We start from the raw sequence: 47,064 nt of genomic DNA, 5'->3' as shown, positions 1-47,064 counted from the left end.
GGCAGCTCACGCCCGAGCAGCGCGCATCCATCCGGGTCGTCACCGGCGACGGCGCGAAGTGGATCGACTCATGCGTCAAGGAGCACTGCCCGAACGCGGAGCGCGTGCTCGACGGCTTCCACATCGTCAGCTGGATGACCGGCGCGCTCGACGACGTCAGGAAGCGCCTGTGGAACGATGCGAGGCGCGGCGGCGACCAGGAGGGCGTCAAGCGCATGCGCGGCGTCAAATACGCCGTGTTGAAGAACCCCGACCATCTCACCGACCGGCAGGACGAATCCCTCGCCGCATTGAGGAACACGGATCCCAAGGGCCAGCTCTACCGCGCATGGCAGCTCAAGGAACTGCTGAGGAACCTGCTCAAGCACCCGCTCGGACAGGCCACCGCGGAACTCAAACACTGGGTGTTCTGGGCGTCCCACAGCCGCATCCCCGAGATCGTCGAACTCTCCCAAAAGATCCGCAGACGGCGGCCCGACATCCTGCGCACGATCGAGCTGGGCTACTCCAACGCCAGACTCGAGGCGTTCAACAACAGGATCAAGGTCACCATCCGCATGGCCTACGGCTTCCACCACGTGGACAACCTCATCGCCCTGATCATGCTCCGATGCGGCGGCCTCGACATCCGACTACCAAAGCCCACAACCTAACCCACGAAAACAGCACAAGCCTCACAAATAGTAAATGAGGACCGCGAAGAATGCGCCCCAGCAAATCGAGTTGAAGAAGTTGCCTGCGGCCAGCGACGCGATGCCCTTCGGATATCCGAAGAACGAGCGGTCGGCGCGCAGGTCGTTGAGTTCCTTCTCCTCGGCGGAAGTCACCTTCTCGCCGTCCTCGTCCACGATCAATGTCCCGTCGTCTTTGACGCTGTCAGTTGTTTTCTGATCGGACATTTCTTACCTCCTTGAAAGGATGGCTGTAAGCCTTGTCTTTTCACGCCGTTAAGAAAGCGTTAGCAATAACGTAAGGCAGAACGGGGGCACGGCACGGTGAACAAATATCGCATAAAGTGGATATTCCTTTGTCCGTCGGTGTTGCAATCCCGGCGTTACAGCGGTGATACACCCCCGTTCCATGGTCGTTACGCGAGCGCCCAATGATTCCCCGGCTCCCCCCTCGACAGCACAACATCGGGTGCCGTGATGAGCGAGACAGTACTGGTCGCGAATGTCCGTACAACACAGAGAAAGCCCCTCCCGCATACGGCGGAAGGGGCTTTCTCCACAAGGGAGACAAGAACGGGCTATGCCGCGATCAGTCGCCCATGATGGCGTCCTGGATCTTGTTGCGGAACAGGAAGACGCCTGCGGTGACCACCAGCTCGAAGATGGCGATGATCCAGAACAGCGGCAACTGCGCGTCCAGGGTCTTGAGCTGACCGAAGATGATCAGCGAGATGGCGGTGCCGATGGCGGCGGACAACGTGAAGTCGGTCTGCAGCTGTGCCTCGTAGGATTTCGGCGCGCCGGCGGCGACCAGTGACGTGGCCGCGACCCAGTAAGGGAAGCCACCGAAGTTGCCGACCACGTAGTAGATGAGCAGCCATATCACCGAGTACTTGGCGGTCTGCGGGAAGAGCACCACGGTCGGCACGATGAGCAGCAGGTTGGCCACGCCGGAGAAGCCGAAGCCGAAGCACATGCGGTCCACGGACTTCCATCCGCTGCCGAACTTGGTGGCCATGAGCCATGTGTAGAAGATGCCGGCAAGCAAGGCGAAGATGGACACGATGGTGTTGAACGAACCGGGAGCGATCTCGATGCCGAAGAAGTTGCGGTTGATGCGCTGGTCGAGGAACATCAGCAACGTCGTGCCCTGCAGCTGGTAGTCCACGCCGATGACGATCTGCATGATGATGATCGGGGACAGCGCGCCCAGACGGCGGCGCTCCACGCCCTTGATGCGCTTCGAACGCCAGATCACCGCGAAGAACACGATGGCGATCACGAAGGTGAACGAGCTGATGGTGGTGGCCAGCGTGCCGATAGAGGCCTTGCCGGCGCCCACGGCGATGGCGATGGCCGCCGCAATCACCGCGACGACGATGAGCGCACCGAAGCCGTACTTCTTCTTTTCGGCCTCGCTCAGCGGGCGGGACGGCTTGGAACCGATCGAACCGAACACGCGCTTGCCCGGCAGACCGATGCAGGCGGCGATGATGAACGCGGCTATCGAACCGATGAGGAAGCCCCAGTGGTAGTTGATAAGGCCCAGCTGCGCGGCGATGACCGGGGTGATGAAGCCGGCGATGTTGTTCGCGATGGTGAACATCGAGAACGCGCCGTCACGACGGCTGTCCTTGCGGTGGAACAGCAGACCGGTCAGCGCGGCGCTCGATGCACCCATGATCGGCAGGTTCATGAGGACCATGCCGACGATGGCGAACACACGGCCCTGGCTCAGGGAGAACGCCGGCAGGGCAAGCAGGCCACAGGAGATGCCCTTCATGATGTTGCCGATCACGATGGCCTTGCGCGCGCCGAACACACGGTCGCCCAGCCACGAACCGACGATCGAGAACACCGAGTTGATGGCTGCCACGGAGGCGATGAGCTGGGCGGCCTCGCCCTGGGTGAAGCCCAGACCCTCCGTCCACGGCTTGTACAGGTAGAACAGCAGGACCGCGTTGTACGAGGCCCAGCAAATGGAGTTGAAGAAGTTGCTGGCGGTCAGCGGGGCGATGCCCTTCGGATAGCCGAGGAAGGAGTGGTCGTTGCGAATGTTCTCCAATTCCTGCTCTTCGGCCGTCGTCACCTTCTGTCCGTCTTCGTCGAGGACGATGCCTTCGGCGGCATCATCGGATTGTTTCGTTTCAGCCATTGCGTACCTCCTTGTATGAGGAGCCGGATATGCGGAATACATGCGTATTCGATTGATGGATATGTAACTGTGCGCGAACATCTGCGCTGGCTCCAACGGTAAACTGATGCTTTCCTAACATCGGGTACACTTTTCACGAAAAAAGTGGATATTCATGCGTACCGGGATGAACGAAACATTGCCGTTACATGAGGATTCGTCAACCCAGGTTCCGCGACGACCGCGACGACCGCGACGACCGTCACATCCCTCCCATGACGCTTGTTCCGTACTGCGGCACCCCCGGCGGGAACCAAACCGCACGGCGAAGATTTATCCACCTAATCGCAGGAGTGGCGAGTGCGGATGCGAATCGTTTCCCCATACACTGAGGGCAACGATTTGGCATGGATGCCACGGTTTCGCACCATACACCGCCTCATGGCATCGCAGCCCTTCACGCCAATCAAGGAGGGACCAAATGACCATCCAGTTCAACGAGCAGGCCAGGCAATTCCACCTGCGCAACGACTCCATCAGCTATGTGATGCGGGTGTTGCCGGGCGGCGAGCTCAGCCATGTGTACTTCGGCCCCAGGCTCACCGACGACGGCGACCTGGCGGATCTCAAGACCCCGCCGAGCCAAGGGCTGCTCACCCGCGACGCCGCCGACGCCTATTCCATCGAGGACGAGCATCTGGAGTATCCGGCCGCCGGTTCGGGCGACCTCAACCCGACCGCGCTGGCCATCACCGACACGCGTGGCTCTCATGTGATTCGTCCGCTCTACACCGGCTACACAATCACGGACGGCAAGCCGGAGCTCGAGGGCCTGCCCTCCACCTACACCGAGGACGACGGCGAGGCGCAGACCCTCGCGATCACGCTTGAGGACGCCCGCCTCGGCCTCGAGGTGACACTGCTGTACACGCTGTTCGCCGACTTCCCGGCCATCGCCCGCAGCGTGAAGGTCACCAACACCGGCAAGGGCTACGGCAAGCCGGTCGATGTGGACGCCGCCTACAGCGCCGACCTCGACCTCACGGACAGCGATTGGGATCTCATCACCCTGACCGGCGAATGGGGCCGCGAGGGCACGCCGACCCGCGCGCACCTGCGCCCCGGCCACCAGGGCGTGGCCAGCCTCAACGGCCACACCAGCCATCGCGCCAACCCGTTCCTCGTGCTCGCCCGCCCGGACACCACCGAAACCCACGGCGCGGCCATCGGCGCCTCGCTGGCCTACAGCGGCAACTTCGATGCCGACGTGCATGTGGACAGCTACCTGCGCACACGCCTGCGCATCGGCATCAATCCGGAGCTGTTCCGCTGGCGTCTGGAGCCCGGCGAATCCCTGCAGCTGCCGGAGACCGTGCTCGCCTACTCCACCGACGGCCTCGGCGCCCTGAGCCGCACCTACCACAGGCTGTATCGCACGCGCATGGCCCGCGGCCCGTGGCGCGACCGTCGCCGCCCGATCGTGGTGAACACCTGGGAGGCCATCTACATGAAGATGGACGAGGACAAGCTCGTGGAGCTGGCCGAAAGCGCCAAGGACCTCGGCATCGAGATGCTGGTGATCGACGACGGCTGGTTCGGCCATCGCAACTACGATGACACCTCGCTGGGCGACTGGTTCGCCAACCCGGCGAAGTTCCCGAACGGGCTCAAGCCGGTGGGCGAGCGCGTGCATGCGCTGGGCCTGAAGCTCGGCCTGTGGTTCGAGCCGGAAATGATCAGCCGCGACAGCGTGCTCTTCGAGACGCACCCCGACTGGGTGCTCGGCGACCCGGATGTGGAGCTGAGCGTGGGCCGCCACCAGTACCTGCTCGACCTGACCCGCCCGGAGGTCATCGACTATCTCGAGGACATCATGGCGAAGACCATCCGCGAGGGCGGCATCGACTACATCAAATGGGACATGAACCGCCAGCTCTCCGAGGTGTACTCCCCCACGCTGCCGACCGAGCGCCAAGGCGAGGTGTACCACCGCTTCGTACTCGGTTATTATGAGCTGCTGCGCCGGCTCAACCGCGACTTCCCCGAGATGCTCATCGAATCGTGCTGCTCGGGCGGCGGCCGCATCGACCCGGGCGTGCTCGCCTACGCGCCGCAGGCGTGGATCTCCGATGACACGGACGCGATGGAGCGCGTGAAGATCCAGTACGGCACCTCCTATGTCTATCCGCTGAGCATGATGAGCAACCACGTCTCCGCCGTGCCGAACGCGCAGACCGGCCGCATCTCGCCGCTCAAGACCCGTGCGGACGTGGCCTACTTCGGCACGTTCGGCTACGAGCTCGACCCGCGCACGGTGACCGACGATGCCGAGCGCGAGGCCATCCGCGAGCAGATCGCATTGGATAAGAAGTACGCCTCGCTGGTGGCCACCGGCGACTTCTACCGCCTCATCAGCCCGTTCGCGCTCGAGCCGGCGTTCGGCATGGCGCACGCCGCATGGATGGTGGTCTCCCCCGACCGTCGCGAGGCGCTGGTGGGCTACTACCGCACACATGTTGGCGTGAACCTCATGCCGTTCCACTTGAAGCTCGCCGGGCTCGACCGCACAGCCAAGTACCAGGTCGAGGAAATCGGCTTCGACACGAATCCGTGGCGTCCGCGCTACGGCGACGAGCTCGAGGAGGTGGGTCTGACGTTCATCGACGGCTCGTCCGGCGAATGGCGTTCGAAGATCCCCGGCGGCGATAACCTCTCCCGGCTCTTCCGCCTCACCGCGCTGTAATCCCCCTACCTTGGCTCCCCTCGCTCCGAGAGAAGCTGTCCCGGTTCACCGTCCGCAACGCGAACCCGGTCGGTTGGCTCCCTTCTCTGAGGGGAGCTGTCGTCGCAGGCGACTGAGGGGAGCCAAGCCACCAACCACCATCACCCGTAACCATTCCATCCATCACCCGTATCCATCCCATCAATCCAACCGAAAGGAACATCATGAGCGACACCGCACTCACCGACCAGCAGATTGTCGACGCCGACGCGCAGCTGCTGTACATCGGCAACACCGGCACCGTCGAATTCGACCTGACCCTGCCCACCGAGGGCAAGAACGGCTCCACGGTCACCTGGGCCACCAGCGACGAGCGCTGGATTCAGACCGACGGCACCGTGCACATGCCCGAATACGGTCGCGGCGACCGCGACGTGACGCTGACCGCGACGCTCACCCACGGGGACGCGACCGCGACCCGCGAGTTCACCGTCAAGGTGCTCGAACAGGCCAACAAGATCAAGGTCAAGGAGTTCTTCCCCATCGAGCTGAACGTCAAGGCCGGCTCCACGTTCGAGCTGCCGATGTTCGCCGCCGTGCGCACCGACGACGACCGCCTGCTCTCCCAGCGCATCAACTGGGACGACGGCGTGGAGCACACCGCGGGCGAGCCCGGCGAGGAGAGCTTCCACGGCCTGATCGACGGCAGCACCATCGACGCGCACGCCACCGTGCATGTGCACGCCGAGGACCCGCAGGCCCCGGTGGACGCCACCGCCAAGGTCAGCCCGGTGTCCATCAGCCACGTCCGCCTGACCGGCGACGGCTTCCTCGCCCGCAATCAGGCCCGCCGTCTGGAGTTCCTGCGTACCGTGGACGACGATCAGATGCTCGTCGAATTCCGTCGTGCCGCCGGCCTCGACACCAAGGGCGCACCGGACATGATCGGCTGGGACGCGCCGGACTCCCTGCTGCGCGGCCACACCACCGGACACTACCTCTCCGCGCTGGCCCTGGCCTACGCGGCCAGCGGCGACGAGACCATCAAGTCGAAGCTCGACTACGTGGTCGCCTCGCTCGCCGAAGTGCAGGACGCCTTCGAGGGCAAGGAGGGCATCCACCCCGGCTTCCTCTCCGCCTACTCCGAGTTCCAGTTCGACAAGCTGCAGGAGTACGCCCCCTACCCGACCATCTGGGCACCGTACTACACGCTGCACAAGATCCTCGCCGGCCTGATCGACGCCTACAACTACGCGGGCAACCAGACCGCGCTCGACGTGGCCTCCAAGGTGGGCGACTGGACCTACGACCGCCTGTCCAAGCTGCCGCACGAGCAGCTGCAGAACATGTGGAGCATGTACATCGCCGGCGAGTTCGGCGGCATGAACGAGTCGCTCGCCAACCTGTACGCCCTGACCCACGAGCCGAAGCATCTGGCTGCGGCCCGCCTGTTCGACAACGACCGCCTCATGGTGCCGATGCGCCAGCATGTGGACTCGCTGGGCGGCATGCACGCCAACCAGCACATCCCGCAGGTGATCGGCTCGGTCAAGCTGTTCGAGGCCACCGGCGTGCCGTACTACCTCGACCAGGCGAAGTTCTTCTACGACTCGGTGCTCGGCCACCACATCTACGCGCTGGGCGGCACCGGCCAGGGCGAGATGTTCCACCAGCCCGACGAGATCGGCAACCTGATCTTCGACAACACCGCGGAAAGCTGCGCCTCGTACAACATGCTCAAGCTCTCCGCCGAGCTGTACCGCTACTTCCCGGAGGACGCCAAGTTCGGTGACTACTACGAGCGCACCACGGTCAACCACATCGCGGCGTCCACCGATCAGGTGCCCGAGGGCGGCAGCCTGTACTTCTTCCAGACTCAGCCGGGCGGCCAGAAGAGCTTCGACGTGGAGAACAGCTGCTGCCACGGCACCGGTCTGGAATCGCACTTCTACTACGCGGAAGGCGCCTACTACACGGACGCCGACGCGCTGTACGTGCGCCTATACCTCAACGGCACACTGGACGACGAGGCCGCGAAGCTCACGGTGAGCGTGGAGGACGTCAAGCCCGAGCATGTGACCATCGACGTGGAGCATCTGGCCAAGAAGACGCTGCGCCTGCGCGTGCCCGGTTGGAGCGTGGACGGCAAGGTCGCGGTGAGCATGAACGGCGAGGCCGTGGAGCCCATCGTGGTGGAGGCCGCCCGCACGGATTCCGGCGAGCTGGCGTTCACCGCCGACGAGCTCGGCCTCGACACCTTCGACGGCGCGCGCATCGAGCTCGACTTCGAGCCGCACATGCACCTGTTCCCCACCCCGGACCGTCCGGAGCTGGCGGCCGTGGCCTGGGGCCCGTACGTGCTCGCCGCCCTGAGCGACGAGACCAAGTACCTGGACGTGCCGGTGAACGAGTCCGACCCGGATGCCGCGTTCGTGCGCGAACCCGGCACACTCACCTTCACGCATCAGGCCACCGGCCTGAAGTTCGTGCCGCTTGAGCAGATCGAGTTCGAGCACTACCACGCCTACGTGCGCGTGAAGTGATTCGCCGAGTCCGCCCTGCCGTGTCTGCCCCTCTCAGGTGAGGGGCAGACACCGAGCGAGTAATCCGGCGGATTGTTCGCAGGCGCAGCGGGCGATTGCGCCGCATCAGGCTCTCCTCTTCGGAGGAGAGCCGATTCCATATCGACGTCCATAATCCGTCCGTAATCCGTAAAGGAGAACACCATGCAGATCATCACCGACGATGGCCGTTTCACGCTGACCGACCCCCATGGCACGGCCTGCCCGCTGGCCCCAATCACTGTGGGAGCCGTGTGCGTCACGGCGTCGGGCTCGCGCGTCACGACCGGAACCCTGACCGGCCAGCCCGATGCGCACGGCATTGGCGTGACGGTTGCCATCGACGGCGCGATGGACGACGTCTTCGCCAGTCTCACGGTCACCGTGCGCAACGACGGGGATGGACCGGTCACGCTTGATGATCTGTACGCTGACTTCGGCGTCGACGATACAGCCCCGAACGCATACCTCCCCGCCGATATCGTCTCCCGCGGCTTAGTTGCCGGAGTCAACGCATCCGGTACTCACACGGCACACAATCCGTCATCCATCACCCATCCCGACGACCGGCCGACCCCGCTGGACTCCCCCGACGCCTTCCTGCTGCTGCCCTACGCCGGTCAGCGCGACTTCCGTCTGCTGGTCATGCCATATGACACGACGCAATTCGAGCTGGTGGAGCCGTTGCGCCCGTCCGCATATCGCTGTTATCTGCGTTCCGCAGGCCGGCGCGGCGCACCGGAATACGCGTATACGCACTGGCATGAACCGGCCCGTACGCTCACGCTCGCACCGGGCCAGGCCGAATCGTTCACCATACTGCTCACGTTCGCATCGAGCGAGAACGATATCGCGTCCTTCCTCGTGCGATTCGCGCAGACGCCGCGCGGTTTCTCGGACGGCGCGAATGGCATGGATTCGCTCTACCACTTCCTGCTGGACGACCCGAAATCCATCCACGCGAGCCACGACCTGACCAACGGCTACCAGTCGGCGGTCATCACGGACGGCCGCCTCTCCTCACTGACCACGCCGGCCGGTGGCATCGAGGCCATCGACCCGGACATGGGCTTCGGCGATGTCACCATCACGTATGACAACGATCGCAAGTTCTCGACGGCCGGCCTGAACGGACATCTCGACGCGGACGGCGACGCCGTATTCCGCGACGGGCCGCTTGAGGCCACCTTGTCGTTCCGACTGGACGGACGCACGCTGCATGCGACGGTCTCGCTCGCCAACACGGGCAGCGAACCGCTGACCCTGACCGATGTGGGCATGGCCGTGCCGCTGAACAGCCGCATGGCGTGGGGCGTGGACGCCGCGCAGCGCATGATTCGTCACACGCAAGTGGCCGGCGACAACTCGTTCATGCTGGCCACGCCTTCCGACGGCAAGCCGCCGTATCTGCTGGGCATCCCCGCAGACGGCGTGCGTTGGGAGCTGTTCGATCTTGGCAAACAGCCGACGCGCGACGGCGAAACCCGTGAGGTGTACCGCATCCACATGCATGGCGACGCGGCGGCGGCCGAAGCCCGCACCCATGAGGGCGGGCGCTGGCGTCTGCCGACCAGCTCGCTGACCCTGGCACCCGGCGAGCGGCGCGCATTCGGCCTCGATCTGCTCTGGGTGGACGGATACGACGAGGCGCGACGCGAACTGATCGCCCATGGCAAGCTCGACGTGCAGGTGGTGCCCGGCTATACGCTTCCGCGCGGCACCGAGGCGCTCATCAAGATCGACTCCCGGTATGCGGACGTCACGCTCACCGCCGAGCATCCGGACGAGACCGCGATTCGGCTGGTCGAGGATTGCGTGATCGACGCGGGTTCGGGCGATGGGGCCACGGGCAGTTACGCCGGCACAGGCGACGGCAACGGCATGGGCGACGACGGGAATCGTCACGGACGTCACGGCGTGTTCCGTCGCATCTACGGCGTGCGGCTTGACCGGCTCGGCGAGAACCTGCTGACGTTGCGCTATGGCGACGGCCACGTCGGCTATCTGGAACTATTCGCCACGTTGCCGGTCGGCGAACTCATCGACTCGCGCGCAGACTATCTGCGACGCTGCCAGGCCGACGCACCGGACAAGTGGTACGACGGCCTGCTGCAGGAACGCAACACGAAGACCGGCGCACTGCTCAACCCGGACAACTACGACGAGATCAAGGGCTGGCGCATCTACGAGGTCACCTGCGACGACCCTGGCCTTGCCAAGCCGGCGTTCCTCGCGGCGAAGAACGCCGAGCACCCGGTCGAGGACGAGGTGCATGCGCTCGACCGGTATCTCGGCTCGTTCGTGTGGGGCGGGCTGCAGCGCACCGACGAGGAGGAGTGGCCGTACGGCGTCTACGGCGTACCGGACTGGAAGAACCTGCGCGACCATCGCGGTCTCAACGGCAATGAGCAGCTGCACATCGGACGTCTGTGGGACTACCCGCATGTGGCGCTCACCTGGTTCATGATGTACCGGATCGCCGTGCGCAAACCGGAATGGACCGCACTGCCGGCACGCGAATACCTCAAGCGCGCGTGGGGCACGTTCACGGCGATGTACCGGTATCCGGACGAGGTCGGCTACGACTACGAGTCGAAGCTGGACAACACGTCGCCGTACAGGACCGGCTACTACAACGAACTGGTCATCGCCGACGTGATCGATGCGCTGCGCGTCGAGGACGAACCGGTGCGCGCCGCCCAGCTGGAGGCGTACTGGAACCACAAGGCCGACTTCCTCATCCGTCAGGCCAAGGACCTGTTCGGCTCCGAATACGCCTTCGACACCACCGGGTTCGAGACCACGCAGGCCGTGGTGGACTGGGGACGCGGCCATGCGATGCGCGTGTGGAACACGGACGGACGGTCCGCGACCTCGTACCGAGCCGGCGACGTGGAGCGGTTCGACCGCTACCAGCGCGCCTGCAACATCGCCTGCCGAGGATGGCTGGAGAACGGCTATTACGTCACCGGTTCCGACATCCGCAACGACACGATGCAGTACACGTTGAGTTACATGTCGCAGATGGGCGGATGGTCGCTGCTGCAGGACGCCTTGTACGCGGACGGTTCGCCGTTCGGGCTACTGCGGCTCGCCTCGGCGTCGCTGCTGAGCTCGTGGGCGCTGGTCAACGCCGGCGATAAGGCGAGCGGGTACGGATACTGGTTCCCGGGCGCCGAAAACCAGGGCGCCTCCAGCGGCGGATTCGAGCCGCTCCCCTACGCCACCACCTGGCTCGGCCAGCCCGCGGACCGTGGTTATTGGATCTACGGCTGCGAAACCGATCTCGGCTATTGCGGCTACCTGCGCGGTGCCGCGACGGTCGTGGCCGACGACCCGGATTTCGGGCGTGTGGTATACGGCGGCACGCAATCGGATGATAATCAGGCCGACGTCAATGTGACGCGCGGCGTCGTCGGCACCCGAATCACCCACATCACGCCCACCGACGGTGTGAACCGGCGGTTCCATCTCATCCGGTCCGCCGCCGACCGCATCCATGTGATGCTCGACGGCGCCCGGTACGCCAGTGCGACCATCGAGGAATGCGAATCCGGCCGGACCATCATCACCCTCGACGTCACCAACGCGCTCGACGGCCGCGCCACCCTGCGCGCCTTCACCCACGACGGCGCCGTCCTGACCATCGGCCGTCATTGCGGGCGCGACCTCACCATCCCCGTGTCCGACGGACCGGTCGCCATCAGCCTCAGCTGAGACCGGCGGCCGAATATGAGAATTGCCCTCCCTCCTATACTGAAAGGAAATGCATAGCCACTTGACGAAGTGAGGATCAATGGACAGCGTTCCGGCATTGTTGTTTGTCATTGGCCTAGTTGCGGCAATTGCGATATCGGTCGTTTTGCTTCGGCTGTCAGGCAACCGGCTCGCAATCAATCTTGGTCTGTATGCGACGGCTCTGGCATTGCAGGCTGTAGCGTTGCTGCTGGTCCCGTCGATGTCGTTCGTCTATCTGCGCGGCGCGATAGACATCGATGTGGCCGATTTCTATGCTTCTCCGATGGCCGCGCTTTTCCCTCTCGCAGCAATCGTCGCGTTCGCCGTGGCCGATGGAATCATGGTGGTCAAACGCTTCTGGAAGGCCTGATTGGTAGCGACGGTATGAAACGGCTGGCAGGACTGCGAATGGTCCTGCCAGCCGTTTCGTATTGCGACGCGATGCCCGTGTGCTACACACACCTGGCGTGCCGTCGGATCGGCGTCGTCACGCCTTGGTGATCTCGAAGAACGTGGGCACACCCTTCCAGTTGGGCTCCACGTTCTTCACGTTCTTGCCAAAGACCGCATTCGCGTTCTGGTTGTACAACGGAATCTGCGGCAGATCATTGAGCAGGATCTCCTCGGCCTGCTGGTACAGCGAGTTCGCCTTGTCCACGTCCGAGGCCTGCGCGGCCTGATCGAGCAGTGCATCGAACTCGGGGTTCTTGTAGTCACCGTCGTTCGAGCCCTTACCGTCCGCGGCACCGGACGAGAAGATCGGCGTCAGGTAGTTCTCGATGGACGGGTAGTCGGCCTGCCAGCCGGCGCGGAACGCGCCCTTGATCTTGCGGTCGGTCACGGCCTCGTGGAACTCGTTGCCGGTGGGCATCGGGGCGGTGGCGGCGTCGATGCCCAGCGTGTTCTTGATCTCGTTGATCACGGCGTCGTAGATGGGCTTCATATCGCCGTCGGTGCTGAACGCGATGGTGAACTTGCCGCTCCACGGGTTGATCTCATCGGCCTTCTTCCACAGCTCCTTGGCCTTGTCCGGGTTGTATTCGAGATTCTCGTTGCCCTTGAGGCTGTCGGAGTAGCCGGAGATCGGCGGGGCGGAGAAGTCCTTGACCGGCGTGGCGGTGCCGGCGAGCAGCTTGTCGCACAACATCTTGCGGTCGATGGACATCGAGATGGCCTGACGGCGCAGCACGCCCTCCTCGCCGGTGAAGTGCTCAAGCGTGGACGGAATCGTGAACGTGGCGATGCCGGAGCTCGGCTTGCTGTAGGCGTTGAGGCGTGAATCCTTCTGGAAGGTCTTGACGGCCGAGGGCGGGATGGTGGCGGAGACGTCCAGGTTGCCGCCCTGCACGTCGGCATACGAGGAGCTGTTCGACGTGTAGATCTTGAAGGTCAGACCGTTGTTCTTCGGCTTGAAGTTGCCCTGGTAGTCGGGGTTCTTCACCAGCTCGATGCTCTGGCCGTGCTCCCACGACTTGAACTTGTACGGGCCGTTGCCCACCGGGTTGTTGCCGAACTTCTCCGGGTCCTTGTAGAAGGATTCGGGCACCGGGTAGTAGCCGGAATAACCGAGGATCACCGGGAACACCGAGTTGGGGGCGTTGAGCTCCACGCTGAAGTGCGTGTCGTCGGTGACGTGCAGGCCGGACAGCTGCTCATCACCCTTGAGCTTGGAGGTGTCCTGCAAGTCGTCGTAACCCTTGATCATTGAGAAGAAGCTGGCACACAGCTGGCCGTTCTTGGCGTTGGCCGTGTAGCTCCACGCCTTGGTGAAGCTTTCGGAGGTGACCGGCGTGCCGTCGGTGAACTTCCACCCCGACTTCAGCACGATGTCGAACTTGGTGTTGTCCGCATTCGGCGTGATGGACTCGGCCACCTCGTTGACCGCGGTGCCGTCCGGCTTGAAGCCGACCAGTCCGGAGAAGAGCATGTCGTTGACGTTGCCGCCGGCCGCCTCATAGGTGTTGCCGGGGACGAGCGGCTTCTGCGGTTCGACCGTGGAGATGGTGATGATGTTGTCGCCCGCGCCGCCACTTGCGGACGCGCCATTGGAGCCCGCGCCGCAGCCGGCGAGAAGCATGGTGACGGACAGCATGGCCGCCGAGATCATGGCTATGCGCTTGTGCCTGATAATCATGGGAGTCTTCCTTCCTGTTCCTCGGCGGGGCGTCGCGGCCAGCTCTTCTCATCGGTCGCGCAGAGGTCTGACAACACCCATGCGCGAGATCCCGAGAGCCGGACCGCACCCCGCCTTTGGTCAGGGAGTATAGGTTCGTGATTGTTACGCAATCGGCCCGATTTCATTGCCGATGACCATTTCCAGCCGATTCCAGAAGAGGACTCCACCCCACCCCAGAAAAATCCACCAACCGTAGTCCTTATCTTCCCGTGAGTTGCCCGTGGGTTCTTCAGCGTCCGGTTTCTGTCAGAAGTGAGGGACTACTGACCATAATCGGACGCAAAACCGCCTCTCAGCGTCCGTTAATGGTCAGGACCAGCGGATCCTGACAGAATCCGGACGCTAGAAAGCCCGATTGCGTCCGTTTTCCGTCAGAAGCGACGTGTTCCTGACAGGAAACGGACGCTTATCGGCTCCTCAGCGGCCGGTTTCTACCAGGAGAGATGCGCTTCCAGTAGAAAAGGGACGCTTACTCGCTCTTCAGCGGCTGTTTTCTACTGGAAGAGCATGACTCTCAGTAGGAAACGGCCGCTCACCGTCTCCTCAGCGGCTGTTTTCTACTGGAAACAGCCGCCTTCTGGTAGGAAACGGCCGCTGAGGAGATTGAATAGGCCTAGGCAACCGAGCAAATCAAGGAGACGGGATAAACGGCACCAACCAAATCAGCGAGGCACCGACCGGGTTGGCCGTCACCGTGCAAACAGACCGGTGCCGGCCAACCCAACCTACGCAGCCACGAAAGGCACCGTGAGGCGGACGGAATCGAGGTCCACGGTGAAATCGGAGAGCGGCACGGCGGCGAGGCGCTTCGAGTTGTTGTAGATGGCGAGCGCGAGGCGGTGGCCGGCGCGCACGGTCCAGTCGGTGGGCAGCAGGTCGAAGCCGATCTCATACCATTCGTCCACGGCCGTGGGCGTGAACTCGCTGAACGAATCCTTGTGCGCGGTGGCGATCCAGCCGCGGGTGACCATGTTCTGCATCTCGTGGGACTTGCGCGGCACGCACACCACGTACGACGCCTTGTCGTCGTCGGTGTAGCCGCCCACCGGCGGACGCTTTTCGGTGAGTTCCACGAGGGCGTGGATGTCCTCGCTCACCTGCACGTAGTTGCCTTCGCCGTATTCGATGAGCGAGGCGCACAGGTTGGTGTCGGGCGCGGACGCCTTGACACGCAGGCTGATGTGCGGAGTGCCGGAGATATGCCAGTCGCGCTCCAACGGCTCGCCGACGTACAGCAGGCGGTCGTCGTGCGCCTTGGCGAATTCGGCAAAGCGCGTGAGTTCCGGAATGCGCGCGCCCTTGATGACGGCGACATGCGCGGGCTCGTCGGAATCCGCCGAGACCGGCGCCGCCGCAACCGCCACACCCGCCGATGCCTCATCAACCGCCACGCCAGTCGAGGCCGACGCAGCAGTCACGCCCGACGCCGCCACCACGCCCGCCGAAGCCGACGCAGCCGACGACGCATCTTCGTCCCCGGCCCCGCCCAGCGCGTCCAACGCGCCCAGCACACCCAGCCGCGCGTCCTCACCGCCGGCCACGCCGAACGTGTGGTCGACCGCGCCCGGCACGGGCCAGCTCGGGTACTCGTGCCAGTTGCCGTCCGGGTCCTCGATGGAGGCCTCGGGCTCGTCCATGATGCCGTTGTCGATGTCCTTGAGCCAGTAGTCGAACCAACGCTCCAACGTCGTGAGCCATGCGTCGTGGCGCACGTCGAACGGGTCGTCATGCGCGTACTGATGCAGCCAGATCTTGCGGGGCACGCCGTACTCCCCCAGCGCCTTCCAGTAGGTGCCCACCTGGTTCATCATCACGTTGAGGTCGTTGACGCCGTGCACGATGAACACGCTCGCCTTGTACCGGTCCACATGTGAACGGTAGTCGCGCTCGGCCCAGAACTCGTTGTAGCTGCGGTGCTTCTTGTCCGAGCCGTCGTGCAGGCGCTGCCAGCCGCCCTTGGTGTTGAACCGCTGGAGACGGCCTTCGGCGGGCGATTGCAGGCTGGCGGCGAAGTTGTCCGGCTCCCACCAGGCGCCGTCCGCGTCGTCGCCGTTGAGCAGCACGCCCTGCGGATGGTACCAGTCGTACTGGCTGGAGATCGCGGAGATCGGCACGATGGTCCTGAGCCCGTCGATGCCGGTGGCGGCCATGCCGTTGGGCACCGAACCGTCGTAGGACTTGCCGATCGCGCCGACCAGACCGGACGCCCAGTCGGCCTTCACCTCGTTGTCCGGCGTGCGGCGGTCGCGGGTCAGGTATCCCTTGGCACGTCCGTTGAGCCAGTCGACCACCGCATTGGCGGAGGCCACGTCCTTCGGGCCGCCGATGTCGCAGAACCCCTCGGACAGCGACGTGCCGGACGTGCTCAGCAGGATGACCGCGTAGCCGCGAGGCACGAAGTAGTTGTCGAAGAAGAAGGTGAACTGCTTGAGCGGGCTGTTCCACTTGTCCTCCGGGTGCGCGTACTCGATCATCTCGCCGTGACGCGGGTAGAGCGAGTAGTACGGGCTCGGGTCCATGATGACCGGAATCTTCTCGACGCCGTCCAGTTCGCGCGGGCGGATGATGTCCGCGCGCACCAGATCGTTGCGTCCATCCGCATCGCCGTCGAACGGCAGTTCGATGTAGACGAACTCGCGGATCGCGTTTTCGTAGGAGTACTGTTCATCGGTCATATTCGGTTCCCCGCTTACCTGATGTTTGCCTGATTCATGGGATTTCCCGTCAAAATACCCACGCGGGGACGGCGAATATGTGCAGGAATCCCTGTTTTAGGTGGAAGATTCTTCCCGATTCGGGTAATAGGCGTACGAGTGGGGCGATTACCGGGCTTTCCGCTCCCCTCAGTCGGCTATGCAGACGGCTCCCCTCAGAGAGGGGAGCTTAAGTGAGGGGAACTGATGTATGACCCTCAGCACTCGACCACGTTGACGGCGAGCCCGCCTTGGGAGGTCTCCTTGTACTTGGCCATCATGTCCTCGCCGGTGTCCTTCATGGTCTTGATGGCCTGGTCGAGGGTGACGATGTGCGAGCCGTCACCGAGCATGGCCATGCGCACCGCGTTGATGGCGGTGTTGGCGGCCATGGCATTACGTTCGATGCAGGGGATCTGCACGAGTCCGCTCACCGGATCGCAGGTCAGGCCCAGATTGTGTTCGATGCCGATCTCGGCCGCGTTCTCCACCTGCGCCACAGTGCCGCCCATCACCGCGCACAGGCCGGCGGCGGCCATCGAACAGGCCGAGCCGACCTCGCCCTGGCAGCCGACCTCGGCGCCGGAGATGGAGGCGTTGCGCTTGAACAGGTACCCGATGGCGCCGGCGGTGAGCAGGAACGTCACGATGCCGTCCTCGTCGGCCGAATCCACGAAATGCCAGTAGTACTCCAGCACGGCCGGGATGATGCCGGCCGATCCATTGGTCGGCGCGGTGACGATGCGGCCGCCGCCCGCGTTCTCCTCGGAGACGGCCAGCGCGAACAGGTCCACCCATGCGGCGTCCGAGGATTCGAGCACCGCGTCCACCCGGCGGCGACGGTTGAGCAGGTCGCTGTTGGAGGCGAGCCGGGAGTACATCTTCGGCGCGCGGCGCGGCACATCGAGGCCACCCGGCAACGTCTTCATCTCGCTCGTGCAGCCATTGGTCACACACTCGCGCATCACCTGCCACACGCGCAGCAGGTCGGCGCGCACCTGCTCGGCCGGCCGCATCGCGATCTCGTTGGCCCACACCACGTCGGCGATGGGCATGTGCTCGCGCTTGCAGATCTCGAGCAGTTCGTCGCCCGAGGTGAAATCATAGGGCACCTGCGGGCCGAAGTCGGTGGCGGACTCGTCCTCGTCGGCGAACGCGGTACCCTCCGGCGGACGGTCGTGGATGCCGATCATGAGGTCGTCCGGGTGGCCTTTGCGGATGAAGCCGCCGCCGATCGAATACCAGACCTGCTCGTCGACGAGGTTGCCGGCGGCGTCGAACGCCTGGAACCGCATGCCGTTGGGATGCGCGGCCATACGCTGCCACAGTTCGAACGCCACGTCGTGCTCGTAGTCGAAGTCGATCTCGTGCGTGCCGTCGAGCATGAGCTTGCCGGTGCGTTCGCACTCCTGCTTGATGGTGAGCACATGGTGGGTGTCCACGGTGGCGGGCAGGTTGCCTTCAAGACCCGCCACGGTGGCGCGGTCGGTGCCGTGGCCCATGCCGGTCAGCGCGAGCGAGCCGTACAGGGTGCTGCGCACGCGGGCCACGCGCCCGAGCAGGCCGCTGTCCTTCAACGACTCCGCAAAGGCGTGGGCCGCGCACATCGGGCCCACCGTGTGCGAGGAGCTGGGCCCCACGCCGATCTTGAACATGTCGAGAATGCTGAACATCAGTACTCCTTTCCCATCGGATTGCCTTGACTAGCCTTAATTCCTGAATCGCCGCACATCACAGCGGGCGCCCCACGCCGACCGCGTCCGTACGCGGCACACCGGGCCGGCGACCGACCGCCTCGTATGCATCCGGCCGCTCCCCGCTCCTCGCCCGCGACCCACGCACCCGTACTTCTCGCCGTTACTCCTCGATGGCGTGCAGGTGGAAGATGCGCGAGAGATTGTCGCCGAGCGGCACCCGCGGATGCAGCTGGCTGTTCGACCCGTCGGTCATCGCCAGTCCCACCCGCTGCAGCTCGTCGCCGTAGCGCGGCCGACGCTCCACGTCGAAGCCGATCTCATCGACCGCGTACCGCACGCTCTCATCAAGCCCGGCGAGCCGCAGATACCGCACCGGCACGTTGACGCCCACACGGTTGCGGTAGTACCCGGCCAGCGCCTCGCGGCGATTGCGCGAGACCACGATCCACGCCACATCCGTCGGCGAGGAGGCCGTGCGGGAGCGGAACGGATCGAGCAGCCGGTAGAAGTCGCCGCAGCGCACGAGTTCCGCGTATTCCTTGGCGAGCGCGATCTGCCCGCGGATCGTAAGCCGCTCCTCCTCGGTGCAGGCGCGCGGATCGAGCTCGTAGCCAAACACGCCGAACAGGGCCACGTCGCCGCGGGTCTTGAGCGACGCCGACCGGCCGGTCTGCGCGTTGGGCACCGGGGTGATATGGTTCGACATCACCCCGAGCGGGTAGGCGAGCGACGTGCCGTACTGAATCTTGACGCGCTCCATGGCATCGGTGCAGTCGGAGATCCAGTACTGCGGGCAGTATGCGAGCACGGCCGGGTCGAGACGCCCGCCGCCGCCCGCGCTGGCCTCGATGAGCAGTTCGGGGAATCGTTCGAGCAGTCGGGACAGCAGGTCGTAGTAGCCGAGCACGTACCGGTGGTAGATCTCGCCCTGCCGGTCGGCGGGCCACGCGGCGGAGAACACCTCGGAGAGCGAGCGGTTCATGTTCCATTTGATGTAGTCCACGTCGTTGTCCGCAATCACCGTCGACATCGCGTCGAGAATGTGGTCGCGCACCTCGTCGCGCGTCAGGTCGAGCACGTACTGGTGGCGTCCGATGCTCAGCTCGCGCGTGGCGTCGCCGAGCACCCAGTCGGGGTGGGCCCGGTACAGGTCGGAATCGGGGTTGACCATCTCCGGCTCGAACCACAGGCCGAACTTGAGGCCGAGCCCGTGGATGTGGTCGGCCACGGGCTTGAGCCCTCGCGGGAACTTGTCCGTATCCGGCGTCCAGTCGCCGATGGACGAATCGTCCCAGTCGCGGTGGCCGAACCAGCCGTCGTCCACCACGACCAGTTCCATGCCGAGATCCGCGGCCTGGTCGGCGAGCTCCATCACGCTTCGCTCATCCACACGCATGTACAGCGCCTCGTAGGTGTTGAGCGCCACGGGGCTGCGCCGGTCGCGCCACGGGCCGCGCGACATGCGGGTGCGTAGCAGCGTGTGGAAGGTCTGGCTCAACGCGCTCAGTCCGTGGTCGGAGTACGCGACGATCGCCTCCGGGGTCTGGAAGGGCTCCCCTGGCTCCAGCCGCCAACGGAACAGCTCGTGGTTGATGCCGGCGCGCAGGCGCACGCCGTTGAACGAACTGACCGTCGCCTCGATGTTGAAGTTGCCGCTGTAGGCCAGGCTCATGCCGATGGCCTCGCCGTGCAGCTCGTCGGTGCTGGGTCGGGCGAGCATCACGAACGGGTTGGCGTGCTGGCTGCTGCGTCCGTCAAGGCTGGAAACGCGCTGCCCGCCGACGCGCAACGGCACGCGGGTCGCCTCGCATTCGCGCGACCACGCGTTGGTGAGCGTGAGCATGTCCCACTCCGCGTCCGGCAGGTCCAGCGAGCAGCTGTACGCCGATTCGATGGCAAGCCGATGGGCTCCCACGTTCTCCAGACGCACGCTGCGGGTGATCACCGGCAGGTCCTCGTAGATCGAGTACCGGAGCACGGCCTGCAATCCCAGCGCATCGTCGCGCAGGATGATCTCCAGCGTCTGCGCCTCGCCCGTATCCTCGACGTAGGTGGACGGCAGCCCCTGGATGGCCGGCTTGCCGTTGACGATCGTATGTCCGGCATACGTGAGCCGGGCGACGTGCGAGCCGCGCTCGTCGCACACGGTCAGCGCGCACGGGCGCAGGTCGCCCGACCCGGTCACCGGGTATTCCTGTCTGATCTGTTCGAGCGACAGCAGTCCGCGGTCATCGCTGACGGCGAGCATGTCGCGGAACAGAATCTCCTGCAGGTCGGTCAGCGGGCCGTCGTCCCTGAGGCGCGCGCCGAAGTACAGATGATTGAGCTCGCCGCCCTCTAGCACGCGCAATACGTAGCTGACGTATCGGTTGCGCAGATGGAACTGTCGCGAGGGTTCCAGAAAGGCAATCGTCATGGCCTGCCGCCTTTCGCTGGTCTGGTGATCGGTCGTGTGGATGACTCCACGGATGATGTTGCACTCAGCATATTGCGTACGATGGCATCGCGCGCCGGGCAACCGTTCGATTCGGTGGAGAAAACTGCGGCATGATTCATGCCGCCGCAGTTTCCTCCGGCCGAACCGGACGGGCGTCCGGTCGCGGTCGCCCACCCACCTACGTAGCCGTACCACCATACTCATATACGCACATATACGCCGTCGATGTGAACGACCGTATGCAGACGCGTAAACCGGGTGAACGAAGAAAAACACACCTTATTCGAAGAAAAGGAGAGTCCACGCCTCTACCGGCATCCACTACGATATTGAGGGGATATCGGGCCCGAGGCCCGCCGGACGGACGAACAGGGGGTGCAGCCATGCCGACGATCATCGCCGATCTGCCGGCGGCCGAGGTCTCGTTCGAATCGACCGGCCAGTTCATCGGCACACCGGGATGGATCCACGAGCGCCGCACCCTGAACAGCTTCGAGCTGATCTTCGTCAAGCGTGGCATCCTGCCGTTGCGCGTGGGCGGCGAGGACCTGCGCGTGGGCGGCAAGGACATCCTCATCATCCCGCCGCAGACCCCGCATGAGGGCAGCGGATACCTGACCGATACGCTTGAGTTCTTCTGGGTGCATTTCCGTATCCGCCACTGGCGTCGATCGAACGCGACGGGCGGCATGGGCGCGTCCTCCGCCTATAACGACCATTCGCTGGTGCTGCCGTTGTCCAGCTCGCAGATGGACACCGACCGGCTGACGATCATGTTCAACCAGTTGCTCGACATCTATCAGATGAGCTATCCGGAGCCGAGCTCGTACTGCGACTACTTCACCACATGCCTGCTCTACGAGGTGGCCTCGCTCACCGGTCGGGCGGCCGCGGCGAACAGCGAACAGCGTGAACGCCATGCGCTGCAGAAGGTGCATGAGTGGATTCGCATCAACGCCTTCGAGGACATTTCGGTCAATCAGATCGCCGATCAGTTCAACTACTCCCCCAGCTACCTGTCGACCATCTACAAGCAGCATTTCGGCGTGAGCATCACCACGCAGATCTCGAAGATCCGCATCGAACGCGCCGAGGAGCTGCTGCTGTCCACCTCGATGAGCGTGCAACAGGTGGCGGAGGCCAGCGGCTACAACGACGCGAAGTATTTCATGCGCGTCTTCAAGCAGCACACCGGGCTCACCCCCACCCGCTACCGCACGAGCTTCACGATGCGCCATTACAACAACGCGTGAATCGGCCGGTGCTGTGGAGCCATGAATCCCCCATGGCGAATCATGGCCATGGCGTTCCATGACGATTCACGTCTCCACAGCGCCGGCCGATTCACGGCCAATCGCACTATAATTGTGGCTCCCCTGCCAAGCCGAGGAGCCACGGAACAGCCGGGCGAGTCGCGAGGATCAAGCCGCGCCTCCCGCCCGGCGGCGTCACATCGCGCGCATCACACGCATCACGCGTTCCGGTCGGTGTCGACCTGGGCGGTGATGACCTTGCCGAGCTTCTTGGTGAAGAGCAGCACGATCAGGCCCACGAGGATCGTGATGCCGCCGATGGCCGCGAAGTACACGGCCTCGGAGCCCTCGTGGTAGAAGTTCACGGAGATCGCGTTGAGCGCGGCGCCGGTGGACTGGGAGATGGACCACACGGTCATCATCTGCGTGGAGAAGGCCAGCGGGGCCACCAGCGAGGCGGCGGAGTAGCCGGACGGCGAGGTGATGGCCTCACCGAGCATGATGAACACGTAGAAGACGAGCAGCCACATCGGGCTCACCTTCACGCCGGTCGGGTAGAGCATGAACGGGATGGCCATGAACAGCGGGCCGGCGCCCCACAGCATCGTGCCGAAGCCCATCTTGGTGACGACGGTGGGCTGGTGGTCGCCGAGGCGGGTCCACAGCGCGGTGACGATGATGCCGAACGCGACGGCGAGGATGGCGGACCAGGTCTGGAAGGCGGCCGGGGTGATGGTCATGCCGAACAGGTTGCGATCCACGGTGGTGTCGGCGTAGGTGGCCAGAATCGAGGTGGACTGGGTCCACACCCACATCGCGAACACGTTGCACACGTACAGCGGGATGATGGCGCTGAGTCTCTTGGCCTCCGGACGGGTGGTCTTCTTGCTCATGAGGATGTAGGCGAGGTAGACGATCGGGATGAAGATCGCGCAGGTGCTGATAGTGGTGGCGAAGGAACCGATGCTCACGATCTTGGCGCCGAGCAGGATGCCGATGAGGGCCACGACCACGACGATGCCGGCGATCATCTTGACGGTGAAGCTGGTGCGCTTGGCCGGGGCGACCGGGTCGTCCGGCTGGTCGCCGATAGGCCCGAAGAACTTCTTCTCGGTGAGCAGGTAGAACGCGGCGCCGAGCACGGCGAAGACGGCGCACAGCGCGAAGGCCGGATAGTAGCCGGTGGCGAGGGCGATGGTGCCGGTGATGAGCGGGGCCACGCCGCCGACGTTGTTGATGATGTAGAGCATGGAGAACGCACCGTCACGACGCTTGTCCTGCTTGTCGTACATCTTGCCGGCGAGCGTCTCGACGCTGCGTCCGGTGATCATGGCGGAGACGCACAGGAGGATCTGGTTGGCCGCGTAGCCGACCACGCCGAGGAACGGCAGAGCGAGCACCACATACGCCAGGCAGGTGGTGATTCGGCCGAACCTCAGGGCGCGGCGCGGGCCGAGCACGCGGTCGGCCATGTAGGAGCCGACCAGGCCGCACAGGAGGGCCGCGGTGGAGTACAGCGAGATGAGCTGCGAGGCCTCGGCCTGCGTGAAGCCCAGGCCTTCGGGGGCCGGCTTGTACAGGAAGTAGATGAGCACCGCGTTCATGCCGCCGTAGGCGAAGCCGTTGCACAGGTTCATGAAGCTCAGGGTGCCCACTGCGCTCGGATGCCCGAGGAACTGGGTGCCGTGGCGCAGCTTTTCGGCCAGATCGTGGCCCTTGTTCGATGCAGTCTCCTGCGGTGTCGGTTGGTTCATTGTTTCCCTTTCTTCAGGGCCGCCCGACCGAAATGGGCGGGCGGCGTTTTGCGGTCTCCCCCACGCCACTATGCGCGGGAGAGACGTTCATTGACGGATGGACGGATTGATACGGATAAGGCGGATGAGATGGATGGACAGTGGCCCGTCGTGGGGCGGGCCGCCTGCCGAGGCTTCCACCTGCCGCGACTTATCGTGCGGTGATCTCGAACAGGCGCGATTGGTAGTCGCCCTGATAGATCCATGTGGTCCACGGGCCGAAGCCGGAGTCGGACACGTCGAATCCGTGGTGCATGAGCTCGTCGCCGTAGAACGTCTCGCCGTCCACCTGCGGCATGCGGTAGGCGGTGTCGCGCACCTCGTACTCGCGCTCCGGGTCGAGTCCGTCGAGACGGAGCGAACGGTAGCCCTCGTTGACCGGCTGGTGGGCGCGGTAGTAGCCCACGAGCGCGCGGGAGCGGTCCGGGGAGACCACCATCCACGCGGTTTCGGCGCCCTCCTGCAGCCCCACCGGGTTCGCGCCGAACGGGCTGATGAGGCGGTAGAACGTGCCGTGCGCGATGAGGTCGTAATGGTCCTTGAAGAACCGGATCTGCGCGCGGATCTCCTCCTGCTCCTCCGGAGGAATCTTGTTGACGTCGAGCTCGTAGCCGAACGTGCCGAAGTAGGCCACGTCCGCGCGGGTCTTGAGCGGCGTCCTGCGGAACACCTGATGGTTCGGCACGGCGGAGACGTGGCTGCCCATGCTGGAGATCGGGTAGCCGAACGAGGTGCCGTATTGGATCTTCAGACGCTCGATGGCGTCGGAGTCGTCGGAAATCCAGCCCTGCGGCGCGTAGTAGAGCATGCCGGCGTCGAAACGGCCGCCGCCCGAGGCGCAGGATTCGAACAGCACCTCCGGGAACTTGGAGGTCAGCCGCTCGTAGAGCGCGTAGACGCCGAGGATCTGGCGGTGGTAGACCTCGCCTTGGAACTCGGCCGGACGACCCTGCGAGAACACGTCGGTCATCGAACGGTTCATATCCCACTTGACGTAGCTGACGAGTCCGGTGCCGAGGATCTTCTCCATCTGCTCGGCGATGTAGTCCACCACCTCGGGCTTGGTGAAGTCGAGCTCGAACTGGTTGCGGCCGTGCAGCGGCGTGCGGTCCGGCACGCGAATCATCCAGTCGGGGTGGGCCTCGTAGAGCTTGGAGTCCTTGCTGATCATCTCGGGCTCGAACCACAGGCCGAACTTCATGCCGAGCGCGGTGATGCGACGGGCCAGCCCCTCCACGCCGTTCGGCAGCTTCTTCGGGTCGGCGAACCAGTCGCCCAGCGAGCTTTCGTCGTTGTCGCGGTGGCCGAACCAGCCGTCGTCGAGCACGAACAGGTCCACGCCGAGCTCGTGCGCCTTGGCGGCGATGCCGTACACCTTGTCCTCGTCGAAGCGCATGTACGTGCTCTCCCAGCTGTTGATGAGCACCGGGCGCGGGCGGTCGCGCCAGTAGCCGCGGGCCAGACGGGTGCGGTACAGCTCGTGGTAGGCCTGGCTCATGTGGTTGAGGCCGTCGGCGCTGTAGACGATGACCGCCTCGGGCGTCTGGAATGTCGCGCCGGGGCCAAGCCGCCATGCGAAGCCCTCGGGGTGGATGCCCATCATCACGCGGGTGACGTGGTAGTTGTCCACCTCGACCTGGCCGAGGAAGTTGCCGCTGTAGACCAGGCTCACGCCGAAGCACTCGCCGGCGGTTTCAGTGGTTTCCGGGCGCTTGAGGATGAGGAACGGGTTGAACTGGTGCGAGCTGTGGCCGCGCAGGCTGTAGATGGACTGCACGCCGGTCTTGAGCGGGCGTTCGTCCAGATGACGTTCACGGCCCCATGCGCCGGTGAAGTCGAGCATGTTCCAACGCGCGTCCGGCAGGTCGATGTTGGCGCTCATCGCCGCGTCAAGTACGAGCTCCCGGTCGCCGTGGTTCACGAAGCGCGCGTTGCGGGCCAGCACCGGACGGTCGGCGTACAGCGTGTAGGACAGCTCCAACTCGGCCTTGGTGACCTCGTCGGCGAGCGTGATGGTCAGCGTCTCGGCCTCGGCGTCGTCCTCCACGTAGGTGGCGGGCAGTCCCTCGAGCTTCGGCTTGCCCGGCGTGACGACGTGCGAGACGTACTTGAAGTCGGCGTAGCGGCTGCCGTCCGGGTTGACCACCGTGGCGGCCATGTTGCGCAAATCGCCGTTGCCGGTGACCGGGTATTCCTGCTTGGTGTCCTCCAGTGAGAAGCTCTGGTCGCCCTCGTAGACGCACGGGTCCATGTCGCGGCGCTCGTTGACCTGCATATGGGTGAAGTTCTCGCGGTCCTTCAGCGGCGCACCGAAGTACAGCTGCCCGATCTGACCGTTGCGCAGCACGTCGATGATGTAGGAGAAGTACCGGTTGTGGATGTGGAAGACCTTGGTGTTCTCGTGATACACGATGGGCATGAGCGTGACCCTCCTGTTCAGACTCTTCGCTTGCCGACGGTGCCTCGACGCATCGCCGCTGGCTTCCAACCATACGGCCGGCGAGCGGCCCAATTGATGGACGAATCCGGTGGTCGGGTGGATTCTCATTCGCTGTTTACCCGCCGGTATACGGAACTTCACCGAGGTGGACAAAACCATCGAGTTCCCCGATTCCCCGCCGATATGCCTCCATTGGTAACGTGACGCGCGACGCCAAGCCAGTAGCATGGGGCGCATGGCCGCTCCGTCGCGGCCTCCACCAAGCAAGGGGGAACATATGCCGGGAACCAATCTGACCCAGAACGAAGCGGCAGAGCGCAGGCACGCCATCGTCGGCACGCCGGACTACCGCGTATCACTGGACGTGACCCGCGGACCGGACACGTTCGCGTCCGTCACGACGATCGACTTCGACGCAATCGCCGGAGCGTCCACGTTTCTGGACCTGACCGCCGAACAGGTCGAATCGATCACGCTGAACGGCGAAGCTCTGCCGGTGGAGCGCGTCTACGCGGACTCGCGTATCACGCTGTCCGATCTGACGGCGCACAACACCGTGGAGGTCAAGGCGCTGGGCCGGTATTCGAAGACCGGCGAGGGCCTGCAGCGCAGCGTGGACCCCGCGGACGGCAACGTGTACCTGTACACGCAGTTCGCGGTGCCGGACGCACGCCGCGTCTACGCCGTGTTCGACCAGCCGGACATCAAGGCCACATTCACCTTCGACCTCAAGGCTCCCGCATCGTGGATCGCCCTGTCGAACACGCCCGTCGTCGCCAGCGAGGACGTGCCTGGTGCGCTCACCGAGCCCGGCACCTTGGGCGACGGGCCGGCCGAGCCGGTCCGGCACTGGCGATTCAAGACCACGCCGGTCATGTCCTCGTACCTGACCGCGCTGACCATCGGTCCATACGCCGAATGGCATACGGACTATGAAAACCCCGACGGCCGGACCATCGCACTGGGCCTGTACTGCCGGCAGACGCTCGCCGACGCGCTGGCCAAGGACACGGATTACCTGTTCGTCATCACCAAGGCCGGCATGACATTCTACGCCGAGCAGTGGGGCGTGCCGTACCCGTATGAGAAGTACGACCAGGCGCTGGTGCCCGAATACAATTCCGGCGCGATGGAGAACATCGGACTGGTCATCATGCACGACCAGTACGCCTTCACCTCCAAGGTGGCGGGCAACGTGGCCGAACGCCGCGTGCTCAACGTGCTGCACGAGCTCGCCCATATGTGGTTCGGCGACTACGTGACCATGAAGTGGTGGAACGACCTGTGGCTCAACGAGTCCTTCGCCACGTTCATGGAGTATCTGTCATGCGTGGAGCGCACCGAATGGAAGGACGCCTGGGCCACGTTCTGCTCGTGCGAGAAGTACGGCGCGCTGGACATCGACCAGCGGCCCACCACGCATCCGGTGGTCGCGCCGATCAACGATCTCAATGACACGTACGTCAACTTCGACAGCATCACCTACGCCAAGGGCGCGGCCGTGCTGAAGCAGATGGTGTACTACGTGGGCCGCGAGGCGTTCTTCAGGGGCATCCACGAGTACCTGACCGACCGCGCCTACGGCAACGCCACGCTGAACGACCTGCTCGATGCGCTGGAGAAGGCCAGCGGTCGGCCGATGCGCGTCTGGGCGGAGCGTTGGCTCGAGCATCCGGGGATGAACACGATCGCGGCGTCCGTGACCGCCACCGGGGATTCCAATGATTCCCGGGATTCCGGTGATTCCGGGGCGCACGGCAAGATCGCCGAACTGACGCTGACGCAGACCGCACCCGAGCAATACCCGGTACTGCGCCCGCACCGTCTCGCGGTGGGCTTCTACAATCTGGACGAGGCCACCGGCAAGGTGCGCCGCACCGAACGCTTCGAACTGGATGTGGACGGCGAGACCACCACGGTCGCCGAAGCCGCGGGCCGTCCGCTGCCCGACGTCATCCTCATCAACGACGACGACCTGACCTACACCAAGGTGAGGCTGGACCCGCGTTCGGCGAGCTTCGCCGCCGACAACCTGTACCGGTTCGCCGACCCGCTGGCCCGCGCCGTGCTCTGGCAGACGTTCTGGTCGATGACCCGAGACGGCGACTTCCCCGCCGAACGGTTCATCGACCTGTCGCTCAAGGCGTTGGCCACCGAACATCAGCCGTCCACGTTCACCTACAGCATGCGCGAGATGCAGATCACCGCGCAGCATTACGTGCCGCTGGAGCGTCGTGCGGCCGTGCTCGCGCACATCTCCGAGGAACTGTGGAAGCTCATCGACGCCGCCGAGCCCGGTTCGGACCAGCAGTTCCAGCTGGTCACCGCGTATCTGAACAAGTATGCGACGGATGACGCGTTCGAGGCACATGCGCGAGGGTTGCTGGACGGCTCGGTGACGTTCGAGGGCCTTGCCATCGACAACGGCATGCGGTGGACGATCCTGCGCGCGCTCGCCTCGCGCGGATTCCTCACCGAGGCGGACATCGACCGCGAGCTGGCCTCGAACGACACCTCGGGCAACCGCGAGCAGGCGTTGGCCGCGAAATGCTCGATTCCCGACCCCGACGTCAAGCGCCGGTACTGGGACCTCATGTTGCACGACGAGTCGCTGTCGCACACGCAGTTGTGGGAGATGGCACCCGCGTTCAACACGAATGTGGGCCGCGCCGACCTCTACGAGCCGTACGCGGACGCCTATTTCGAGCAGGCGGAGTGGATCTGGAAGAATCGATCCTTCCATGTAGCGGACGTGCTGCTGCGTTTCCTCTATCCGGAGCACGCGCCCGCCGAGACGCTGGTGGCTTTGGGAGACGCCTGGCTCGACGCGCATCCGGCAGGCAAAGTCGATGACGCCCTGCGCCGTCTGGTGATTGACGCCGTGGACGGCTCCCGCCGCGCCGCCAAGGTCGAGGCCTCCAACCGGTAGATGCTGTGCCGGTGATGCCATCGACGGCATCACCGGCACCCGTCATCATTTCACCTACGCGGCTCCGCCGCCATTCTCGCTCCGCCAAGGTCGTTACTGTCGTTTTTATCGCCACCATCACCCCGACCAAAGCAATCCTGCGAATGGGTACAACGATGAACACACCGCCGCAACCGTCTGCACGGCACGATGCGCATGTATGTGTACACAACAGCCGGGTTTACACCGATACCGCGTTTTGTGTACACACACATGCGGTACGATTCGGGAATTCGGCGGTTTTCCGCATATCGTACCGCGACGCCTTACGCGACGACTCGATGCCGATTCCACAAAACGGCTTATTTCCAAGGATTTCGACACGAGCACCGCGGTACAATCCGCACCACAAACGTTTGCATCCTGTGTTGTCCCGCGCCGCTGCGGTACAACACATCAAAATCCCTCTTTCCCCGCAGTCGTACCGCAGGCCGACGCTACGCGAACCGAATCCATGCCGGCTTACAACCAGCTCACGCCATATCGGCCTCAATCACTAATGGGTCGGTGTGAGGGTGTCCTTGATGGCGGCTTCGTGGAATCCATACCCACCAGCCAGTGTCGTCGCTTCGCTTTCCGTTCTGCCGCCAACAGCGGGTGACGTGCTCGCGGACGCCGTCGCGGCGTCGTTCACATTGAGATAGACGGAGTATTCCTCATCAGCGATGGCGTAGATGGGGACCAGTCTCAGCATATCGGCATTGGCGACATGCGGCGGGCACACGTCGATGCTCAGACCGTAACGGTCGTCCTCATGCCGGGTCGCGGAAGCATCCAGCTCATTCACGGTGATTGGTCCGAGCTCGGCGGCGCCGCCCAATGAGGCCAGCAGTACATTACCGTAGCGGACGGCCTGCCGTGTCGAATCACCCGGCAACGGCACCAGTTCGATATCGGCGCGCAGATCGAGCGCCACGCGGTCGCCGTCATGGAAGGTGGCGGTGAAAAGGTACAGGCCATCCCGCACCGTCGTCACGACGTCCGCCGGGGCCGCGGTCTCCCTTTCGTCCATTGCGCGCCCATGCGTAAGCGTGACTTCGGAGACGCGATCCGCCATCATGGCCAGAGTGAATCGGGTCGGCGCATGTACGGCCACGTCGATCGACGAAATCGTCCTGTTGGGCCAATCGGTGTCGAGTGTGAGGCCGATGCCGGCCTCCGCCCAGTCCAGTCGCGAGGGGATTAATTCGGCGAGCACAACCAACGGCACACCGGCATCGGCATTCGCACCGGCAGACACTACGCCATCGACGGCTGTGCTGTGGAACCAGATGTCGCGCTGCATGTGCGAACCAGCCTCCCAGCCAGTGCCGGTGCAGCACCAGAAGTCAAGGTACGGACGACCGAACTTCTTATGTACACCCACGCCCAACGGCTGATGGTACAACGACTGTCCGGTCCGTTCATCGAGACAGTTGATCACCGCATTGAACTTGAGCTGTTCCAGTTCCCTGAGATACGTCACGTCGCCGGTGATCTCGAATAACCGGCGCGCGATGACAGACAGGTTGTGCGCGCAGCATGATTCGCTTTCCCCGCCGGTGAGTGCCCCGCTCAGATCGCCGTACGCCCCCCAATGCTCCGCACGTTCGGAAATCGCGTTCGGATCGGGATGGCTTGCCTTGGAACTGGTATTACCGTTGGCGAACATACGGCCGGCGATGAACCGGTATCCGTTCGTCGCCGCGGTCAGGAAACGGATGTCGTGGGTGATATCGTAGCGATGCAGCGCTGCGATGATCATTGGCAGATGCGTGTTGGCATGCAGGTCCTCCAGCACGTCCTCGCCGCGGGACAGAGCCCCAGTGAAGTAGTCCCGGTCGAAGATTCCGGCGGTGCGCAGCACATCCTCGTCGCCAGTGAGGTCATAGAGCGTGTACAGCGCGTCGCCGATGCCGCCGAATTCGTTGGTCGGGTCCACCTTGGTGGCTCGCAGTACGCCGTCGGTCTTCCATGCGGACAATTTCTCGAAACGCTGTCCGATGTAATGACCGAGGTTCAGCGCCAGTTCGAGCGCCTGTCGGTTGCCGACATACCGATGTGCGTCAAGAAGTCCCTGCAGGATTTTGTGCAGCGTGTAGTACGGTACCTCGACGCCGTGGTTCTCCCACGATTCGAGCTGGTCCAGCACTTCGGAGGGGAAAGCGCTCAGATAGCCGTCGTCGCGGACGCACTCCCCCATAATCGCGACGATCCGGTCCGCCCGGTCCTTAAACGCCTGATCATGGTCACCGCCATAGTATTTGGAAACAGCCGACAGGTAATGGCCCACGCAATGGCCGCGAATGCCGGCCTGCTCGCCTTCCCAGCCGCCAAGAGGCTCGGCGCTGGACGGCAGGCCGGCGTTGAGCCGGAACGTGTGCATCAGACGGTCAAGATCGAATTCCAGCAGGAACCTGCGCACCGCATCCGCACGCCGTCGGAAAACGCCGCCGGTGATGCTCACCTGATTCAGGTCGAACGTTTGAAATCGGTATTGTGCCATGTCGTCCTCCTTGACGTATCATCGGCGGCATCCTCGTCGATTGCCGCCGTCTGGACATTGTTGGTAGAGAAGGCTTCCACGCCATCACGCGAAGCCAGAGTGTTTATGAACCGATGTCCGGGAGTCCTCTCCAGGGATGGGGATGGACTTCCCGGACATGGCATTTCGTCACCGTCACCCCGCCATGCCGGTGCTGCGGTGACGTCATCGCTGTACTGTTGCCGCTCAGGTAGCCGTCGTCGCGGCAAAGTCACCAAAGCTACTGCTCGATGGCGTCCACGGCGTTGATCACCGTGCCGCGGAAGCCGTCCTTCTCGAGCTGGGCGACGCCGCGGATCGTGGTGCCGCCGGGCGAGCAGACGGCGTCCTTCATCGCGCCGGGGTGCGTGCCGGTGGCCATGTACAGCGCACCCACGCCCTCGACCATCTTCGCGGCAAGACGGTAGGCGGCCGCGCGCTGCAGGCCGTACTTGACGCCGGCGTCGCCCAGCGCCTCGATGTACATGTCGGTGAACGCGGGCGCGCATCCGGCGATGCACATCGCGATGTTCATATGCTCGGTGTCCACGCGTTCGATGAGGCTGATCGGCGCGAACAGTTCCTCGAAGGCCGCGGTCTGCTCGCGGGTGAGCGTGTTCGTGGCCTCGGTCACCAGCACGCCCTTGCCGACCGCCATCGGGGTGTTCGGAATCGTGCACTGGATGTGGATGGCGGGCGCGTCGCCAGCGGCGGCCTTACCGGTCTCCCCCGCATCGCCTGCATCCTCGCCGCCGAACAGCTCCTGATACTTCGCCAGATCCCAGCCGGCGGCGATGGACACGACGAACTTGTCAGGCTTGGCGAGCTCGCGGGCCAGCGGCCCAACCACGCTCTCGATCTGGTACGGCTTGATGGCCACGATGACCACGTCGGCCGCCACGGCCACCTCCACCGGATTGTGCAGCGGCCGTACGCCGAGCCTTGCGGCGTTCTTCTCGAGCTTGTCGTAATGGGCCGCGCAGGCCACGATCTGGTGGCCGCGCACCACGCCGGCATCCACAAGCCCCTGCGCGATGGCCTGCGCCATGTTCCCGTATCCGATGAAACCGATGGTGAGATTGCTGGACATATGCTTCCTTCCCGGGCCCCGATACCGCCCTGCAACGCAGTTGAATCGCAGATCCGCATCATCCAACGAACCGGAAACGAATCGAAACCGAACCGGAACCCGCCTCTTCCGGCTCCCATAGGGAAACCGTCGGCCGGTTCCGGCTCGATGCGGACCGCGCGACTATCAACTATCAGCTTTACATGCCGAGTGTAAACACACATGCTCCGTCTCATCGGCGGGGTTCCACATCGGCCCCTACCGTCGGGACGGAGACGGAGCAGCGCGCCCGGCGCCTACAGCCGGATCACACGCAGACCGTACGGCTCGATGTCGAACAGGCCGGCGATGCGGCTGCCATCGAACACCGATGTGCCGGACAGACGCTCGGGAAGGTTCACGGTCTGCGTCTCGGGACCGTTGTTGAGTACGAACACGAGTTGGCGGCCATCGTCGTAGTCACGCACGCGCACCTCCACATCATGCGGTGTGTCTACCGTCTCCAACGCGGCGTCACGTACGAGCACGTCCGTGAGCCAGTCCATGCCGTTCTCGTCCAGATGGGTGCCCACGTAGTAGGCCTTGCCGGAACCCACCGTGTTGACGGTGACCGCGGCAGTACCGGCGTAGAAGTCGGTGGTGTACGTGGCGAGCACGCTGGAGGTGACGGGATGGATGAGCTCGGCCACGATGCTGCCGGTCACGTCGCCGCCATTCTCGAGACGCACCCCCACCGGACGCTCCGGCGGCAGCGCGTCAAGCTCCTCGCCCCACGACCCAACGAGCTCGCGGAAGGCGCCGGGGTAGCCTCCGAGAATCACCTGATCGTTCTCGTCGGCGATGCCGGACATCGTGGTGGCCACGAACCGTCCTCCGCTGCGCACATAGGATTCGATCGCATCAGGCACGCCGGGCTTGACCATGAGCAGAGCCGGGGCGAGCACTACCCGGTACTTCGCGAGCTGATCGGACGGTGTAGTGCTGGGGATGATGTCAACCTGGATGTTGCGACGGTAGAGAGCCGCGTAATAGTGATGGATCTGATCGACGTACTTGAGCAGGACCGACGGGCCGGACGAGTAGTACATCGCCCAGTAGCTCTCCCAGTCGAACATGATGGCCGCCTGCGATTCGACGTGGCCACCCATGTATTCCTTGCCATATTCCTTGAGTTCCGCGCCGAGCTGGCTCACCTCGCGGAAGACGCGCGTGTTCTCGGTGTCGGCGTGGCTGATCACCGCGCCGTGGAACCGCTCGGTGCCGCCGATCGAACGACGCAGCTGGAAGAACTGCACGGTGTCGGCGCCGTGGGCGACGGCCTGATAGCTCATCACGCGCATCTGGCCAGGACGCTTAAGCGAGTTGTACGGCTGCCAGTTCTGCTGGCTCGGCGTCTGCTCCATGAGCATGAACGGCTTGCCGCCGCCCACGCCGCGCATGAGGTCGTGGCGCATGGCCACTGCGGAAGCCGGGAAATCGTAGCGCGGGTAGCTGTCCCAGCTGACCACATCCAGTTCTTTGCCCAGCTGGAAGTAGTCGATATCCATGAACACGCTCATCAAGTTGGTGGTGATTGGCGTGGTCTTGTCGAACTCGCGGATCGCCGCCCGCTCGTCGGTGAAGCAGCGGGTGATGGAGGTGCTCATGAACCGACGGTAGTCGATGGCCGCGCAGGACAGTGTGGCGCAACCGGGCTCCCATTCGTCGCTCAGCGCGTTGGGGACCACGATATCGTCCCAGTCATAGATCGTGTGGCCCCAGAAGTGCGTGTACCACGCCTTGTTCAGCGCTTCGATGGTGCCGTACTTGGCCTTGAGCCATTCAATCCACGCGTCGCGGCAGTTGTCGCAGTAGCAGTACGCGCCATACTCGTTGGACACATGCCATGCCACCAAACCGGGCGTGTCCGCATATCGTTCGGCAAGCTTGCCAGCCAGACGCGGCGCGTACGTCTTGAACGTCGGCGAGTTCGGGCAGGGGTTGTGCCGGTCGCCGAACTTGTGGCGACGGCCTTCGAAGTCGGTGTACATCACGTCCGGGTGACGTCTGGCCATCCACGCGGGAATCGCGGCAGTGGAGGTTGCCAGGACGATACCGAAGTGATGGTCCACCAGCAGCTTCACAATCCTGTCGAGCGTGGAGAAGTCGTACTCGTCCTCGCTGGGCTGCAGCTGCGCCCACGAGAACACGTTGATCGTGGCCTCGTTGATGCCGGCGTCCTCCAGCATCCTGATGTCCTTGATCCATACGGATTCGTCCCACTGCTCGGGGTTCCAGTCGCCGCCGTAGTAGAAGCGGTCGAACATCGGTTGTGCCATCATTGGCTCCTTTTCGTGGTCGGTTACGACAATCCGCTCTATTTTTCGCGGATCTACAGCAAATACGAGGGCGTCTCCCCCTCCCGCCAGCGCGAGATGGGCGGGCAACCGTTCGCCGTCACCACTATGCCCAATCCGTGACGTCAGGGCTGCTGGCTGACTGACGGCGTCAGCCTGTGGCACTCCCCATCCCCACAAGGGACGAGGGAAGCCACAGGCTGAACCGACCCAAAGCCACAAATCAGCTACAAGTCAGCCTCAGAACAGCGCCTCGAGGTCGCCGCGGTTGAGGGCCTCCTCGAAGAGGCGCTGGAAGACGTGGCCACTGTGCACGCCGTCATGCTCGTACTCGTTGGTCACCCAAGCGTGCGAGTTGCCGAGGTTCTTGAGCGTCTTGAGCTGCAGCGTGGAGTCCACGTACATGTCGTCGTAGTAGACGGCGGCCTGCAGCGGCACCTCGTTACGTGCCAGCTGGTCGAGATCGTAGATCTTGTCCCAGTGACCGTCCTCCATGAGGATGTCCATGGCGTTGCGGAACGGGATGAGCGCGCCGCCCTCCTCGAACATCCACGGGAACGACGCCTCGCCGGTGAACAGCAGCGGACGGTGCGAGGGGTCGAACTCGGGGTGCTTGTCACGCTCGCGCTGGGCCGCCCAGCGAATCGGTTCGCATTCGCCGTTCGCGTAGATGAACTCCTGAAGCGTCCAGTACAGAGGCTTGTTGTAAGTCTGCGTGGAGGTGAGCACGCCCATCAGGAAGCCGTCCGTGAGGTAGGAGCTGCGGCTTGCAGAGCCGTCGCCGTCCACGAATGCGGTGTCCAGCAGCCAGTGCAGTCGTTCGAAGCTGGGCTTCATGCCGAAATCGCTGCCCAGCAGCTGCAGGCGGTGGATGGACAGCGGATCGCCGTTGGGCAGATGCACGTCGGACGCCGTGAGGATGTCGGCGATGGCGGCCACGCGCTCCACGTCCTGCGGGTAACGCTCGTAGAACTGGCGGTTCTTCTCAATCATGCGCGGGAAGGTGTGCGAGTACACCGCGTCGGCGTCGGCCGCCACGTACGGGATGCCGCCCGTGGTGAACGAGGCCAGCAGGCCCTGCGGGTAGAGCGACAGGTACGCGAGCGTCAGGAACCCTCCGTAGCTCTGGCCCAGCGACACCCACTTCCTGCCGTGGAATTCGGTCAGACGCAGGTGTTCGAAGTCGCGCACGATCGAGCCGGCGAGAAAGCGCTTGAGGTAGGCCGCCTGATCGTGCGGGTCGGCGAACCGCGCCATCGTGTGCGAATCGACGGGCGTGGACCTGCCGGTGCCGCGCTGGTCGGGCAGCACGATGCGGAACCGCTTGACCGCATCCTTGACCCAGATCTCGCTCTGCAGGCTCGTCAGGCGCGGGCCGGCGCCGCCTGGGCCGCCCTGCAGGAAGACGAGCAGCGGCAGGTCGTCATGCACATGCTCGGGCGCCGTGACCACGCGGTAGAAGAGTTTGAGGGTTTCGCCGTCGAATCCCTGACCCGGCTCGTGGCCGGTCCAGTCAAGCGGCACGTCGATGGAGTGGTCCTCGATGGCGAGGCCCGGGACATAGTATTTGCTCAGCAACGTCATACAGGCAACTGTAACCCGTCCGGTCGTCCGAAAATCCAGCTGCGAGGATGCCCGCGCGTTCGGCACGCGCAGCGTCAGTCCGGCTGATTCGGGGGCCGACGCGGCATGGAGAATCCGCGGCCGCCGCCGACCCCCGGAGGAATCTCGTAGGCCGCCCGGAAACCGCCGTCGCCAAAGCGTCCGGGCGGCAAATATCAGGCCCATCACCAAGTCCTAGTCCTTCCCTTCAAGCCTTCCACCAGCCCACCGCAGCCCCCAACGCAAACCCAACCGGCCCACGGAATCAGCCCTACGGCCGATGCCATACGGCCCGCGCGCGGGTTAGCCTAAAGGGTATGGATACTGTGGATTGGGCCGGTCGACTTCGGCGGCGTCTCGCCCGCGCCCGCACATGGCTGAGGGGCGAGCGGGGCCGGATGTTCACGTTCGATGCGGTGCTGGCACTGATCTTCGTCGGACTGTCCATCGCGTCGACCGTCGGCTCCAGGGATTCCTACAATCCCGGACTGCTGTTCCAATACCCAAACGCGGTGATGGTGGCGTGGGGGCTGCCGGCCGTTGTGCCGCTGGCGCTGCGCCGCATCCGGCCGGAGCCGGCGGCATGGTGGTATGTGGGTCTGACCGCGTCCCACCTGCTGCTCGGTCCGGGCACGATCGACAGCGATCCCCTGTCGATGCTCATGCTGTATTCCGTGTTGGTGTACGGCACGGCCGGCCATGCATGGCGGTTCGTGACGGCGGCGATGGCAATGGCCTTGCTGACCGCTGGCGTCTGGGCGGTGACGTTCAACGTGACCCCGTTGTTCGACGTGTTGGCGAATGGCACGTATACCGACTGGACCACGCAACTGTCCGGCGACACATGCCCCGGCGTCGCGGGCACATTGAGCCCATCCACCGGCACATGCGGTGCCCGGATGCTGCAGGATGCCGGCATACTGGCGGTCCTGATCGGCGTCAGCATGCTGAGCATCAGCGTGATGGCGCTCTGGCAGCGGGCACGCCGGGCCACCGTAAACGCCATGCGCGAGCGCAACGCCTCCATCATGGCGCGCGAGGCCGAGGAGACGCGCATCGCCGCCCTGGCCGAACGCGCGCGCATCGCCCGCGACATGCATGACGTGGTGGCCCACACGCTGTCCACGATCATCGTGCAGTCGGACGGCGGCCGGTATGCGGGGGCCCGGGACCTCGCCCTCGCCCGCAGGACCATGGCCACAATCCGCCATGAGGCCGAACGGGCCCAGCACGACATGCGGCGTCTGTTCTCGGTGTTCGGTCCGAACGGCGCGGGCGGCGCCAGCGGGTACGCGGACATCCCCTCGCTGTTCGACGGGTCCATTCCCGTCTCACGTCGCGTCACTGGGGTGGCGCATGCGGCGCGCCTGTCCGCCAAGGCCGACGAGGCGGTGTTCCGTCTGGTGCAGGAGTCGCTGACCAACACCCGCAAGCACGCCGGGTCGGGCGCACGAGTCACCATCGATGAGATCTGGTCGGACGATGCATTGTCCATCACCATTGCGGACAACGGACGCGGCGGCGCCTCCGCACAGGACGGGCACAGGCCCGGTTACGGATTAATCGGCATGCACGAACGCATCGAAGCCGTGGGAGGCAGCGTCTCGGCTGGGCCTAGGCCGAACGGCGGGTTCATCGTGGCGGCCACGATTCCGCTGGCGCCTGTTCCGGGCGAGGCGGACGGCCATACTGCCATGCCGGCCGTAACCTGGACGGATGGCGCCGCCACACCCCAAGCCTCCGGCACCGGTCATCGGGCCAACGGCGAATCCATGTCCTCCCCCATGGAGGCCATCCCCGCCGCCGGCAACTTGGGACTGAGCCGTGACGGCAAGAGCATCCCCTCGGACGGCATGGCTGCGGACGCGGGCACCAGGAGGGCCAGCATGACGGACCTTCCCTCGGACAATCCCCCGGCCGGAAGCGCATCAGGCATCGCCTCCCCCGCGTCATCCGCTTCCCCGACCCCGATCCTTTCCCACATGAAGATCCATCTGCCGCAGCCGTTGTACAGACTGGCGCGTTGGCTGCGAGCCAAGCCGATCGATCAGGGCGACAACCACGAACTGAACTGGGTGGCACAGCTGGCGCGTTGGACCGAGCGACATTACCTGTTCATGGACACGATGGGCGCAGTGCTGCTCATGCTGCTCTTCTACAGGCCCACGTTCAGGGACCTCCAATGGCAGACCGGATACGGCGCGGCGCTCCCCCATGTGGCGACCGCCCTGCTGACCATCGTGCTGCTAGCCCCGCTGGCATTCCGCCGCAGGTTCCCGGAGGCCAGCGCGCTGGCCGTCGCGGTGCTGTCATTCTTGCAGCTGTTGTTCCTGCCTTCGGTGCTTCCGCTCAACGTCTTCGCGCTGGTATCCGTGTATTCGGCAGTGCTGTACGGCCGCGAACGGGCGTGGCGCTGGGTGAGCGTGGCGCTGGTCATCGATTCGTGGGCTTTCGGCATCAGGACGACGTCCGGCCAGGATGGCATCGGTTCGCTGATGAGACTCGCTCTGTCGCCCGTATACACCGTGATGGATTGGGTGGCCGTGGTATTGGGCGGTCTGCTGCTGGGAGGCATGGTGATGCTCGCCGGCTTCGGCTGCATCGCCGCCGCCCGTTGGGCCCGTTCGCGAGGCTCGAACGCGCTGGTGCTGCAGCAGCGCGAGGAGGCGTTGCGCGCGGAGCAGGAACGACAGAAGGTGCTGGCCGCGAATCTGGAGCGGGAGCGCATCGGCGCCGCCATGCAGGCCGAGGTGGCGGCCACGCTGGAGTCGGTGATCGTTCAGACGGATGCGGGTTTGGCGATGCTGGACGGCTCTGCCGAGCCGAGCGGCGAACAGGTTGCGGCGGCGTTCGCGGCGATCGGGTCGCGCGGCCGGTCGGCGCTCGCCCATATGCGTCAGCTACTCGCGGTGTTGCGCGAGACCGGTTTCAGCGACGCGGCGCACGAGGGCATGGCGCCCGAGATGCGGCTCGCGCCGGCCGCCTCGCTGGACAGCCAGCTGCGCGATCGGGCTCGAGGATAAGCGGCCACAGGAATGTAGGTCCTGCCGCTGACCCATTTGCCGCCAATCCTCGCGTGACAACCGGTGTATTCCCCGACCTTGCCGTTGGCGAGTTTCTTGCTTATCTAGTATTTGATCGGGTAGATGGCTTCGGACTTCCTTGTTCGCGGCATCACGTCTCCGTTCCGCAACATTCCGCAACATCCGGTTGCCCGTTACCTAACTGTTGAGCACCCGCTGAGCACCCGCTAAGCGCCTGTTATCCTTGGAACACCGTCGTTTTGGTGCTGACATCCAGGCGATGTCACACCAAATGGTTGTCGTACGCGAAGACCACGGCCTGGACGCGGTCGCGGGCGTTGATCTTGGCGAGGATGTGGGCCACATGGGTCTTGACCGTGGGCAGGGAGATGAACAGCTTGTCCGCAATCTCCTGATTGCTCAGACCGTGGGCGACCTCGACGAGCACCTCGCGTTCGCGGTCGGTGAGCAGGTCCAGCTCCGGGTCGGTGTAGCACGGCTGGTTCGAGACGCGGCCGGTCGCAACATGACCGGCGCCGATGCCACCGTTGACGTCGTTGCCTTCCCCGATGCCGACGGCGGCACCGGCATTCGGCACGCCACCCAACGAACCATGCTGCGCATAGCCGTCCTGCATCATCTTCTCGATGAGGCGTTTCGTGGCGGACGGCGCGATGATCGCATTGCCCTGGAACACCGTCCGAATCGAATTGAGCAGGGTCTCCGGCTCGGTGTCCTTGAGCAGGAACCCGGAGGCGCCGGCGTCGATAGCGGCCATCACGTACTCGTCCAGATCGAAGGTGGTGAGGATGATGACGCGAATCGGCCGCACGCCCGAAGCCAGCGCGGTAATCCGACGCGTGGCCTCGATGCCGTCCATACCGGGCATGCGCACGTCCATGAGCACCACGTCCGGCCGCAGCGATTCGGCTGCCGCGACCGCCTGGGTGCCGTCGGACGCCTGCCCGACCACAGCCATGTCCGCCTGCGAGCCGATGACCATGGCGAAGCCGGCGCGCACCAGCTCCTGATCGTCTGCGATGACCACGCGGATGCCGTCGTTCCCGTTGCTCTCGTTCATGCTTCCACTGTATGCGATTTACCGCCGTGTTTCAGGGATTCACCACCCTGATTGTTCCCTGAATGGGGATGTTTTCACCCGTCGATTGGCCATTTCACGGCTATCTGCGTTACGAGGGTCTGGCCTGCATTCGAATCGCAAACATAACCGGCATCGTCGCGGCATTCCCATCGGGATTCGCCGGACCGACCAGCCCCTCGTAACGCAAATACCACCCGATTCGGCCCCATTCGAGCGGGATATCCGCGATATCTGCGTTGCAAGGGGTACTTTCACCGTTTTCCGGAGACCTATCTGCCTTGCAAGGGGTACCCAACTGTCCATATGCCAAGTACAAACGCTGCAACAACGGCGTTGATACCCTTCATATCACCCATCAGGTACCCCTTGCAAAGCAGTTACCTCTTTGCAAACCATCCCAAGTACCCCTCACAACGCAGATAGCCACGCCAAACACGAATCAACCCGACATTTCATCCGTTTGCTCCGCCGACTCTCAGGCTTCAGCCAGAATCTCTACTGGCCGAGCCGCCAAACGGGCAGTCCGGCGGACTGCCCGTAGGCAAAGTGAATGGTCTTGCCGCGAAGGCTGCCTGTGGAGGCGACGGCAGAAGCCTAGGCTTCAGCCAGAGCTTCCACGGGGCGGCACCCTGACGGCCCGGCGGGCCGGGGCGACGCTGGCAAGCAGGGCGGCGAGCGCGGCGATGCCCAGTACCAGTCCGTTGGTGGCCCAGTCGAACGGCAACGCCACGGTGGCGTACAGGCTGAACACCATGTAGGAGCCGAGCCAACCGAACAGCGTGCCCAGCGCCACGCCCGCCACACCGGAGACGAGCGAGAGCAGCAGCGCCTCGGCCGCGAGTGAGCGCCGCAGCTGCCCGCGCGTCATGCCGATGGCGCGCAGCGTGGCGGATTCGCGGGTTCGCTCGATCACGGAGAGCGACAGCGTGTTCGCCACGCCGACCAGTGCGATGAGCACGGCCACGGCGATCAATCCCACCATCAGGGCCATCATGCTGTCGATGGTGGTCTCCCACATCGAGCGTTCGGCCACCGGCCCGGACACGCTCACCCCCGGAGAGGCCGAGAACGCTTGCTGCACGTTGGTGAGCACGTCGTTCATCGTGATGCCGGCGGCATCCGCGTCCACGCGCATGAGCAGCATGTGGCCGGCGGTTTCGAGGTCGCCATCGGTGAAATGCTCTGCGTTGACGAACGCCACCGCGCCGTAGTCGGAGGAGACGCGGCGGTAGTCGGCCTGCTGAGGCTTGAGGGCGATCGGCTTGCGGCTGGCGGCATCGGTCTCGGCGCCGGCCGGATTTTCCCGGAAGACGACGGACCCGTCGAAGCCGACCTTCTTGCCATCCATGGCGTTGATCGTCGGCAGCAGCACGTCGCCCGCCCCGATCGAAACACCGCTCAGATCGGCTTTCATCACCTTCGCGAGCGCGGCGGCGTCCTTGATGCCGACGAGCATCACGGACAGCTCCTTGCCGTCCTTCGTGGTGACGTACCGCACAGTGGTGGGCGCGTAGAGGGAGGCGGCCACGCCCTTGGCCTCGGCGGCGTCCGTGGCCTGTTTGTCGGTCATATCGCCGCCGGCGGCGATCATGTCCACGCTGTAGCGCTGGTCCAAGGCCACTTCCATGGTCTGCTTGCCGCTGGCGGCGCCGGTGGCGATGGTAGACACGAGCGTGACGCCGATGAGCAGCGCGGCTCCGGTGGCCGCCACGCGACGCGGGTTCTTCTGGATGTTTGCATTGGCGATTCTCGCGCTGGGGCCTGCCAACGAGACAGCCGCTCCCACGCCGCGCATGAGCAGCGGTAGCCAGAACGCGGCGGACAGCACCAGCCCGAGGAAGATCAGCGCGCATCCGGCGATGGCCATAAGCAGGACTACCGCATACCGCTCGATCAGCGCATCATGTCCGACGAGCGACTCGTGCATCTGCCATGCGGCGAACCCGGCAAGCGCCGCGCCGGCAGCCACAAGGATGCCCGAGCAGACGGCCCGCATCACTCCCGCCCGGCGCGTATCGGTCAGTTCAATGGGACGCAGCGCCTCGAGCGGCGTCACGGCGGTGGCGGCACGCGCGGAGCCGAGCGAGGCGAGCACGGTCATCACCACGCCGAACGCGATGGGCACCACGAACGCCTGCCAGCTCAGGATCAGCCGGGCCCTCAGCTCGTCGCCGCCCATGAGTCCCGAGGCGCACAGGCCGGCGATGAGGCCGATACCCAGCGCCACGCCGAGCAGTGAGGCGACCAATCCAAGTATACCGGCCTCAAGCAGCACGGAGGCATACAGCTGTCCCTTCTGGGCGCCGATCGTGCGCAGCAGCGCCAGGGTACGACGGCGTTGCGCCACCAGCACCTGGAACGTGTTGGCGATCACCAGCGCGGCCACGACCATGGCCAGGATGCCGAAGCTCAGGAGGAACACGGTGGTGATGCTGAGCCCGCCGTCCGCGTCGAGATTCTGCAACGCCTCCTTGTCGATGTCCGCGCGGCTCATGACGACGTAGTATTCCGGCATCAGCTTGGCGATGCGTTCGGCGGTGGCCTGCGCCTTGGCATCACCGTCCCGGCCCTCTCCGGCGCCGGCGAGGTCGAGGTAGAGCGTATTGGCTGTGACGTCGTTGAATTCCGCCGCGCCGGACATGGTGGCCAGCACGTTGTTCGACAGGACGGACGCGCCGCCGTAATAGGAGTACGCGCCGTTCGGATCGTCGGTCAGGCCGGTCACGCGCACTGTCATGGCGGAGCTGTTGGCGCCGCTACCAGTCGCGGCCCCGCCAACCGTCGAGGACCCGCCGGCAGAGGCACCAGTATCAGCACCAGCACCAGCGGCATTCCCCTCGATCGCCGCCTGAGCGGCCGGGGAATTCACCGTGACCGTATCGCCCACGCCCACGCCGAGCTGCTCGGCGACGGACCTCGGCAGGGCGATCTCGTCGTTGTCGATCGGCTGGTTGCCGTCCGAAACGGTGACCGGCAGCAACGAGAGGCTCTTCGCGGTGCCGATGGCGATGCCGGTGACGTGACGGTCTCCCTTGGCGACGGTCAATCTGGGCACGGTCGCATCGACGCGCACGTCCTCGACCCCGTCGATGGTGCGCAGCCGATCAAGCTGGAAGTCGGCGACGGTAGTGGCGTACGCCTTGCTCTGCTCGTCTTCGCTGGCGTTCTTCAACGCTTCGGAGTCGGGCGTCACCATATAGTTCGCCCCACCGTATAGCGCGGTCTGCTGATGGACGAGCGCATCGCCCATCGTGTTCGAGAACAGGAACGTGGCGGCGATGAACGCGGTGCCGATCAGGATGGCGATGCCGGCGGGAATGAGCATCCGGCCGTTCTTGCGCATGAGTTTCAAGGTGATGTCGAACATGATTCGCGACTCCTCTCTCAAGCGGCGTGACGCGCGGTCGCGGCGGCGCGGCGGTGGCTTGAGTGACGCTTCGTGGAGGGTTCGGCGTCACTGTCGGCGAATGCATCCGGCCTCACGAAACGGTCGTGCGTATCGGACGTCAGCACGGCGTCGGTGACGGGCAGCGTCACATCGCCGGCGACCCCGGCCAGACGGGAGAGCTTGTCCGCCGAAGTAGCGGTGACCGCGGCGCGCGTGGCCCGTTCGCGCTCGGCCATGAGCAGGCTGCTCATGACTTCGGCGGTGGGATGCGGCTCGTCGGCCACGATCCGCCCGTCCGCGAACACGATGGCGCGATCCGCGTAGGATGCGGCCACGGCGTCGTGCGTGACCATGACGATGGTCTGGCCGAGCTCGTTCACCGAACGCTTGAGGAAACCGAGCACTTCGGCACTGGAGACGGAATCGAGGTTGCCGGTAGGCTCGTCGGCGAAGACGAGGCTGGGCTTGGTGATGAGGGCCCTTGCGATGGCCACGCGCTGCTGCTGTCCTCCGGACAGCTCATTGGGGCGGTGGTTCAGTCGCTGCCTAAGCCCCAGGGTCTCCACCAACAGGTCGAACCAGGCGCGGTCCGGCTTGGCGCCAGCCAAGGTGAGCGGCATGAGGATGTTCGCCTCGGCGCTGAACATGGGCAGCAGGTTGAAGCTCTGGAAGATGAACCCGATCTTGTTGCGGCGCAGCAGGGTGAGCTGCTTGTCATTCATACGGGTCAGGTCCTTGCCCTCGAACAGGATGTGCCCGGAGGTGGCGGAATCGAGGCCCGCCAACGTGTGCATGAGCGTGGATTTGCCGGAGCCGGAAGGCCCCATGATGGCGGTGAACCGGCCTCGCTCGAAGCTCACGTTCACGCCGCGCAGCGCGTGAACGGCGTTGGAGCCGGTGCCATAGTCCTTGACCAGATCGATGGCCTGGATGGCGGTTGCCACGTCGGATGCGCCGGTCGCGCCCTGGGCCGGGATATTCTGCTGATTCATCATCGTCTCTTCCTGAAAGTCCGGGCCCGATGCCCGGATGATGCTTCCAACTTAGAAAAAGACGACGTTGCCTCCCATCGTGCGTGAGGCTGAATCCTCCGCCTTCCCAGCGAGGCGATCCTCATCCTCAAGGATGACGAAGAAGACAAGGATGACGATGAGCCGATAACGATGCGCCGATGACGGAGGGCTCGGCGCGTACCCGAAAGCCCCGCTGTATAAGGCCTTTATAAGCGGCTTCGTATGGGACAGACTCAGGTACATTCATCGTTTCTTAGGTAAGCCCCAAAGAACAACAGAACAGGACAGCACAACAACGCAGGCATACATGCAAGGCGACGATGAATATGTGCCTAAGCAATGAAAACGCATGGCCCCTACACGCCAAAATCGGAAGAGCCCCTTTGCTTCCCGCATCCCGGCCATTCCTACACATGCACGAAAAACCAGTTGCTCTTGGATACCGCGGGCCTTGCGGTGATGGTTGCGGCGAATCCCCGTGAGGCATGGAAAGCCCGCACTGCATGACGTCAGTGCGGGCTTTCCTATCCCTTGAGTCAAGTAATGGCTGAGAAGGACCCCCTTCGGTTCCGCTCCCCTACGGCGCACCCCATAAACGCCGTTCCCCTTCGGGCCGGAACCGTATCCTTCCCGGTGTTACTTGGCCAGGCCGGAGGCGCGGACGGCCTCGAAGCCGCCCTTGAGGTCGTCGAGGATGTCCTCGATGTTCTCGGTGCCGATGGACAGGCGGATGGTGCCCTGATGGATGCCCTGGTCCTCGAGCTCCTCCAGCGTCTCCTGGGAGTGCGTGGTGGAGGCCGGGTGGATGACGAGGGACTTCACGTCGGCCACGTTGGCGAGCAGCGAGAACAGGTGCAGGTTGTCGATGAAGACGCGGGCCGCATCCTTACCGCCCTTGATGTCGAAGGTGAAGATGGAGCCGGCGCCGTTCGGGAAGTACTTCTTGTACAGCTCGTGGTCGCGGCGGCCTTCGATGGACGGGTGGGAGACGGACTCGACTTCCGGCACGGTCTGCAGGTACTCGACGACCTTCAGCGCGTTCTGGACGTGACGCTCGACGCGCAGGGACAGGGTCTCGGTGCCCTGCAGCAGCAGGAAGGCGGCGAACGGGGACAGGGTGGCGCCGGTGTCGCGCAGCAGGATGGCGCGGATGCGGGTCACGAAGGCGGCGCCGCCCAGAGCCTCGTAGAAGTTGAGGCCGTGGTAGGACGGGTCCGGCTCGGTGAGGGTCGGGAACTTGCCCGGCACCTCGGCCCAGTTGAAGTTGCCGCCCTCGACGACCACGCCGCCCAGCGTGGTGCCGTGGCCGCCGATGAACTTGGTGGCGGATTCGACCACGACGTCGGCGCCGTGCTCGAGCGGACGGAACAGGTACGGGGTGGCGAAGGTGTTGTCCACAATCACCGGCAGATGATGCTTATGGGCGATTGCGGAGATGGCCTCGAAGTCCGGCAGGTCGGCGTTCGGGTTGCCGAAGGTCTCGAAGTAGACGAGCTTGGTGTTCTCCTGGATGGCGTCCTCGAAGTTCTGCGGGACCTCCGGGTCCACGAAGGTGGTGGTGATGCCGTCGCGCGGCAGGGTGTGCTTGAGCAGGTTGAAGGTGCCGCCGTAGATGTTCTTGGAGGAGACGATGTGGTCGCCGGACTGGGTGATGTTGCGCACGGCGTACTCGACGGCGGCCGCGCCGGAGGCGACGGCGATGCCGGCGGTGCCACCCTCGAGGGCGGCGATGCGGTCCTCGAAGA

Annotated in this window: 23 protein-coding genes and 1 pseudogene (1 of these 24 cut by a window edge); 8 read left to right on the top strand and 16 right to left on the bottom strand. The window is 64.5% G+C overall.

The features are described 5' to 3' along the window. On the top strand, positions 1-653 hold a 653-nt coding region (locus BMYO_RS10040), incomplete at its 5' end, for a transposase (RefSeq protein ID WP_143249168.1). Between the two features lie 21 nt (positions 654-674). On the opposite strand, the gene BMYO_RS10035 is transcribed toward BMYO_RS10040, so the two are convergent. Both BMYO_RS10035 and BMYO_RS10030 read right to left on the bottom strand, forming a co-directional pair. Further along, positions 675-899, bottom strand: coding sequence for a hypothetical protein (locus BMYO_RS10035; RefSeq protein ID WP_094668321.1), 225 nt, complete (start codon positions 897-899; stop codon positions 675-677). A gap of 361 nt (positions 900-1,260) precedes the next feature. After that, the gene (locus tag BMYO_RS10030) at positions 1,261-2,826 is read right to left on the bottom strand and encodes an oligopeptide:H+ symporter (protein ID WP_158216986.1); all 1,566 of its coding nucleotides are present in this window, start codon (positions 2,824-2,826) and stop codon (positions 1,261-1,263) included. A gap of 460 nt (positions 2,827-3,286) precedes the next feature. On the opposite strand from BMYO_RS10030, the gene BMYO_RS10025 reads away from it, so the two are divergent. From BMYO_RS10025 to BMYO_RS10010, 4 genes are all read left to right on the top strand, one after another. Beyond that, the gene (locus BMYO_RS10025) at positions 3,287-5,548 is read left to right on the top strand and encodes an alpha-galactosidase (RefSeq protein ID WP_094668319.1); all 2,262 of its coding nucleotides are present in this window, start codon (positions 3,287-3,289) and stop codon (positions 5,546-5,548) included. Between the two features lie 203 nt (positions 5,549-5,751). Next, the gene (locus tag BMYO_RS10020; protein WP_094668318.1) at positions 5,752-8,070 is read left to right on the top strand and encodes a beta-L-arabinofuranosidase domain-containing protein; all 2,319 of its coding nucleotides are present in this window, start codon (positions 5,752-5,754) and stop codon (positions 8,068-8,070) included. Between the two features lie 183 nt (positions 8,071-8,253). Beyond that, entirely contained in the window at positions 8,254-11,805 is a 3,552-nt protein-coding gene (locus BMYO_RS10015) for a DUF5695 domain-containing protein (RefSeq protein WP_094668317.1), read from the top strand. A gap of 79 nt (positions 11,806-11,884) precedes the next feature. Then, positions 11,885-12,196, top strand: coding sequence for a hypothetical protein (locus BMYO_RS10010; RefSeq protein WP_094668316.1), 312 nt, complete (start codon positions 11,885-11,887; stop codon positions 12,194-12,196). 117 nt (positions 12,197-12,313) lie between these two features. Here the strand turns inward: BMYO_RS10010 and BMYO_RS10005 are convergent, their stop codons facing one another. From BMYO_RS10005 to BMYO_RS09990, 4 genes are all read right to left on the bottom strand, one after another. Continuing rightward, the gene (locus BMYO_RS10005) at positions 12,314-13,960 is read right to left on the bottom strand and encodes a peptide ABC transporter substrate-binding protein (RefSeq protein WP_094668315.1); all 1,647 of its coding nucleotides are present in this window, start codon (positions 13,958-13,960) and stop codon (positions 12,314-12,316) included. Between the two features lie 767 nt (positions 13,961-14,727). Further along, on the bottom strand, positions 14,728-16,677 hold the full coding sequence (locus tag BMYO_RS10000) for a CocE/NonD family hydrolase (protein ID WP_094668314.1): 1,950 nt from the start codon (positions 16,675-16,677) through the stop codon (positions 14,728-14,730). 236 nt (positions 16,678-16,913) lie between these two features. Then, the gene (locus BMYO_RS09995) at positions 16,914-18,368 is read right to left on the bottom strand and encodes an L-serine ammonia-lyase (protein WP_094668313.1); all 1,455 of its coding nucleotides are present in this window, start codon (positions 18,366-18,368) and stop codon (positions 16,914-16,916) included. A 184-nt stretch (positions 18,369-18,552) separates the two neighbouring features. Beyond that, complete coding sequence (locus BMYO_RS09990) at positions 18,553-20,808, bottom strand: alpha-galactosidase (protein WP_158216985.1); 2,256 nt, start codon at positions 20,806-20,808, stop codon at positions 18,553-18,555. A 404-nt stretch (positions 20,809-21,212) separates the two neighbouring features. Here BMYO_RS09990 and BMYO_RS11580 point away from each other — a divergent pair, with 404 nt between their 5' ends. Further along, positions 21,213-22,082 carry an AraC family transcriptional regulator gene (locus BMYO_RS11580; RefSeq protein WP_158216984.1) on the top strand — a complete coding sequence of 290 codons (870 nt, stop codon included), beginning with the start codon at positions 21,213-21,215 and terminating at the stop codon, positions 22,080-22,082. A 218-nt stretch (positions 22,083-22,300) separates the two neighbouring features. Here the strand turns inward: BMYO_RS11580 and BMYO_RS09975 are convergent, their stop codons facing one another. Both BMYO_RS09975 and BMYO_RS09970 read right to left on the bottom strand, forming a co-directional pair. Further along, positions 22,301-23,836, bottom strand: a complete 1,536-nt coding sequence (locus BMYO_RS09975) for a peptide MFS transporter (protein ID WP_094668311.1) — start codon at positions 23,834-23,836, stop codon at positions 22,301-22,303. A 190-nt stretch (positions 23,837-24,026) separates the two neighbouring features. Beyond that, positions 24,027-26,294: an alpha-galactosidase gene (locus tag BMYO_RS09970; RefSeq protein ID WP_094668310.1), complete on the bottom strand. Its 2,268-nt coding sequence runs from the start codon at positions 26,292-26,294 to the stop codon at positions 24,027-24,029. Between the two features lie 298 nt (positions 26,295-26,592). Between BMYO_RS09970 and pepN the strand changes: the two genes are divergently transcribed. Next, positions 26,593-29,244 (top strand): aminopeptidase N, encoded by a 2,652-nt coding sequence (gene pepN / locus BMYO_RS09965; protein ID WP_094668309.1) that lies wholly within the window; start codon positions 26,593-26,595, stop codon positions 29,242-29,244. A gap of 535 nt (positions 29,245-29,779) precedes the next feature. Here the strand turns inward: pepN and BMYO_RS09960 are convergent. From BMYO_RS09960 to BMYO_RS09945, 4 genes are all read right to left on the bottom strand, one after another. Next, a complete protein-coding gene (locus BMYO_RS09960; RefSeq protein WP_094668308.1) occupies positions 29,780-31,768 on the bottom strand; it encodes a beta-L-arabinofuranosidase domain-containing protein in 1,989 nt (662 codons plus the stop codon). A 259-nt stretch (positions 31,769-32,027) separates the two neighbouring features. Next, positions 32,028-32,876 (bottom strand): pyrroline-5-carboxylate reductase, encoded by an 849-nt coding sequence (gene proC, locus BMYO_RS09955; RefSeq protein ID WP_094668307.1) that lies wholly within the window; start codon positions 32,874-32,876, stop codon positions 32,028-32,030. 275 nt (positions 32,877-33,151) lie between these two features. Then, the gene (locus BMYO_RS09950; protein ID WP_158216983.1) at positions 33,152-35,173 is read right to left on the bottom strand and encodes a beta-galactosidase; all 2,022 of its coding nucleotides are present in this window, start codon (positions 35,171-35,173) and stop codon (positions 33,152-33,154) included. A gap of 258 nt (positions 35,174-35,431) precedes the next feature. Further along, entirely contained in the window at positions 35,432-36,775 is a 1,344-nt protein-coding gene (locus BMYO_RS09945; protein WP_094668305.1) for an alpha/beta fold hydrolase, read from the bottom strand. A gap of 335 nt (positions 36,776-37,110) precedes the next feature. On the opposite strand from BMYO_RS09945, the gene BMYO_RS09940 reads away from it, so the two are divergent. Then, positions 37,111-39,816 carry a sensor histidine kinase gene (locus BMYO_RS09940; RefSeq protein WP_158216982.1) on the top strand — a complete coding sequence of 902 codons (2,706 nt, stop codon included), beginning with the start codon at positions 37,111-37,113 and terminating at the stop codon, positions 39,814-39,816. A 283-nt stretch (positions 39,817-40,099) separates the two neighbouring features. Here BMYO_RS09940 and BMYO_RS09935 read toward each other — a convergent pair whose 3' ends face one another. The 4 genes and pseudogenes from BMYO_RS09935 to BMYO_RS09915 form a co-directional block, all read right to left on the bottom strand. Beyond that, positions 40,100-40,897 (bottom strand): response regulator transcription factor, encoded by a 798-nt coding sequence (locus tag BMYO_RS09935; RefSeq protein ID WP_094668303.1) that lies wholly within the window; start codon positions 40,895-40,897, stop codon positions 40,100-40,102. A 615-nt stretch (positions 40,898-41,512) separates the two neighbouring features. After that, positions 41,513-44,285, bottom strand: a pseudogene (locus tag BMYO_RS09930) (ABC transporter permease). 17 nt (positions 44,286-44,302) lie between these two features. Next, a complete protein-coding gene (locus BMYO_RS09925; protein WP_233428256.1) occupies positions 44,303-45,298 on the bottom strand; it encodes an ABC transporter ATP-binding protein in 996 nt (331 codons plus the stop codon). 657 nt (positions 45,299-45,955) lie between these two features. Beyond that, positions 45,956-47,064, bottom strand: the 3' portion of a protein-coding gene (locus BMYO_RS09915) for an O-acetylhomoserine aminocarboxypropyltransferase/cysteine synthase family protein (RefSeq protein WP_094668301.1). It continues 208 nt past the right edge of the window; 1,109 of the gene's 1,317 nt are visible here — the last part of the coding sequence; the start codon falls outside the window, past its right edge; it ends in the stop codon at positions 45,956-45,958.

This window comes from Bifidobacterium myosotis, from assembly GCF_002259745.1.
In the GTDB taxonomy this organism is placed as follows: Bacteria; Actinomycetota; Actinomycetes; order Actinomycetales; family Bifidobacteriaceae; genus Bifidobacterium; species Bifidobacterium myosotis.
The sequence above is the reverse complement of the archived record's forward strand: the minus strand, read 5'-3'. Positions and strand labels throughout refer to the sequence as shown.

Excerpts from the sequence above, each read along its gene's own strand:
- BMYO_RS10035 (WP_094668321.1), bottom strand. The coding sequence starts at position 899 with ATGTCCGATCAGAAAACAACTGACAGCGTCAAAGACGACGGGACATTG.
- BMYO_RS10030 (WP_158216986.1), bottom strand. The coding sequence starts at position 2,826 with ATGGCTGAAACGAAACAATCCGATGATGCCGCCGAAGGCATCGTCCTC.
- BMYO_RS10025 (WP_094668319.1), top strand. The coding sequence starts at position 3,287 with ATGACCATCCAGTTCAACGAGCAGGCCAGGCAATTCCACCTGCGCAAC.
- BMYO_RS10020 (WP_094668318.1), top strand. The coding sequence starts at position 5,752 with ATGAGCGACACCGCACTCACCGACCAGCAGATTGTCGACGCCGACGCG.
- BMYO_RS10015 (WP_094668317.1), top strand. The coding sequence starts at position 8,254 with ATGCAGATCATCACCGACGATGGCCGTTTCACGCTGACCGACCCCCAT.
- BMYO_RS10010 (WP_094668316.1), top strand. The coding sequence starts at position 11,885 with ATGGACAGCGTTCCGGCATTGTTGTTTGTCATTGGCCTAGTTGCGGCA.
- BMYO_RS10005 (WP_094668315.1), bottom strand. The coding sequence starts at position 13,960 with ATGATTATCAGGCACAAGCGCATAGCCATGATCTCGGCGGCCATGCTG.
- BMYO_RS10000 (WP_094668314.1), bottom strand. The coding sequence starts at position 16,677 with ATGACCGATGAACAGTACTCCTACGAAAACGCGATCCGCGAGTTCGTC.
- BMYO_RS09995 (WP_094668313.1), bottom strand. The coding sequence starts at position 18,368 with ATGTTCAGCATTCTCGACATGTTCAAGATCGGCGTGGGGCCCAGCTCC.
- BMYO_RS09990 (WP_158216985.1), bottom strand. The coding sequence starts at position 20,808 with ATGACGATTGCCTTTCTGGAACCCTCGCGACAGTTCCATCTGCGCAAC.
- BMYO_RS11580 (WP_158216984.1), top strand. The coding sequence starts at position 21,213 with ATGCCGACGATCATCGCCGATCTGCCGGCGGCCGAGGTCTCGTTCGAA.
- BMYO_RS09975 (WP_094668311.1), bottom strand. The coding sequence starts at position 23,836 with ATGAACCAACCGACACCGCAGGAGACTGCATCGAACAAGGGCCACGAT.
- BMYO_RS09970 (WP_094668310.1), bottom strand. The coding sequence starts at position 26,294 with ATGCCCATCGTGTATCACGAGAACACCAAGGTCTTCCACATCCACAAC.
- pepN (WP_094668309.1), top strand. The coding sequence starts at position 26,593 with ATGCCGGGAACCAATCTGACCCAGAACGAAGCGGCAGAGCGCAGGCAC.
- BMYO_RS09960 (WP_094668308.1), bottom strand. The coding sequence starts at position 31,768 with ATGGCACAATACCGATTTCAAACGTTCGACCTGAATCAGGTGAGCATC.
- proC (WP_094668307.1), bottom strand. The coding sequence starts at position 32,876 with ATGTCCAGCAATCTCACCATCGGTTTCATCGGATACGGGAACATGGCG.
- BMYO_RS09950 (WP_158216983.1), bottom strand. The coding sequence starts at position 35,173 with ATGGCACAACCGATGTTCGACCGCTTCTACTACGGCGGCGACTGGAAC.
- BMYO_RS09945 (WP_094668305.1), bottom strand. The coding sequence starts at position 36,775 with ATGACGTTGCTGAGCAAATACTATGTCCCGGGCCTCGCCATCGAGGAC.
- BMYO_RS09940 (WP_158216982.1), top strand. The coding sequence starts at position 37,111 with ATGGATACTGTGGATTGGGCCGGTCGACTTCGGCGGCGTCTCGCCCGC.
- BMYO_RS09935 (WP_094668303.1), bottom strand. The coding sequence starts at position 40,897 with ATGAACGAGAGCAACGGGAACGACGGCATCCGCGTGGTCATCGCAGAC.
- BMYO_RS09925 (WP_233428256.1), bottom strand. The coding sequence starts at position 45,298 with ATGAATCAGCAGAATATCCCGGCCCAGGGCGCGACCGGCGCATCCGAC.